This is a genomic window from Rhizobium sp. FG96, assembly GCF_057808655.1.
In genome coordinates, this window is the sequence record NZ_JBMDIL010000011.1 from 1 (window position 1) to 56,417 (window position 56,417).

A 56,417-nucleotide genomic window follows, 5' to 3' on the forward strand; every position below is an offset into this window, starting at 1 on the left:
TCATCAGGGCTAAATCAATCTAGCCGACCTGTCCGGTGAAACGGGGAGCACTCCATAACAAACTCTACCCGCTTGTCTACATCATATCCAATGGGCTCGAGTACGGCGACGGCAGTGGTGTCATCACACCTAAAGACATTGCCGAAAATCAGCTATCCAGTTTCAACCGTGCCCGCCATACAACCCAGCTACGCTTAGTGTTATTCCCGATCGGGAAAATTTTGGCCGATATGAGATGCAGTTTTCTTGAAATTCCCGATCGGGAAATTTTACTCGACAAGTCCGCTGATATGATGCTATTTTCCCGATCGGGAGATAAAAATGGCAAAACACGTCAGAAGTCCAACCGACATCGGCGCTCTGGTCCGCAGCACACGCAAGGAGCAAAACTTGCGGCAGGATGAGCTTGCCGGCGTTTCGGGCGTAGGCCTCCGGTTTATCGTCGATCTCGAAGCAGGCAAGCCGACAGCACAGATCGGAAAAGTCTTGCAGGTTCTGCAAACGCTCGGTTGTTCGATCGATATTTTGGCTCCTGGGGAGCGTAGAAAATGACGGTAAGAGTTCTCAATGTCTGGTGGGATGGTCGCATTGTCGGGCAATTCACCCAAGACAGACATGGCGATATCGGCTTTGCCTACACCGAAGCTTGGCTTGATGACGAAAAGGCCCTTCCGCTTTCTGCCTCCCTCCCAAAGCGCCCGGAGCGTTTTTCTCGCCGTGAATGCCGACCATTTTTCGGCGGCTTGTTGCCCGAGGAAAGCCAACGCCTTGTTGCGGCGCAAGCATTGGGGGTTTCACCTGCGAACGACTTCGCGCTTCTCGATCGCCTGGGCGGCGACGTCGCCGGCGCCCTTCAGCTTTTGCCAGAAGATCAGGAGCCGGTAACGACAGGACCGATCACGGGCCAGCGACCGGCATATCTGGACGATGCCGAGATTGTTCGGATACTCGATGCACTTCCAACACGGCCGCTATTGGCCGGCCAAGAAGGCCTGAGGCTATCGCTCGCCGGTGCGCAATCTAAAGTGCCGCTTGTTTTGATTGACGGCCAGCTTGCCCTTCCAGTTCCCGGCCAAGCAACAACGCACATTCTGAAACCGCCAATCGCGCGCTTCCCAGGAACAACTGAAAACGAAGCCTTCGTAATGAAACTCGCTGCAGCGATCGGCCTCGATGTCGCACCGGTTGAAGCAAGGTCCGCGAATGGGCGCCCATTTCTCCTGGTTGAGCGCTATGATCGTTTTCGCGACGCCGATGGTGTGGTTCGCCGCATTCACCAGGAGGACTTCTGCCAAGCACTTAGTGTGCCACCCGAAACGAAGTATGCCAGCGAGGGCGGGCCGACCTTTAAGGATTGCTTCGAGCTGTTGCGTCGGGTCGCAGAGCGGCCGAGCACTGACATCGCCAAGCTCTTGGATGCTGTGATTTTCAACCTCATTGTCGGAAACGCAGACGCCCACGGAAAAAACTTCTCAATTCTATATGACGACCAGGGGCCGAGAATGGCTCCGTTGTACGACCTACTTTCCACGGTCACCTATCCAGATCTTTCACCGAAAATGGCTATGCGGATCGGGAAGCGCGCAACGCTTGCCGATATGGACGCTGATGGTTGGCAGGCTTTCTCCAAGGAGACAGGTGTCGGCTTGCTCTTAGTACGCCGTCGGGTGAGAGAACTAACCGATGTCACAGGGGACGCGATTCCCCGATTATCAGAAGATATGTCCCCACTTGCCGCCGATTCTGTGACGTTAAATCACGTAGCGGCTTTGATCGCAGAGCGTGCCAAACTCGTGGCCCTGAGCATTTAACTCAACACCGCCGACATAACCCAAATATTGAGTTGTAGCCTCGGTCGCAGCGCGCGCGACCGGCTCGCGGTGAATCATCTCAAAACCAGACATCGCTGCACAGCAGCGAGGCAAATAGCGGTCTTGATTTATTCTCTTAAAACTACTATTTTCGCTTAAAGCAAAAAAAGGAGATAATAATGGCCACTATCGACGTGGATTTTGAAGTCTACAAGGCCCTCACCATTCGCCGCGAAACAGAGGAAATGACCTGCAATGACGTCCTCAGGCAGTTATTGAGTCTCGGCGAACAGAAGAGTCCTGAAAACGTCACCGAGAACCTTGGAGCCCTGGTTTACAAGGGTGCCGAGTTCCCCGAAGGGACCCAATTCCGTGCCACATATAAAGGGCAGACATATACAGGGGCGATCAAGGGCGGTGTTTGGGTTGATGAGAATGGGAGGGTGCAGAATAGCCCCTCTGAAGCCGCCTACAGCATCACAGGCAACCACGTAAATGGCTGGCGATTTTGGGAATGCCGCCGTCCGTCAGACACGGCCTGGCGGTCCATTGATTTGCTACGCCCAAAAAGATAGGCGGTTTGCATGTGCCGCAAAGACGAGTTTCAGTATGTCCGGGGCTACTTCGGCAGATCGGGGTTTCGAGGGACAAAGCCAACTTCGAAACCGAATAGCCTGCCAATCTTCTGCAAGGTGGCAAGCGTCGGATTTGCCTTTCCAGCTTCAATCTCAGCGATTTGCCGCTTTTGCAGGAAAAGCATTCCGGCAAATTCGGCTTGCGTCATGCCCAAGCCTTTCCGGATCTGAATCAAGGCATCAGGTAAGCGTAAATCGCCAATGCGCGCGCGCTCGGCAATTTCACGCCGGTTAGCTAATACCTCGTCCTTTGTAGGCTTCTTCCAGCGAGGTATGACTTGATCTCCGATGGCAATCAACGATCAGGGGCCGACGGCGAAAGCTGATGGCCCATAAAAGGGAATTATTGGGGCTACTATATCCGCGTTTCAACCCACCGGAATGGGTTGAAAGCGAATCCGTTGCGGGGAGGTTGGTCCTGGTTCTATCCCGCCCGAGTTCAGAAGCCTAGTGAAGACCAGAAGCTTCTGGAATAGCAGGAGCCATCTCGCTCCCTTTCTTTGCATTCTGGTTTGAGTTTGAACTTTTCTCTTGCCATACACGCGTCGATGAGCGGCGCCTCCGTCTTCGCGGCAAGCTTCCCTTCCGCGACAGCCTCCTGGCGGCATAGCTCGACAGCGTCATTCACCGGACCTGCAACAGTGCTCCGCTGTTCCGCATTGGCGATTGTTGCCAATGATGCGGCGCAAAGCCCACCGCACTCAATATGGCGCGCTCGCCGCCCGGATGCGCGCCGGCCTGCCCAATGCCTGCATGCTCGCTTTCACCGGCACGCCCATCGACAAGAAGGACCGCAGTACCCGTGAGGTGTTCGGCGACTAACGCAGGCCTTCACTGAGGAGTATCATCGCGTTTTCGTCGGTGAGCGAGGTGAAAAGGTTGTTCCTATCTCGCGTCTTGAGCCCGGTTCGGTCCGTTGGCTGGTCGAGAACTATTACCGGTCCAAGGCATTCCAGAGCCAGGCGACGGCGACAAAGAAGGACAAGAAAAGCGTCCTAAATCGTTACTGCGACAAGGTCGGCCATCTGCCTTTCGCCAAGCTTCGCAAATCGGACATCGAAGCCAGCCAGATGGCGCGAGCCGAGACGCCAGGTGCGGCGGACAAGCTCATTAAATATCTCAGGGCGTTGTTCAACTGGGCGATTGGCGCGGATCTCGCGACGTTCAATCCGGTGGCGGGCGTCACGAAAATTCATAAATCTGCCGGCTTCCACACCTGGAGTGAAGCGGAACTGGCGCACTTTCGCGATGCCTATCCGGTCGGCTCGATGGCCCGACTGGCTATGGAGCTGATGCTGAACCTGGGCGTCAGGCGCTCCGATCTCGTCAAGCTTGGCTGGAAGAACCTGATTGGCGAACGCATCGAGTTTTCCCCGCTGAAGGGCGCTGCGCATCATGTCCAGCGGCTGAGCCTCCCTGTCACGGATGAGTTGCGGGAAGCCCTCGATGCAATGAGGCATGACGAGCCGACTTTTCTCGTCACGGAGTATAGCAAAGCGTTCTCGTCAAACGGCTTCGGCAACAAGATGCGCCAGTGGTGCAACAATGCCGGCCTGCCGGAATGCTCGTCGCATGGCCTCAGAAAGTCCTCCGCTACGATCCTGGCCGAGGCCGGGGCAACCGAACATCAATTGATGGCGATCTTCGGCTGGTCTGATTCCAAGATGGCGCAGCATTACACAAAAGCCGCCCAATCCAAGCTGCTGATCGATGCCGGATTTGACCGGCGCAAGAGCCATGTGGCCCGCAAAAATGTCCCACTTTCATCGAGCCGGAATTCCGGTGAGACAAATCGAGGAAAAAATGATGGAAAAACAACGTCCGAAGACGGAATTGGTGGGCCCGGAGGAACCGGGAAATCTGCCTTAGTGCTTTGTTATTGCTCAACTTTTCACTTTGGTCAAGTGGCTGATACCAGCACCGATACCAGCACTTTTTTGAGATCGCATGGGATTTCTGTGGACGATCAGCTCAAAATGAATGCCCGCCAAGAATTCCAGTCTACGTCGTTGTCGTTGACTGGCTGCGGTAGCCGCTCACGGTATGCCGTCTCGACACGGTCTTTAGCTATAGCGAAGTAGTCCTCGTCCAACTCCATCCCGATGAACCGCCTGCCGGTGTTCGCGCATGCCACGCCGGTCGTACCGCTGCCCATGCAGTTGTCGAGGACCAGGTCGCCGTCGTTGGTGTAAGTGCGGATCAGGTACTCCATCAGCGCCACTGGCTTTTGGGTGGGGTGAAGTTTGCTGCGCTGCTTGTCGCTCGCAAACACTTGGACGCTTCTCGGATAACGTTCAGTCGAATCGTAGGGGAGCTTTACAAACTCCTGTCTGCCGTAGTTGGGCGTGTCGTCTTTTCGTTTCGTCGCCGTCTTGCGGATATGGCCTGTGGTTTTGATCGGGTTGTACGTCGGCTTCCGGTCGTAAAAAACCAGTACATTTTCATGCGCCTTCATCGGAGCTTTTTTGGCGTTCATGTGACCTGTCGGGTGCGTCTTTTCCCATATCCACTCGTAACGGAGCATACGAAGATTTGACGCCCCTAACACTTTGTCGAAAGGCGTCTGTGCAGTAAGCACGATCGCGCCTTTGCAGATCCTACGGTACTCAGGCCACAATGCGTTGAGATCGAGCACGCTATCCCACTTATTTCGCGTTGTTCCGTAAGGGAGATCGCAAAGAACCAGATCGACGCTGTTGGATGGCATCTGTTTCAGCAGGTCGAGACAATCCCCGAGGTACATTTGGGTGTCGAGGAATCCTGGGCGCATGATCTTTCCTGTGATTTGTCGTTGCGCCGATTCTATTACACCAGAGGATGCCTATTCAACTAATTGTTGAATTTCAGGATTCAACCGTCGCCTGGCGCGAGTGGCCGTACCAGCAAATTTCGGCGGTGTCTTAGGGTGGAGAGGACTCGAACCCGCAACGGGTGGGACTCACGAGTATTAGCTTCACAACAGATTCTTTAATAATTTGAATCGCTTAGCGGAATCGTGAGTCGTGCTGGTACGGGTCCCGGGATGCTGATTTCGTACCAGCAAATCTACCAGCTGCGTCCTGTAGTGGGACCCATATTTGCCATCTAAGTCATTGATTTTATTGCAGAAAAAAGTCGATGGTGGGCCCGGAGGGACTCGAACCCCCAACCAAGCGGTTATGAGCCGCCGGCTCTAACCATTGAGCTACAGGCCCTGGCGCAGGCGCCTGCGCTGGCTTCGGGGCAATGGTTCCCCGCAGCGGTTTCGCTCTAGCGTAATTCGGATGCAGCGACAAGATGTTGCCGCAATAGCTTCACAATCAATGGCCAAAGAAGAGAAAGGGGTAGCGACAACCAAGGAGTGAATCATGGCGCTGCAGAATACCAGGAAACTCGCGCTCGGTCTTTTGATCACGGCGGCGGCCGTGCTGCCGGTGACGGCGGCGGCGATTGCCGATGATTCCAAGCCGCGTGAGGCTGTCATCATGGTTTCGGGGGACGGGCAGTCTTCGGTGGCGCCGGACATGGCGATCGTCAATCTCTCCGTCGTCAAGCAGGCGAAGACGGCGCGCGAGGCACTCGACGAGAACAACAAGGCGATGACCGAGGTGCTGGCGGCGCTGAAGAAGGGCGGGATTGCCGAGAAGGACCTGCAGACGGCCGGTTTCTCCGTGCAGCCGCAATATAACTATCCGCAGAGCACCGACGGCCAGCCGAAGCAGCCGGAGCTGATCGGCTACCAGGTTTCGAATGGAATCACCGTGCGGGTGCGCGATCTTTCCAAGCTCGGCGGCATCATCGACCAGTCGGTGACATTGGGGATCAACCAGGGCGGCGACATCACCTTCACGAACGACAAGCCGGAAGCCGTCATCGACGAGGCGCGCAAGGATGCGGTCGCCTCGGCTCTGAAGAAGGCGAAGACGCTGACGGAAGCGGCGGGCGTCAAGCTCGGCCGGATCCTCGAAATCAGCGAAAACAGCGCCCGCCCGATGCCGCAGCCGGTCTATCGCGCCGCGATGATGAAGGAGGCCGCCGATGCCTCGGTGCCGGTTCAGGGCGGCGAGAACACCTATAATGTTACGGTCAATGTCACCTTCGCGCTCGAGCAGTAAGCGCTGACATCGGCTTCCGGCGGTAAAATAGCCGTTGGTATCGTTAAGCGATATCAACGGCTTAACTGTTTCTGGCGGCGGCTTTTTCCAAGGCGTGGGCATAAAAGGCTTTATCACGCGAGTGTTACACTATAAAATCGATCGTGTTATTCGGCCGCGCGAGGGAACCCGAGTTCTGTTTTCCGCATTAATTCCCGGCCGATGAGGAGGAAATGGCTTCATCCCTGCCAAGAGGAGACAGACATGACGAATGCCTTGCCGCCACTTCACAACGGACACGCCCCGTTCACCCTTCAGGAACTCTTCCGTGAGGCTCTCTATGCCTTCGAAGAATGGGATACGGAACTCACTGAACCGATCGTGACCTTCGAAGGGAAGGTCCTGCCGATCAGCATGGTGTTCGAAGCTATGCGCGAATGCGATGACATCGTGCCGATGAATATCGTCGGTGCCGTCACCGAACGGCTGACCAAGCCCTGGGAAGGCGAGGGTCCTCTCGACCAGATGACCTTCTCGACGGCGGCGCGCGTCATGCGCGTTCTGGTTCGCAAGCGGCTTCTCGCCAATGGCGGGACCGATGTCGTTGCCATCCAGGGACGCGCCGATCCGCGCGAATCCCGCGAATAGCCTTTCAGGCTGCCGGGATCGCTGCCTTGCGGCGGTCCCACCCCGTACGGGAACCGCTCACGCTTCCAGCCGTTGATGGTGATAGGAAGGACGAGCCTCATGCTGAAATCATTCGTACGCGAGATATTGGGAACGGTTCCGCACAAGATCGCGGCGCCGAGATGCCTCAGGCAGTTTGCCGGCAAGAAGCGGGTGCTGCTGGTATTTGCCGATGCCGAGGACGACCGCGCCAGCAAGCAGGACGATCTGCTGCGCAAGGCGCATCTGCGCTTCATCGAAGAGGATATCGAAGTGTTCAACGTTGCCGGCGGCGGCGTCTTTCCGCTGTTCGACGATCCGCATGATCTGGATGCCGACGAGCTGCGCGAGGATCTGCAGGGACCGCAGCCCGGGGAGTTCGGGTTGATCCTGCTCGATCGCGACGGGAAGGTGAAGCTGCGCGCCAGCGAGCCGATGCGGCCCGAGGAGATCATCGGGGCGCTGGCCACCATGCCGCACTAGGCGCTCTCGCCCGGGCACGGCTATCACTACGATTTCGCTTTACTTTTTTCTGCGCCCTGCGGATGTTCTCTCCTAGTCGTATGAGGAGAGGAGTGCCTGTGATGACCATCGAGGATGATCTGGTTCGCATCGCCGAACAGGAAAAGGTGCTCGCCTTCGACAGCTTCGACCTGACGAGCGCCTGGCAGCTCGGCAAGCTGCTACAGGAGCTTTCGACCGACCGGGGGCTGAAGGTGGCGATCGATGTGTCGCTGCATTCGATGCAGGTGTTCTACGCGGCGCTGCCGGGCGCGACGCCCGACAATGTCCAGTGGGTCCGGCGCAAGCGCAACATGGTGTTCCGCTATCTGAAGAGCAGCTATGCCTGCGGTTTGAAGCTGAAATCCGATGGCAAGACGATCGAGGATAACGGGCTTTCGAGCGCCGATTACGCCGCCCATGGCGGCAGCTTCCCGATCAATGTGAAGGGCACCGGCTGCATCGGCGCGGTCACCGTATCGGGTCTGCCGCAGCGCGACGACCACAATCTCGCGGTCGAGGCGCTGGCGCTGATGCTGGCGAAGGATCTGGATTCGCTGCGGCTCGGATAATGCATGCGGCCATTCCCGCCGGAGCGGAAATGGTTCTGATGCTTAGAGCTTGCCGCCGGCTTCGATGATGCCCTTGGTGATGCTGCCGGTCGCCGGGAAGAGCGGGATCAGGCAGGCCTGCAGGGCGTGATAGATGTCGCCCTTGCCGGGGAAGAGGCTGTGCGAGGGCACGAGGTCTTCCGTCAGTTCTTCGTGCCAGCCGCCGTTTTCGTGGTCGATGAAGCAGCGTTCGATGACGTTCCAGACCTTGCGGTAGCTTTCCTCGTGGAAATCGCTCGGCAGGTGCTCGTTGAGGAAGTGGGCGGCGGCTGCCGCTTCGCAGGCCGGCCACCAGAGCTTGTTGCGCTTGGCGGGCTTGTCGTCCCAATCGAGCGTATAGAAGAAACCGCCCTTGTCATTGTCCCAGCCGAGCGCCATCGACTGCGAGAACAGGCCCTTGGCGGCATCCGGCAGCCAGTCCAGCTTCTTGCCGCCGAGAACCCAGAGCTGCAGGATGAGGCGGGCCCATTCCAGCGAGTGGCCGGGCGTGGTGCCGGCCGGGCGGAACATCTCGTTCGGGTGGTAGTAGCTCTTGTCGAGGCTCCAGTCGGCGCCGAAATGCTCGGCAACGCGCCAGCCGACCGAACCCGCCGCGCGGCGGATGACGAGATCGGCGATGCTTTCGGCCTTGGTCAGATATTCGCGGTCGCCGGTTGCCTCGAAGGCGGCCATCAGCGCTTCCGTCAGGTGCATGTTGGAGTTCTGGCCGCGGTAATTGCCGCCATCGAGCGGCTGCCAGTCGGCGGTGAATTCCTCGGCGATGGCGCCGTGCCTGGCCTCCCAGAAGCGGGTGTTCAGGACTTCGGTGATATCGGCAAGCATGCCGTCGGCCAGCGGATGGTCGATGGTCTTGGCCGAGGATGCGGCGAGCAGCACGAAGGCGTGGCCATAGCCCTGCTTGTTGGAATCGACGGGGCCGTTATTGTCGAGGGACCAGAAATAGCCGCCGTTCTTGCGGTCGCGGTGATCGTTCCAGAGATAGTCCATGCCGTGGTCGACGACATCAGATGCGCCCGGACGGCCGAGCAGGGTACCGGCGGCAAAGCAGTGGACGGCGCGGGCGGCGATATGGATGCTGCGCACCTGACCCTCGGCGTCGAGCGGCTTGCCCTGATCATCGAGATCGTAGAAGCCGCCCTTCGGGTTGATCGACTGGTGCTGGAAGAAATCGAAAAGGCCGTTTGCCTGGGCCAGGAGCCAGTTGCGGTGATAGGCGCGGGTCGTCCAGTTTCCGAGACCGCTGCTGCCGTTTGCCGATGCCATGTCGCTCCTCCGATTTCATGCACAAAGCCTTGCGGAACGCCTATATAGAGGTCCGCCGAGTCTGTCACGCCGCCCCGCCTTGTAATCCATTCTTGTGACAGGCATATATTGACATAAAGATATCTTTATGTGATTTCATCACCCTGGTCTTGAACGACGCAAGGAGTCCGCCCGTGTTCGACAATCTTTTCGGTCCCGATGGGGCAAAACGCGACGGCAGTGAAGTGTTCGCAGCGCTTAAGAAAGCCGCTAGCGAGCGCATCCTCGTTCTCGACGGCGCCATGGGCACGCAGATCCAGGGCCTGGGCTTCGATGAGGACCAGTTCCGTGGCGACCGGTTCATCGGCTGCGCATGCCATCAGAAGGGTAATAACGACCTTCTGATCCTCAGCCAGCCCGCCGCGCTGGAAGAGATCCATTATAAATATGCCAAGGCCGGCGCCGATATTCTCGAAACCAACACGTTCTCCTCGACCCGCATCGCGCAGGCCGATTACGAAATGGAAGGCGAGGTTTACGCGCTGAACAAGGAAGGCGCCGAGATCGTGCGCCGCGCGGCGCTACGCGCCGAGCGCGAGGATGGCCGCCGCCGTTTTGTGGCCGGCGCCATCGGCCCGACCAACCGTACGGCTTCGATCTCGCCCGACGTCAACAATCCCGGCTACCGCGCCGTTTCCTTCGACGACCTGCGTATCGCCTATGGCGAGCAGATCGACGGCCTGATCGATGGCGGCGCCGATATCATCCTGATCGAGACGATCTTCGATACGCTGAACGCCAAGGCGGCGATCTTTGCCTGCGAGGAGCGCTTCGAAGCCAAGGGCATTCGCCTGCCGGTGATGATCTCCGGCACGATTACAGACCTCTCGGGCCGCACGCTGTCCGGCCAGACACCGTCTGCCTTCTGGAACTCGGTGCGCCATGCCAATCCGTTCACGATCGGCCTGAATTGTGCGCTCGGTGCCAACGCCATGCGCCCGCATCTGCAGGAGCTTTCGGGCGTCGCCGATACCTTCATCTGCGCCTATCCGAATGCCGGCCTGCCGAACGAATTCGGCCAGTATGACGAAACGCCTGAACTGATGGCGGCGCAGATCGAGGGCTTCGCTCGCGAAGGTCTCGTCAACATCGTCGGCGGCTGCTGCGGCTCGACGCCGGAGCATATCCGCGTCATCGCCGAGACGGTTGCCAAGTACAAGCCGCGTCCGATCCCGGAACATCGTCCGTTCATGTCGCTGTCGGGCCTCGAGCCCTTCGAGCTGACGAAGGATATCCCGTTCGTCAATGTCGGCGAGCGCACCAACGTCACCGGTTCGGCCAAGTTCCGCAAGCTGATCACCAATGCCGACTACACGACGGCGCTGGATGTCGCCCGCGATCAGGTCGAGAACGGCGCGCAGGTCATCGACATCAACATGGACGAGGGCCTGATCGATTCCGAAAAGGCGATGGTCGAGTTCCTGAACCTGATCGCCGCGGAGCCGGATATCGCCCGCGTGCCCGTCATGATCGACTCGTCGAAGTTCCAGATCATCGAATCCGGCCTGAAATGCGTTCAGGGCAAGCCGATCGTCAATTCCATCTCGCTGAAGGAAGGCGAGGAGAATTTCTTGGCGCAGGCGAAGCTCCTGCATCGCTATGGTGCCGCCGTTGTCGTCATGGCGTTCGACGAAACCGGACAAGCGGACAGCTATGACCGCAAGGTCGAAATCTGCCGCCGCGCCTACAAGCTGCTGACCGAAGAAGCCGGCCTTTCGCCTGAGGACATCATCTTCGATCCGAACATCTTCGCTGTCGCGACCGGTATCGAAGAGCACAACAATTACGGCGTCGACTTCATCGAGGCGACCCGGACGATCCGCAAGGAAATGCCGCTGGTGCATATTTCCGGCGGTGTCTCCAACCTGTCCTTCTCGTTCCGCGGCAACGAGCCGGTGCGCGAGGCGATGCATGCCGTGTTCCTCTACCATGCCATCCAGGCGGGTATGGACATGGGTATCGTCAATGCCGGACAGCTGGCCGTCTACGACAACATCGATCCGGAGCTGCGCGAAGCCTGCGAAGACGTCGTGCTGAACCGCCGCGCCGACAGCACCGAGCGGCTGCTGGAGGTCGCGGAACGGTTCCGCGGCGCCGGCGGCAAGGAAGCCAAGGTTCAGGATCTCTCCTGGCGCGAATGGCCGGTCGAGAAGCGCCTCGAGCATGCGCTGGTCAACGGCAATACCGAATATATCGAAGCCGATACCGAAGAGGCACGCCAGAAGGCTGCGCGTCCGCTGCATGTCATCGAGGGTCCGCTGATGGCCGGCATGAATGTCGTCGGCGATCTCTTCGGTTCCGGCAAGATGTTCCTGCCGCAGGTGGTGAAGTCCGCCCGCGTCATGAAGCAGGCCGTTGCCGTTCTGCTTCCCTATATGGAGGAAGAGAAGCGGCTGAACGGCGGCAGCGAGCAGAAATCTGCCGGCAAGATCCTGATGGCGACCGTCAAGGGCGACGTGCACGATATCGGCAAGAACATCGTCGGCGTCGTTCTCGCCTGCAACAATTACGAGATCATCGATCTCGGCGTCATGGTGCCGGCGACCAAGATCCTCGAGACGGCTGTTGCCGAGAAGGTCGATCTCATCGGTCTTTCCGGCCTGATCACGCCGTCGCTCGACGAGATGGTGCATGTGGCGGCCGAGATGGAGCGTCAGGGCTTCGATATCCCGCTGCTGATCGGTGGGGCGACGACCAGCCGCGTGCATACGGCGGTGAAGATCCATCCGGGTTACAGCAAGGGCCAGGCGATCTACGTGACCGACGCCAGCCGCGCCGTCGGCGTGGTCTCGTCGCTGCTGTCGCCCGAGAACAAGGATGGGTATGTCGCCGATATCCGCACCGAATATGCCAAGGTCGCTGCCGCGCATGCGCGCAGCGAAGCGGAGAAGGTGCGCCTGCCGCTCTCGCGTGCCCGCGAAAATGCCCATCAGGTCGATTGGTCTGCCTACAAACCGACCAGGCCGAGCTTCCTGGGAACCAAGGTTTTCGAGGACTACGATCTCGCCGATATCGCCCGCTATATCGACTGGACGCCGTTCTTCCAGACCTGGGAACTGCGCGGCCGGTATCCGGCCATTCTCGAAGACGAGAAGCAGGGCGAGGCGGCGCGTGCGCTCTGGAACGATGCGCAGGCGATGCTGAAGAAGATCATCGACGAGAAGTGGTTCCGCCCGCGCGGCGTGATCGGCTTCTGGCCGGCGAACGCCGTCGGCGACGATATCCGCCTCTTCAAGGATAATGCCCGCAAGGAAGAACTCGCGACCTTCTTCACGCTGCGCCAGCAGCTGTCGAAGCGCGATGGGCGCCCGAATGTGGCTCTCTCGGATTTCGTCGCGCCCGAAGCGACGGGACTCGAGGACTATGTCGGCGGCTTCGTCGTTACCGCCGGTATCGAGGAAGTGGCGATTGCCGAGCGCTTCGAGCGGGCGAACGACGATTACTCGTCGATCCTCGTCAAGGCGCTGGCCGACCGCTTCGCTGAAGCCTTTGCCGAGCGCATGCACGAGCAGGTGCGCCGCGAATATTGGGGCTATGCCAAGGACGAGACGCTCTCGAACGACGAGCTGATCACCGAGCAATATGCCGGTATCCGCCCGGCGCCCGGCTACCCGGCGCAGCCCGACCATACCGAGAAGAAGACGCTGTTCGAACTTCTCGACGCGGAAAACACCGCCGGCGTGAAGCTCACCGAGAGCTATGCGATGTGGCCCGGCTCCTCCGTCTCCGGCCTCTATATCGGCCATCCCGACTCCTACTATTTCGGCGTCGCCAAGGTGGAGCGGGACCAGGTGGAAGACTATGCTGCGCGCAAGGGCATGGAGATCACCGAGGTCGAGCGCTGGCTCGGACCGGTGCTCAACTATGTGCCGGCCAAAGTGAGCGACGAGATCGAGGACGCGGCCTGATTTCGGGCTGTGGTCTTCAGAGATTGAATCAAGAAGGGCGGAAAGTGATTCACTTTCCGCCCTTATCTTTTTGAAATTATGGTAATTTCTCTCTACGTCGTGAGCTCCACCAAGATCGCCGTCGTGTCGTCGCTCTGCTTGAAGCGGGGATAGCGGAGGCCGTCGGGATCGACTTCGCGTTCCAGGCGGCGAAGTTCGTCGATCATCGGGCGCAGTCCTCTGTCGAGCGCCGTTCGGACCAGGCTTACCGCATCGTAAAGCGCATAAAGCACGACGAGATCGGCCAGGCCGTCGCTGCAGATGATGGCGTGGGCGCGGGTTCTGACCGGTAGCGGCTCATGGAAGAGGTGGTCGGCTGCCTCGGGAACGAGGCCGAGCGTCCAGATGCCGCCGGGTGTGTTCTGGCTCTCGCGGTGGCGGCGAAGTGCGGCCAGCGTCTCGGGGTCGGCGAGGGCGCCGCCGCCATTGTTGATGCCGCCGGTGCGGGCGATGTGGCTGCGCGCGTGCTCCTGCTCCCGCGCATAGGCGCCGGGTATCGCCGTGTGGAGGCTTGCCGAACCGTCTTCCTGAAGCAGAAAGACGCAGGAGTCGCCAAGGCCGTAGAAGGCGAAGGCGTCGTGCGTCGCGTGCACCATTGAAAAGGCTGAGAGCGGCCAGGCGTAGCGGGGGACGTCGGGATGACTGCCGGTGAAGCTCTTGAGGGCGTCTTCCGATGCCACGCGGGCGATATCCGGGATTGTGGTATCGCGGGTGATGCCGTGCTGAAAAGCGTCCGCGAAACGCGCCGCAATCCAGGCGGCATCGCTGCCGTCAGGATCGACATATTGGCGATCGCCGAGACCGGTCGCGCCGTCGATGACGAAGGCGCATGCCTCGTTGTGGCCGAGGCGGTCTTCGTTTGCCTTTGCCGGATTGCCCGGATCGGAAACGGCGTCGAGGACGGAAATTCTGGGTGCTGTCGTCATGACCTCAAGGAATAGCGTCGGGCGAGCGGCTCTTCAATGCGATCGGCGCTAACTAGGTGCCGATCGTCAGTTCGGCGACGAAATCATAGGCGTCGCCGCGGTAGAGGGAGCGGGTGAATTCGACGGCGCGGCCGGAGGCGAGGTAGGAGATGCGTTCGATCGACAGGCCGGCGGCGCCGACGGGGACGCCGAGGAGGTGGGCGTCGGCTTCCTTCATGTTGGTGGCGGAGATGCGCTGGACGGCGCGGGTCGGGCGGACCTGGCGGCGTTCGAGCTCGGCATAGAGCGAGGTGGTGACGACGGACGGGTCGGGCAGGAATTCGCCGGAGACGCTGGCGTTTTCGATGGCGAGCGGCTGGTCGTCGGCGATGCGAAGTCGCGAGAGGCGCGAAACCTTGATGTCGGTGCCGAGGCCGAGGATCATCATTTCGTCGGGTGAGGGCGTGTGGATGCCCTTGTGCAGCCACTCGGAGCGCGAGGTCATGCCGCGCCGGGCCATGTCTTCGGTGAAGGATGTCAGCTGCGACAGGCGCTGCTCGACCTTGGAGACCGGCTTGGCGACGAAGGTGCCGGAGCCATGGCGGCGCACCAGCAAGCCATCGGCGACGAGATCGTCGATCGCCTTGCGGACGGTGACGCGGCTGACGGCGGCGAATTCGGCGATATCGCGCTCCGGGGGTAGGGCGTCGCCATGGCCGAGCGTGCCCTTGCGCACGGCTTCTTCCAGCGTGCGGCGGAGCTTGACGTAGAGCGGGCCGGTGCCGCCGGCCTGGACGCGTTCTGGCGAGAGGATGGTGGAGAGATCTTCGGTCATGCCGCACCCCGCGTCTCGACGTTCAGGCGCTTGACGGCCAGTTCGATGGCGCCCTGTAAGACATCGCCCTTCGGTTCGGCGAGCAATGCCAGATGGCGCTCGGCGAGCCAGGGGCGGTAGGCATTGGCGAGGCCGCCGAGCAGGCAGATCGCCGGGCATCCGGGCCAGATCAGTGCGTCGAGATTTTCGCCGATCGCGGCCGCCGCATCACGGACAATGCCGGCGGCCACGTCGTCGCCGTTACCGGCATGTTCGAAGACCGCAGGCGCATAGCGCGCAAAATCCTTGGGTTTCGCGACATGGGCGAATTCGACGAGCTTTTCGGGATCGTTTGCGAACTCGGCCATGACCTTGGCCGTAAGGGCGGAGCCTTTGTGCACCTTGTCATAAGCCAGCAGCGAGCGTTCCAGCAGGTCGCGGCCGAGGCGGGCGCCGCTTGCCTGGTCGCCGACGATGAAGCCCCAGCCGCCGATGCCGCTGACCTTGCCGTTGCGGCGCGCGTTATAGACGGAGCCGGTGCCAAAGGCGCCGATCACGCCATCGGAATCGCCGAGCGCGCCCTGCAGCGCGATCAGCGCGTCAGTGACGACCTTGCCGTCGGCGAAGGGAAGGGCTTTCTCGATGCGGCTGCCGTAGTCACCGACATTGGCGCCTGCGACGCCGACGACGGCGGAGACGCTGGAAACGGTTTCAGGCGCCAGTGCGGCGTCGCGCAGCGCCTCTTTCGCGGAGAGAATGATGTTCTCGAGCGATCCCTCGAGATTGGACAGGATATTGGCGGGGCCAGCGGTGCCGCGGCCCAGAATCTTGCCGGTCCGGTCTGCGACCGCGGCGCGGCAGCTCGATCCGCCACCATCAATGCCGATTGCCAGTTCCGTCATCGGACCCCCGGATAACGCTGTTCCCGTCGTTTTTATTACCATACCAAAAAAATACCATTTACCAAGCAAAATTGGCTCGAAAATTTCATATTTCTATCATGTTGATTTTAAATAATAAAAATTTTTTATGAAAATTCGGACCGCCAAAAGTTAAATTCGGCTGGACAATTGGTATTTTTTTGGACTTAATTCTGAAAAAGGGAACAGCAAACAGGGGCAAATTTACACCGGCACGAAAATCAGCGGCCGCGACGCTCCTGAAGACGATTGTATCAGGCTTGGGATCGCCTATCGGGCAATCCGCCGCCCCGCAGTCATCAGCTCTTCCCCATGAGAATACCGCGCCCCGCTTTGCGTATTGGGAGGGTGCAGTCCGGCCGGAGGCCTTGCGCCTTTTTCGCCGGTTCGAGCTTAAGGGACCGCCAACCCTGGCGATCCTCGAAAGGGGGCGTTGGGTGTTTCCTCAGACACGCCGATTGCTTGTTTCAGAACCAAAGAGGCGCCGGATGGCGCTTAAAACAGGAGAGGGAAATGAAAAACACTGCTCTGAAAAGCCTGCTGCTGGCTTCGAGCCTGCTGACGTCCGCCGGTTTCGCCTATGGCGCCGATGTGACGCTGACGGTCGAAAGCTGGCGTAACGACGACCTGCAGATCTGGCAGGAAAAGATCATCCCGGCATTCGAAGCCAAGAACCCGGGCATCAAGATCGTCTTCGCTCCGACCGCTCCGACTGAGTACAATGCTTCGCTGAACGCCAAGCTCGACGCCGGTTCCGCAGGCGACATCATCACCTGCCGTCCGTTCGACGCTTCGCTCGAGCTATTCAACAAGAAGCAGCTGGCCGACCTGACGAGCCTCCCGGGCATGGAAAACTTCACGCCGGTTGCCAAGGCTGCCTGGTCGACCGACGACGGCAAGTCCACCTTCTGCGTACCGATGGCCTCCGTTATCCACGGCTTCATCTACAACAAGGATGCCTTCGACAAGCTCGGCATCGCTGTTCCGAAGACGGAAGACGAGTTCTTCGCCGCTCTCGACAAGATCAAGGCTGACGGCACGTATATCCCGCTCGCCATGGGCACGAAGGACCTCTGGGAAGCCGCAACCATGGGCTACCAGAACATCGGTCCGAACTACTGGAAGGGTGAAGACGGCCGCGCCGCTCTGATCTCCGGCAAGCAGAAGCTGACGGATGCCGACTGGGTCAAGCCCTACGAAGAGCTTGCCAAGTGGAAGCCTTACCTCGGCGACGGTTTCGAAGCCCAGACCTACTCGGACAGCCAGAACCTCTTCACGCTCGGCCGTGCAGCAATCTACCCAGCCGGTTCGTGGGAAATCGCGCTGTTCAACAGCCAGGCTCAGTTCAAGATGGGCGCATTCCCGCCGCCGGTTCCGAAGGCTGGCGACCAGGGCTACATCTCCGACCATCCGGATATCGGTGTCGGCCTGAATGCCAAGAGCGCGCATGCCGAAGAAGCCAAGAAGTTCCTGTCGTGGGTCGCTTCCAGCGAATTCGCCGACATCTACGCGAACTCGCTGCCGGGCTTCTTCAGCCTGAACTCCAACCCGGTCAAGATGAGCGATCCGCTGGCTCAGGAATTCGTTTCCTGGCGTGGCCCGTACAAGTCGACCGTCCGCTCGACCTACCAGATCCTGTCGCGCGGCACCCCGAACCTCGAAAACGAGACCTGGGTTGAATCGGCCAACGTCATCAACGGCACCGACACGCCTGCCGTTGCCGGCGAGAAGCTCCAGAAGGGCCTCGACAGCTGGTACAAGCCGGGCAAGTAACGCGAAAACCCCTCCCCAACCCCTCCCCACAAGGGGGAGGGGCTTTTGCCGCAGCGTGCCTGCGGCAAACGGCAGGGAGGGAAGCATGCCGCGAGTTGTCTTCCCCCTTGTGGGGAAGATGGCCGGCAGGCCAGAAGGGGTCTTTCGTCATGCCCACGGCATGACGCATCAGAGGGCACCTGACCGTCCCCGAGATTCATCTGCGCTGCGCTTCGACGTCAGCCAATAGCAATAAGGCGAGGGCCAATGAGCGAAGCCGCAAACCCCGACATCACTCCGATCAAGCGCCCCGTGCGCTGGCATATCGGCGTCTTTCTCTTTCCGGCATTCGTCGTCTATTCGGCGATCATGATCCTGCCGCTGATCGAAACGCTCAGGCTTTCGTTCTACAATCTGGTCGATGGGCAATCGACCTTTGTCGGGCTGGCGAATTACAAGGTGCTGTTCGGAGACGCGCGCTGGGCGCACGACTTCTGGAACGCCCTGGTCAACAACCTGATTTTCTTCGTTATTCACATGTGCGTGCAGAACCCGATCGGCATTGCGCTGGCGGCTCTCCTGTCGACGCCGCGGCTGCGTTTCGTCGCCTTCTACCGCACCGCCATGTTCCTGCCGACGCTGCTCTCCTTCGTCATCGTCGGCTTCATCTGGAAGCTGATCCTGTCGCCGATCTGGGGCGTTGCGCCCTGGCTGATGGGCCTTGTCGGCATGAAGGGGCTGTTTGCGCCCTGGCTCGGCCAGTCCGGCCCGGCGCTGATCGCCGTCTCGCTGATTTCCAACTGGCAGTATATCGGCATCCCGATGATGCTGATCTATGCGGCGCTGCTTTCGATCCCGGAAGAAGTGATCGAGGCTGCCGAATGCGACGGCATTACCGGCTGGGCGCAGTTCTGGAAGATCAAGCTGCCGCTGATCCTGCCGGCGATCGGCATCATCTCGATCCTCACCTTCGTCGGCAATTTCAACGCCTTCGACCTTGTCTACACCGTGCAGGGCGCGCTGGCCGGCCCCGATATGTCGACCGACATTCTGGGCACGCTGCTCTATCGCACCTTCTTCGGTTTCCAGCTGCAGCTCGGCGACCGGTCGATGGGCGCGACGATCGCCACCGTGATGTTCGTCATCATCCTTGCCGGCGTTTCCTTCTATCTCTTCGCCATCCAGCGCCGTATGCGCCGGTACCAGTTCTGAGGAGCGCGACATGTCCAACAAAGCCCGCACTTCTCCCATCCGCACCGGTCTCGTGCATCTGGCGCTCATCGGCTACACGCTGATCGCGATCTTCCCGGTGTTCCTGACGATCATCAACTCGTTCAAGGACCGCAACGCGATCTTCCGCTCGCCGCTGCAGGTGCCGACGCCGTCGACCTTCAGCCTTGTCGGCTACCAGACGGTTCTGGGGCAGGGGGACTTCGCGCTCTATTTCCAGAACAGCTTCATCGTCACCATCGTGTCGATCTTCCTGGTGCTGCTGTTCGGCGCCATGGCGGCCTTCGCGCTCTCCGAATACCGCTTCAAGGGCAATACGCTCGTCGGTCTCTACATGGCGATCGGCATCATGATCCCGATCCGTCTCGGCACGGTCGCGATCCTGCAGGGCATGGTGGCTGCCGGTCTCGTCAACACGCTGACGGCGCTGATCCTCGTCTATACGGCGCAGGGCATACCGCTGGCGATCTTCATTCTCTCGGAATTCATGCGCACGGTCTCCGACGACCTGAAGAATGCCGGGCGTATCGATGGCCTCTCCGAATATGCGATCTTCTTCCGCCTCGTGCTGCCGCTGGTGCGTCCGGCCATGGCGACGGTCGCCGTCTTTACGATGATCCCGATCTGGAACGATCTCTGGTTCCCGCTGATCCTGGCGCCGGCCGAAGCGACGAAGACCGTGACGCTCGGAAGCCAGATCTTCATCGGTCAGTTCGTGACCAACTGGAACGCGGTTCTGGCGGCACTGTCGCTGGCGATCCTGCCGATCCTCGTTCTCTACGTCATCTTCTCGCGGCAGCTGATCCGCGGCATCACCTCTGGAGCAGTGAAATGAGCAGTTCTCAGAAGCCCGTCCGCGTCCTCGTCGCCGGTCTCGGCAATATGGGCCGCAGCCACGCGCTCGCCTATCACAACAATCCGGGCTACGAGATCGTCGGTCTCGTCAATCGCTCGACGCCGAAGCTCGATCCGGCGCTCGCAGGCTACAAGATCCATCCGGATTTCTATGCCGCTCTTGCCGAGCTGAAGCCGGACCTCTGCGCCGTCTGCACCTATTCGGACAGCCATGCCGACTACGCCGTTGCCGCCTTCGAGGCTGGCTGCGACGTCTTCGTCGAGAAACCGCTGGCAACGACGGTCGCCGATGCCGAGCGGGTCGTTGCGGCTGCGAAGAAGGCCGGGCGCAAGCTCGTCATCGGCTATATCCTTCGCCACCACCCGTCCTGGATCAAGCTGATCGAGGAAGCCCGCAAGCTCGGCGGCCCCTATGTGTTCCGCATGAACCTCAATCAGCAGTCCAGCGGCCCGACCTGGGAAACGCACAAGTCGCTGATGCAGACGACGCCGCCGATCGTCGATTGCGGCGTTCACTATGTCGACGTCATGTGCCAGATCACCGATGCGAAGCCGGTGGAAGTGCGCGGCATGGGCCTGCGTCTCTCCAACGAGATCGCGCCTGACATGTACAATTACGGCCACCTGCAGGTGATCTTCGAAGACGGTTCTTGCGGCTGGTACGAGGCCGGCTGGGGACCGATGATTTCGGAGACCGCCTTCTTCGTGAAGGATGTGATGTCGCCGAACGGGGCGGTGTCGATCGTCATGGATCCGAACGCCAAGTCCGACGATATCGACACGCATACCAAGACCTCGGTCATCCGCCTGCATAGCGCCGAGACCGGTCCCGATGGCAAGTTCATCAAGCCGGATCAGGATATGACGATGGCGGGCGAGCCCGGCCATCAGGAGCTCTGCGACCGCGAGCAGGCCTTCATGCTGAAGGCTATCCGCGAGGATATGGACCTCACCCGCCACATGGGCGACGCCGTGGCGTCGCTGCGCATCTGCCTGGCCGCCGACGAGAGCGCGCGCACCGGCAAGCCCGTCAAGCTGTAAGGAATTCGACTTTGGGATCGCTTCAACTCAAATCCATCCGCAAGACCTACGGCACTCATGAGGTGCTGAAGGGCATCGACCTTGAGGTCAATGACGGCGAATTCGTCATTTTCGTCGGCCCGTCGGGCTGCGGCAAGTCCACCCTTCTGCGCAGCATTGCCGGTCTCGAGGATGTGACCTCGGGCACCGTGATGATCAACGGCCGCGACGAGACGCTGACGCCGCCCGCCAAGCGCGGCATCGCCATGGTGTTCCAATCCTACGCGCTCTATCCGCACCTGACCGTGAAGGACAATATGGGCCTCGGCCTGAAGCAGGCCGGTACGCCGAAGGACGAGATCGAGAAGCGCGTCACCGGCGCTTCGAACATGCTGTCGCTCGCGCCCTATCTCGCCCGCCGTCCGGCCGAGCTTTCGGGCGGCCAGCGTCAGCGCGTCGCGATCGGCCGCGCGATCGTTCGCGAGCCGGAACTCTTCCTGTTCGACGAGCCGCTGTCGAACCTCGATGCTGCCTTGCGCGTCCAGACCCGTCTGGAGATCGCCAAGCTGCACCGCCAGCTGAAGGCGACGATGATCTACGTCACCCACGACCAGGTCGAGGCGATGACGCTTGCCGACAAGATCGTCGTGCTGAACGCCGGGGCGATCGAGCAGGTCGGTTCGCCGATGGAGCTCTATAACCGCCCAGCCAATACCTTCGTCGCCGGCTTCATCGGCTCGCCGATGATGAACTTCATCGCCGCCGACAAGCTCGGCGACGGCCAGGCGAAGACCGTCGGCATCCGCCCGGAACACCTGACCCTGTCGCGCGACAGCGGCACCTGGAAGGCGAAGATCGTCCATGTCGAGCATCTCGGCGCCGACACCATCGTCTATCTGGAATCCGACCAGTGCGGCCTGCTGACGGCGCGCCTCTTCGGCGAGCACAAGTATGAGCCGGATGAGGCGGTGTTCGCGACGCCTGACAAGGCGCATATGCACCGGTTCGATGGGAATGATCAGGCTATCAGGTAGGATTGATGGGGCGGGGGCGTTGGCGCTAGTGGCCCCCTCATCCGGCCCTTCGGGCCACCTTCTCCCCAGGGGAGAAGGGATGACTGCAGCACCCGCTGGCGCTGACTTCTCCTCTCCCCCACGGGGAGAGGGTAGGGTGAGGGGGCTCCGGACCGCAGCACTCACAAATAAAGGGCGGCGTTGCCAAGGCAACGCCGCCCTTTCTCGTATCAGGCCTTCTGCGCCAGCCTGTCCGTCAGTTCCTCGATCCCGACTTCCGCCTCGACGCTGTCGCCCTTCGCCATCAGGTAGAGACCAAGCACGAAGGCCAGTGCTGCGATGAACAGCAGGTAGTAGGCATGCGCCATCGGGTTGACCGGCAGAAGCGAGGCGACGGCGAGCGGGGTGAGGCCGCCGAAGATGGCGTAGGAGACGTTGTAGGAGAAGGACAGGCCCGTGAAGCGGACACGGGCCGGGAAGGCGCGGACCATCACATAGGGCACGCCGCCGACCATGCCGACGGCAAGGCCCATGATCGCGTAGAGCACGAAGAGCACCGTCAGCGAGACGGCCGCATAGGTGTAGAAGGCGAAGGTCGCGGCGGCGAAGAAGATGCTGGAGAAGACGAAGAATTTGCCCGAGCCGGTGCGGTCGATGATGGCGCCTGCCGCCGCCGTGCCGAAGATCAGGAACAGCGTGCCGAAGCTGGTGGCGGCGAGCGACTGCTGGGCGGTGTAGCCGTAGAGCTTCTGCAGGAAGGTTGCGGTCATCAGTGTGGTGACGACGATCCCGGCCGACAGGATCCAGGTGAGCAGCATCGAGATGATGACGCCGCGCGGGTAATCGCGCAGCACCGCCTTCAGCGGCAGTTCATGGGTCAGCGACCGGCTCTCCTTCATCTCGGCGAAGATCGGCGTTTCCTGCAGCCAGCGGCGCAGATAGACGGCGATGAGGCCGAAGATGCCGCCGAGGAAGAAGGGGATGCGCCAGGCATAGGCGGCGACATCCTCGGGCGTAAAGACCGAATTGATGATCGTCGCGATGAACGAGCCGAGCAGAATGCCGAGCGTCAGGCCGGAGCAGAGGAAGCCGCAGGCGAAACCGACGCGGCGGAAGGGAACGTGTTCGGCCACGAAGGTCCAGGCGCCCGGTACTTCGCCGCCGATCGCCGCACCCTGCAGGATGCGCATCAGGATCAGCAGAACCGGCGCGGCAATGCCGATCGAGGCATAGGTCGGCATCGCGGCCATGCCGAGCGTCGAAAGCGCCATCAGCAGGATCGAGAAAGCGAAGACTCGCTTGCGGCCGAACTTGTCGCCGAAATGGGCCAGCACGATGCCACCGATCGGGCGCACCAGATAGCCGGCGGCGAAGATGCCGAAGGTCTGGATCAGCTTCAGCCAGTCGGGCATGTCAGGCGGAAAGAACAGGCCGCCGATAACGGTCGCGAAGAAGACGAAGATGATGAAATCGTAGAATTCCAGCGCGCCGCCCAGGGCCGAAAGACCGAGGGTGCGGAAATCCTGGGAGGTGAGGCGGCGCGGGGCCGCCGGCGATGCCGTGGTGGGGGACATGATGCTGCGCTTCTTTATGGACCGGTAATATGTCGGTCCTTGCGCCATCGGGGCGGGTATTTCAAGGGCAGTGGGGGTGTTTATCGGCCTTGGCCGCGATTGCTGCGGCGCGTGGCCCCCTCATCTCCGGTGCAACGAGTTGCACCTGAAACCTTCGGGCACCTTCTCCCCGGAGGGGAGAAGGGGAGCGTGCCGCAGCGCCGATTTTTCCTCTCCCCAGCGGGGAGAGGGTTAGGGTGAGGGGGCTCCGGGCCGCAGCTTCTGCCTTGGTCCGTTCGCCAAGTCTCTTCTCAATCCCGGATCACCAGCAGATCGGCCGCCATGAAGCGCAGCGTTACCGTTTCGCCAGCCTGCGGCGGGGCGACGCCCGGGTTGTTGAACATGTCGAAGGAAATGACGTTGCCGCCGACATTCATGCGGGTGCGGATGACCGAACCGAGGAAGTGGGCGGAGACGACCTGGCCGGTCAGTGCCGTATCGCTCTTGACGCCTTCGGCGAGCGAACCGGCTTCCGGGCGCAGCGCCAGCTGCACGGTGTCGCCGGCCTTGTAGGTCTGGACCGACTGCTTCAGCGTGACGCCCTGATCGCCGATCTGGATGCGGTTGGCGGCGGGGTCGACGACCTTGGCTTCGATCAGGTTCAGCGTGCCGACGAAGGAGGCGACGAAGCGGGTGGCGGGCGTGTTGTAGATCTCGAAGGGCGTGCCGATCTGGTCGGCCTTGCCCGAGTTCATGACGACGATGCGGTCTGAGATCGACAGCGCTTCTTCCTGGTCATGGGTGACGAAGATCGTGGTGATGCCGAGCTGGCGCTGGATCGCCCGGATTTCTTCGCGCAGCGACACGCGGATCTTGGCGTCGAGCGCCGAGAGCGGCTCGTCGAGCAGCAGGACCTGCGGCTTGACGGCGAGAGCACGGGCGAGCGCCACGCGCTGCTGCTGGCCGCCGGACATCTGGTAGGGGAAACGGTCGGCGAGGTGGCCGAGATGGATCAGCGCCAGCATTTCCTTCACGCGGGCGTCGATCTCGGCCCTCGGCTTGCCGGCGACCTTCATGCCGAAGGCGACGTTGTCGTGCACCGTCATGTTCGGGAACAGCGCGTAGGCCTGGAAGACCATGCCGATATTGCGCTGGTTCGGCTTCAGCGAGGTCTGGTCCTTGCCGTTGATCGTCAGCGCGCCGCCGGTCGGCGTTTCGAAGCCGGCGATCATGCGCAGGATCGTGGTCTTGCCACAGCCCGATGGACCGAGGAAGGAGACGAATTCTCCCTTCTCGATATTCATGTTGAAGTTCTTGACGACCTGGACCTGGCCGAAGGACTTCTGAATGTTGGTCAGCGTGAGAAATGACATGAGACGGATACCTTAAGCCTTGGCCGGACGGGCCTTGCCGAAGCGGGAGACGAGATTGAGCAAGCCCATGCTGAGCCAGGTGATGGAGAAGGCGATCACGGCGAGTGCCGAGGGTTCATAGGCCTTGTTGGCGCCGACGAGCTGCAGATACGGGCCGAAGGCCGGCCGGTTGAGCAGGGCTGCGAAGGTGAACTCGCCCATGACGATCGCGAGCGTGATGAAGGCGCCGGAGAGGACGCCGCTCATGACGTTCGGGAAGATGCACTTGAACATGATCGTCGGCCACTTGGCGCCGAGGCTTTCGGCGGCTTCCGTCAGGGTCCGCACGTCGATGGCGCGCATCGCGGTATCGACCGAGCGGTACATGTAGGGCAGCGACAGGGTAATGTAGGAGAAGACCAAGAGCACGTTGGTGCCCATGGTCGAGCCCGTCATCGGCAGGATCGACGACGAGTTATACATGCGCAGATAGCCGAAGACGATGACGATTGCCGGGATGACCAGCGGCAGCAGCGTGATGAACTCGACGACCTGGCGCATCTGCGGCAGGCGCAGGCGCACCCAATAGGCGGTCGGCACGACGAGCAGCATGCCGAAGATGATGGTCATCAGGGCCATCAGCATCGAATAGCCGAAGGTCTGCTGGAACTGCGCGTCGGAGAAGACCGACTTGTAGGCATCGAAGCTGTAGCCGTCGCGGCGCATGCGCAGCGAGAATTCGAGCGTGCCGAGAAGCGGGACGATGAAATAGGTCGCGCCGATGATGATCGCGATCCAGGCGCCGATACGTTGTCCCTTCATTTCTGCCACCGTTCAGCGCGCATGCGCAGCATGAGGTAAAGGACGTTCGATACGCCGGTGATGACGATCATGCCGAGCGCGATCGCATAGCCGAGGTTGGCATTGTGCAGAACGTCGCCACGGATCTGCGCATAGAGCAGGATCGGTACGATGTTCAGCGACGAACCGGTCAGCGCGTAGGCGGTTGCGATGGCGCCGAAGGCGTTCGCAAAGAGCAGCAGCGTCGTGCCGAGCAGGCTCGGCCAGAGGATCGGCAGGGCGACCATCGTCCAGTACTGGCGGTTGCTGGCGCCGAGGATTTCGGCAGCCTCGCGCCATTCCTTCTTCATGCCGTCGAGGGCAGGCGTCAGGATCAGCACCATCAGCGGGATCTGGAAATACATGTAGGTGATGGTCAGGCCGAAGAAGGACAGCAGGTTGAAGCCGGTGCCGTAGAGATTGAAGCCGAACCAGTCACGCAGGAAAATGGTGACGAGGCCGGTGCGGCCGAGCGTCGCCAGGAACGAGAAGGCGAGCGGGATACCGGCGAAATTGGATGCGACGCCCGAGAAGGTCAGCAGCGTGCCGCGCACCGAGGCGGGCAGGCCGCCGAGCACCACGGCCCAGGCGAGGAAGAAGCCGATGAGCGCACCGCCGAGAGCCGAGGCAACCGAGACGCGGATACTGATCCAGTATGCGCTCAGGATGGATGGCGTGAAGAGATCGGCGATGTTCTTCAGCGTGAATTGACCGTCCGGCGTGAAGAACGCGCCGATGACCAGATAGAGCGTCGGGATGATCAGAAACAGCAGGGCGAAGATGATGAATGGGGCGATGCCGAGCCAATCCACCACGCGATCGCGGTTGATGAATGGGGCACTGCTTGCCGCAGGCGCAGTCACGGTGCTCATGGATGCTCATCCGGGGACGTCGAGGGGAAAAAGAACCTCCCCGCCGTGGGCGGGGAGGCATGGCAGCAGATATTACTGAACGTTGGCGCCGACGACGCTATCCCACTTGCCGGTGATAGCAGCCTTGCCCTTGTCCTGCTCGTCGAGCGTCGGGAAGACGGCCTTTGCATAGCCTTCAGCCGGCGGCAGCTTGTCGAGCAGTTCCTTCGGAACCTTGCCCTTCTGGGCGAGGTCGTTGAAGCGGATCGGGTGGCAATAGCCCTTCAGCCAGCCGAGCTGACCTTCGTCCGAATAGAGGTATTCCATCCAGAGCTTCGCAGCGTTCGGGTGCGGAGCGAAAGCGGAGATCGCCTGGACGTAAACGCCAGCGACAACGCCCGAGGTCGGAACGACGACTTCAACCGGCGGGTTGCCGTTCAGGCTGTCGCGCCAGGAGAGACCGTTGTAGTCCCAGGCGACGACGATCGGGGTCGAGCCCTGAGCGAGCGAAGCGGACTTGCCGATAACCGGAACGAGGTTGCCGGCCTTGTTGAGCTCTGCGAAGTAGGAAAGACCTGCTTCACCAGCCTTCGTTGCGTCCTTTTCGCCGGCAGCAAGGCCAGCAGCGTAAACAGCCTGGACAGCCTGGTTCGAAGCGCGCGGGTCACCAGCGAGCGAGATCGAGTTGGCGTATTCCGGCTTCTTCAGGTCGGCCCAATCCTTCGGGACGTTCTTGACGATGTCGGTGTTTACGACGAACGAGAGAACGCCGTAGTAATCGCCGTACCAGTAGCCGTCAGCGTCCTTTGCAGAGTCCGGAATGGAATCCCAGGTGGAGACCTTGTACGGCTGGATCAGGCCTTCAGCCTTGGCCGACGGGCCGAAGGAGAGACCGACGTCGATGACGTCAGGAGCCTGCGGGCCGGTGTTGCCCTTGTTGGCCTTGATTGCTTCGATTTCGTCGCCCGAACCTGCATCCGGGTTCAGTTCGTTGACTTCGATGCCGTACTTGGCCTTGAAGCCTGCGATGACGTCGCCGTAACCGCACCAGTTGTGCGGCAGAGCGATGGTCGTCAGCGTGCCTTCCTTCTTGGCGGCAGCGATCAGGTCGGCGCTCGGCTCAGCTGCAGCAATTGCAGTCGAAGCAACGACGATCGCAGTAGAAAGCGAAAGCAGTCGAGAAATGTTAGAGATCACTGTTGTTCTCCTTCGGTTTTCAGTGGTCTGGCGAAGCTGTTACTGACCTTGCATGAAGCTTGTATGACAGTCGCGTGACGTTAATTTTTCTTTTGATTGCAGGCGGTTGCCGGTGCTGTTCCGTTTGCGACACGCCGCTCTATTTTGTCTGCGCCTTCATTGATTTTATTTAATCTTGCCCCTTTCCCTCTTACCCAAGTTTGCGGAAGAGCCTGGTCTGTTCGAACAGACCCTCCAGCGTTTTCATGCGCTCCTTCGTTTCGTCCCATGTCGAGCTCTGGACCGCTTCGATCAGCGCCTCGACAATGAAGAGAGTGACGACGGATGAATCCCAGGCCGACGGCGCCTCGATCTGGACGCGAAAGGCGTGCCTGGCGAGCTTGGCGGCGGGCGATCCCCACTGGTCGGTGAAGACGATGATCTCGGCGCCGCGCTTGCGCGCTGCCTGTGCCAGGCTCACCATCTCCTGCTCGTAGCGGCGGATGTCGAAGATGATCAGCAGGTCGCCGGCGTTCATATTGAGAACGTATTGCGGCCAGCTCGACGAATTGGAGGAGAGCAGGGCGGTGTTCGGCCGGATGACCTGCATATGGGTGAAGAAATACTCGGCGAGCGCGCCGGTGATGCGGCCGCCGACGAAATAGAGGCCGCGCTTGCGGTCCGACAGCAGCGAGGCGACGCTATCGAAGGTCGCGGTGTCGAGATCGCCGAGCGTCTGGCGCAGATTGCCGATGATGGCATCGGCGAAACGATTGAGAATGTGGGTGCCCGGCGCATTCGAGGCCCAGCGGTCATGCTTGGCGATCGGATTGGAGATCGTCGCCTCGACTTCCTGATGCAGGTGCGCCTGGAAATCCGGGTATCCCTTGAAGCCGAGCTTCTGGACCATGCGCACGACCGTGGGCGTGGAAACGCCGGCATTTTCGGCAATGGTCGTGATGCTGCCCAGTCCTGAGACCGGGTAGTTGTCCAGCAGACTTTCGGCCAATTGCTTCTCGGCGCGCGTCAGCACGTCGAAATGCGAATGGATTACGTCCGAGACCGTCTTCGACGCGGCGTTCACTCGATCTTGCTCCCCGGGAATGGCTTGTTTTGATCCCGACGCTTTCCCTTTGCGTCAGGTGCCACTTTCCCACTCAAAGTTAACAACGCTGTCACAATCCATGTCAACCATTGTCATGAAAAGAAATTTTCAGAGCGCGCTTGACAGTGTGGAAAAGCTGAAGAATTCTTTTCTTATTAATTTTTTATAAAGCCATCTGGCGAGGCGCAGCCCACGTGCTCAACGAGTTCAAGGTCCTAAGCGAAGCAGAAGGAAGTTGCGCCGGCATCGAGCGGCGCGGCGGCAAGAGCCTGGTGCTTGTCATCTGCGAACACGCGTCGCGGACCCTGCCGGAAGCCTTCGGCGATCTCGGCCTTTCGAAGGATGCACTGGAAAGCCACATCGCCTGGGATCCAGGCGCTCTGGCGGTGGCGCGCGGGATTTCGACAGCGCTGGATGCGACGCTCGTCTACCAGCGTTTTTCTCGTCTGATCTACGATTGCAACCGGCCACCGGAAGCGCCGGGCGCAATGCCGGAGAAGAGCGAGATCTACGCCATTCCCGGCAACCAGGGACTCACTTCCGAAGCGCGGCAGGCGCGCACCGAAGCGCTGTACATTCCCTTTCACAATGCCGTGCGCGAGCTGATTGCGGAGCGCAAGGCGAGGGGACAGGAGAGTGTGGTTGTCACAATCCACAGCTTTACGCCTGTCTTCAACGGCAAGCCGCGTGCAGTCGAGCTCGGTATCCTGCACGATGCCGACAGCCGCCTCGCGGACAAGATGCTGACGGCCGCGGCCGATGCGCCGCTCTACAAGACAGAACGCAATGAACCCTACGGCCCTGCAGACGGCGTGACGCATACGCTCATCCTGCACGGGGTTTCCAACGGGTTCCGCAATGTAATGATCGAGGTCCGCAACGACCTTATCAATGACGATGCCGGTCAAGGGGTCATGGCCGACTATCTCACAGGGCTTCTCCAGCAGTGTCTGGAAGGCTGACTATAAAAAGAAAACGGCCCCAGGGAGCAGCTTAGCTGCGGACGTCCGATGGCAAATGCCACGGACAATTTGGCACAGGATCGACCGCAATCCCGCGGCCGATCGCTAACAGGGGGAAGTCATGTCTGACTATACCGATCTGGATAAAAAGCAGGATATGAGCGTCCTGCATTCCATGGGCTATGCCCAGGAACTTGAACGGCGGATGAGCTCGTTCTCGAACTTCGCAGTGTCATTCTCGATTATTTGCATTCTCTCCGGCGGCATCAACTCGCTGGCTCAGGCCACCGCAGGCGCAGGTGGCGCGGCAATCGGCATCGGCTGGCCGATCGGCTGCTTCGTATCGCTCGTCTTCGCCGTGGCGATGGCGCAGATCAGCTCTGCCTATCCGACGGCCGGCGGCCTCTATCACTGGGGTTCGATCCTCGGCAACCGTTTCACCGGATGGCTGACTGCATGGTTCAACCTGCTTGGTCTGGTCACCGTTCTCGGCGCCATCAACGTCGGCACCTACTACTTCTTCATGGGTTCCTTCGGCACCAGCTATTTCGGCCTGACGGATACGACTGCGGTCCGCATCGTCTTCCTCATCGTCATCACCGGCGCACAGGCGCTCGTGAACCACATGGGCATCGGCCTGACGGCAAAGCTCACGGACTTCTCGGGCTACCTGATCTTCGCAACGGCCATCGTGCTTTCGGCCGTTTGCCTGTTTGCCGCGCCGTCCTACGAGATCGGCCGCCTCTTCACCTTCGCCAACTATTCCGGCGAAGCGGGTGGCAACGTCTGGCCGGCGACATCGGGCGCCTGGGTGTTCCTGCTTGGTCTGCTGCTGCCGATCTACACGATCACCGGCTATGACGCTTCGGCCCATACGTCGGAAGAAACCGTCAAGGCGGCCCACTCGGTTCCGCGCGGCATGGTTTCGTCGGTCCTGTGGTCGGCGCTGTTCGGCTACATCATGCTGTGCTCCTTCGTCCTCATGCTGCCGAACATGGACGATGCTGCAAAGCAGGGCTGGAACGTGTTCTTCTGGGCGATGGACGCGCAGGTCAATCCTGTCGTCAAGGACATCCTCTATTTCGCAATCCTCGTCAGCCAGTGGCTGTGCGGCCTTGCGACGGTGACATCCGTTTCGCGCATGATCTTCGCCTTCTCGCGTGACGGCGGCCTTCCGGCTTCCAAGGCGCTCGCCAAGGTCAGCCCGAAATACCGCACGCCGGTTGCCGCGATCTGGACGGGCTCGATCCTATCGGTGCTGTTCGTCTGGGGCTCGTCGCTGGTTTCGATCGGTGACACGCCGGTTTATACCATCGTCGTCTCGTGCACGGTCATCTTCCTGTTCTTCTCCTTCGCGATCCCGATCACGCTCGGTCTCTTCGCCTGGGGTACGTCGAAGTGGGACAAGATGGGTCCGTGGAACCTCGGCGAAGGCGTCTTCAAGCTCTTTGCGGTCCTCACCGTTCTCGCCATGATCCTGATCTTCATCCTCGGCGTTCAGCCGCCGAATGGTCCGGCTCTCTATGTGACGGTCGGCTTCCTCGTTCTGACCGGCATCGTCTGGTTCGGCTTCGAGAAGCGCCGCTTCAAGGGCCCGCCGATCGGCGACGAAGTGGCGCGCCGTCAGGCGGAGATCGCCGCTGCCGAAAGGGCTGTGGGCCAGCACTAAGGCTAGAGGCTTCCCTCTCGAATGGCGGGGCCGCGGCGCACGCGGCCCCATCCCCGGTTCAATGAAAAAGCATCGGGCAGGCATCGCCTGCCGCTGCATGCCCTTTCGTTGTTCCGAATTCTCAATTCAAAAGAAGCAGGCGGGTAAAAGATGACGACCAGCTATACTCTCGACGATCTCAAGAAGGACGTGGCCGAGGGCCGCATCGATACGGTTCTGGCGTGCCAGATCGACATGCAGGGCCGCCTGATGGGCAAGCGCTTCCAGGCCGAATATTTCCTCGACAGCGCCTGGAAGGAAACGCATAGCTGCAACTATCTCGTTGCGACCGACATGGAGATGGAGACGGTCTCTGGCTACAAGGCGACGAGCTGGGAAAAGGGCTACGGCGACTATACGATGAAGCCGGATCTTTCGACGCTGCGCCGCATTCCCTGGCTCGAGGGCACGGCGCTCGTTCTCTGCGACCTGCTCGATCACCATACGCATGAGGAAGTGCCGCATTCGCCGCGCGCCATCCTGAAGAAGCAGGTGAAGCGCCTGGAGGCGATGGGCATGAAGCCGTTCATGGCTTCGGAGCTCGAATTCTTCCTGTTCGACCAGACCTATGAATCTGCCCATGCTTCCGGATATCGCAACCTGAAGCTCGCCAGCGCCTATAACGAGGACTACCACATCTTCCAGACGACCAAGGAAGAGGAAGTGATGCGGGCGATCCGCACCGGCCTGCAGGGCGCCGAGATCCCGGTCGAGAACTCGAAGGGCGAGGCTTCTGCCGGGCAGGAGGAGATCAACGTCCGCTATGCCGAGGCCCTGACGATGGCCGACCGCCATACGATCATCAAGAACGGCTGCAAGGAAATTGCCTGGTCGAAGGGCAAGGCCATCACCTTCCTCGCCAAGTGGCATTACAACGCAGCCGGCAGCTCGTCGCATATTCACCAGTCGCTCTGGAGCCTCGACGGCAAGCCGCTGTTCTTCGACGAGAAGGGCAAGTATGGCATGTCGAAGCTGATGGAGCAGTATGTGGCCGGTCTGCTCGCGCACGCGAGCGAGATCACCTATTTCCTGGCGCCCTACATCAACTCCTACAAGCGCTTCATGGCCGGTACGTTCGCGCCGACCAAGGCGATCTGGAGCAAGGATAACCGTACCGCCGGCTATCGCCTCTGCGGCGACGGCACCAAGGCGATCCGCATCGAATGCCGCGTCGGCGGCTCCGATCTCAATCCCTATCTCGCTTTCGCCGCGCTGATTGCCGCAGGCATCGACGGCATCGAGAACAAGCTTGAACTCGAAGCGCCCTTCGTGGGAGATGCCTATGGCGCCCGCAAGGTGCGCGAGATCCCGCGGACGCTGCGCTCGGCAACCACGGCAATGACCAAGTCGAAGATGCTGCGCAGCGCCTTCGGCGACGACGTCATCGACCACTACACCCGCGCTGCCGAATGGGAGCAGGAGGAATACGACCGCCGCATCACGGACTGGGAGGTGGCGAGAGGGTTCGAGAGAGCTTGAGATAATCGCAACACTCGCTCTGATTGTTGCGTTGGTCGCATTATGCTAATGTGATCTGCGTTTTCAGAGGAGATCGACATGGGTGTGATCGACAGCGCATGGTTCTATGAAAAGCTTTCGGAGCGAGGCTCCTCGCTTCGCGATATGGCCCGTTTCATGGGGCTTGATCCGAGTGCGGTGTCGCGCATGCTGAACGGCGAACGGAAGATGAGCGCTGAGGAGCAGGATCAGATCGCCGATTATATCGGCGTTCCGTTGGATGAGGTTGCGGCGCATCGGCGCGGTGACCTCGCCGGGTTCGCCGAGAAGAAGCAGGCAGGCTATGAAAGTGCAGGCGGCAATCCGGCGCAACTGGATGAGCCGCCGGTGAAGATGTTTACGGAGGACGATGTCATCTACAAGGATGGCAAGCGCTGGATGGAACTGGACGATGGGACGCTGCTGGAAGTGCACCCCGCGTGGGGATGCATGAAGGGGACGCTGACCATCATGCCGGGAGTCGATCTGACCGCGCCAATGGACTGGGACGAGGAGTGGGGCGAGAAGCTATACAATGAGTAGTGCTTTTCTGCTCGATACCTGCGCCGCAATCTGGATGACGAGGAGCGAGCCCTTGGCCGAAAAGGCCTTGGCCGCGCTTGCGGATGCGAAAGCTGCTCAGCTGCCGGTTTTCGTTTCCGCTGTGACGGCATGGGAGATGGCGATGCTTTTGGCACGAGGGCGCATTCGCGAAACCAAGAGCGCGGAGAGGTGGTACAACGACTTCAGGCTCGAAGCAGACATTGACGAACAACCAGTGACCGCAAACATCTTCATGGCGTCCTGCTCATTGCCGCAACTGATTCATAAAGACCCCATCGATCGCATACTGATTGCGACCGCGCGGGAAAACGACCTGACGATCATCACGCGCGATCGCGCAATTCTTTCCTATGGCGCTGCGGGGCATGTCCGCACGCTGGCCTGTTAAGTCTGGAGCATAACTGATGACTATTATCCAATGCATATCGCCGGTCGATGGATCGGTTTACGCGGAGCGTCCGGCGCTCTCGCTGGAGGCGGCGAAGGAAGCCGTGGCCCGCGCGCGCAAGGCGCAGAAAAGCTGGGCCAAGCGTCCGCTCGAAGACCGCGTTCAACTGGTGCTGAAGGGTGTCGCGCGTCTTAACGAGATGTCCGACGTGGTCGTTCCCGAGATCGCCTGGCAGATGGGCCGTCCGATCCGTTATGGCGGTGAGTACAAGGGCTTCAACGAGCGCTCCAACTATGTTGCGTCGATCGCGGCGGAAGCACTGGCGCCACTCGTCGTCGAGGAGAGCGACAAGTTCGAGCGCCGCATCGAGCGCGAAGCGCATGGCGTCGTCTTCGTCGTGGCGCCGTGGAACTATCCCTACATGACGGCGATCAACACGATCGCTCCGGCGCTGATGGCCGGCAATACCGTGGTGCTGAAGCATGCGTCGCAGACGCTACTGGTCGGAGAGCGGTTGGTGCAGGCCTTTGTCGAAGCCGGCGTTCCCGAGGATGTTTTCCAGAATGTCGTCCTCGATCACCAGACGACTTCGGCGCTGATCGCTGCCGGCAGCTTCAATTTCGTCAACTTCACCGGTTCGGTCGAAGGTGGACGTTCGATGGAGCGGGCGGCAGCCGGCACCTTCACCGGTCTCGGCCTCGAGCTCGGCGGCAAGGATCCGGGCTATGTCATGGAAGATGCCGATCTCGACGCTGCCGTCGATACGCTGATGGATGGCGCGACCTACAATTCCGGTCAGTGCTGCTGCGGTATCGAGCGCATCTATGTGCACGAGTCGCTCTATGACTCTTTCGTGGAGAAGTCGGTCGCCTGGGTGTCGAACTACAAGCTCGGCAATCCGCTCGATCCCGAGACCTCTCTCGGCCCGATGGCGAACAAGCGCTTTGCCAAGGTGGTGCGCGAGCAGATCGCCGATGCGGTTTCCAAGGGTGCCAAGGCGCTGGTCGATCCGAAGCTCTTCCCGCAGGACGATGGCGGCGCCTATCTCGCTCCGCAGATCCTTGTGAACGTCGATCATTCGATGGAGTTCATGCGCGAAGAAACCTTCGGTCCGGCCGTCGGCATCATGAAGGTCAAGTCCGATGAGGAGGCGCTGGCGCTGATGAATGACAGCCAGTACGGCCTGACCGCCTCGCTCTGGACCAAGGATGCCGAACGGGCAGGGCGCCTCGGCCGCGAAATCGAAACCGGAACGGTCTTCATGAACCGCGCCGACTATCTGGATCCGGCGCTTTGCTGGACCGGCGTCAAGGAAACCGGTCGCGGCGGCTCGCTGTCGATCATCGGCTTCCAGAACCTGACGCGTCCGAAATCCTATCACCTGAAGAAAGTTACAGCATGAGCAGCAACATCACAGCCAACTGGAGCTACCCGACAGCGGTCAAGCTCGGCCGCGGCCGCATCAAGGAGCTCGCCGACGCCTGCAAGAGCCTCGGCATGAAGAAGCCGCTGCTGGTCACCGATCGGGGCCTCGCCTCGATGGCGATCACCAAGAACGCGCTCGACATTCTCGAAGACGCCGGTCTCGGCCGCGCCATTTTCGCCGATGTCGATCCGAACCCGAACGAGAAGAACCTCGAAGCCGGTGTCAAGGCCTTCAAGGATGGCGGTCATGACGGCGTCGTCGCCTTCGGCGGCGGCTCCGGTCTCGATCTCGGCAAGTGCGTGGCCTTCATGGCCGGCCAGACGCGCCCGGTCTGGGATTTCGAGGATATCGGTGACTGGTGGACGCGCGCCAGCGTTGAAGGTATTGCGCCGATCGTCGCCGTGCCGACGACGGCGGGCACGGGCTCGGAAGTCGGCCGCGCCAGCGTCATCACCAATTCGGCGACGCATGTGAAGAAGATCATCTTCCATCCGAAGTTCCTGCCCGGCGTCGTCATCTCCGATCCGGAACTGACGGTCGGCATGCCGAAGATCATCACCGCCGGTACCGGCATGGATGCCTTCGCGCATTGCCTGGAAGCCTATTCCTCGCCCTTCTATCATCCGATGTCCGCGGGCATCGCGCTTGAAGGCATGCGCCTCGTCAAGGAATTCCTGCCGCGCGCCTATAAGGAAGGCACGGATCTGGAAGCCCGCGCCAACATGATGTCGGCCGCCGCCATGGGCGCTGTCGCGTTCCAGAAGGGTCTCGGCGCCATTCACGCGCTGTCGCACCCGATCGGTGCCGTCTACAACACCCATCACGGCATGACCAATGCCGTCGTCATGCCGGCCGTGCTGCGCTTCAACCGCGCTGCGATCGAAGACAAGATCGCCCGTGCGGCGGCTTACCTCGGCATTTCCGGCGGTTTCGATGGCTTCTACGACTACGTGCTGAAGCTGCGCTCTGAGCTCGGCGTGCCGGAAAGCCTTTCGGCGATGGGAATCGCGCCCGACAGGATCGACGAACTCTCGGCCATGGCAATCGAAGATCCGAGCGCCGGTGGCAACCCGGTTGCGATGACGCTCGAAAATACCAAGGCGCTGTTCAGGGATTGCTTCTAAGGAGATCAGATGAGCCGTTCGTTTCGATATGCAGTTCTGGGCGTTGTGCTGGCGGTCCTCGGGGCGCCGGCCGCTCATGCCGAATCCTTTTCCGCACTGGGCAAGCAGGGTTATGCCGTCGGCCCGATGGGGCAGGGGAAATCCGGTGCTCTCGGCTGGGTCGTTTCCAAGGGTGGCAGCAAGTTCTTCTGCCGCCTGAGGGCGAGCTCCGCCTATTCCGGCGGCAACGGCATGGTGGGCTTCACCACGAGCGGGCGGATGATCAAGATGAACCGCGCGGTCTATGAAGCGACGATCGGCGGGCACGACCCGTCGATTCCTCAGCTTGCCGACCTGAAGGCGGGCCGCGTGCGGCCTGCCGATGTCGGAGCGTGCAGCAAGATCTGAACGGAAGGCTTATAAGGCGGACCAACCAGCTGGCCCGGAAAGCGTAGGCTTTCCGGGCTTTTTTTGTCCGCGGACATCCTGAATTCTAGGGATGTGAGAAATGCAGGCTGCAATTTCGGGCTGTCTGTTTAGGTTTTGTTAACCACGATTGGAAAGGATGCATTAACCGCACGATGAATCGAAAAGTGCGTAAGAGAGCGATACCGGCTCGCGGCTTTTCCATTCGAGGACCTGATATGCCAGTCATTACTTTTGCAAATACCAAGGGCGGCGCCGGCAAGACCACGGCCGTGCTGCTGCTGGCAACCGAGCTTGCGCGCAAGGGATATCGCGTCACCATTCTCGACGCCGATCCGCAGCACTGGATTTCGCGCTGGCATGAGATTTCCGGCAACGTCTACAACGTTTCCGTCATCGACTTCGTCACCTCCGCATCGCTGCCGCAGCATATCAGCGAGAACAAGGCGAATACCGATTACTTCATCATCGACCTGCCGGGCGCGCGCAATCCGCTGCTCGCCACCGCTGTCGGTCTTTCCGACCACGTGCTGATCCCGATCCAGGGCTGTGCCATGGATGCCCGCGGCGGTGCGCAGGTTCTGGAACTGCTGCAGTATCTGGACGAGAAGGCAGGCATCAAGATCGGCCATTCGGTCGTTCTCACCCGCGTCAACTCGATGGTCACCACCCGCGCGCTGCAGCTCGTCAAGGCGCTGCTCAACGAGCGCCATGTCCCGGTTCTCGATACGGCGATCATCGAACGCTCTGCCTTCCGCGATATCTTCGATGTCGGCGGCACGCTTGCGACCATGGACCCGACCCGCGTTTCCAATCTCGACAAGGCGCGCGAGAACGCTCTCTGTTTCGCCGAGGAAATGATGCGCAAGCTGCCGGTGAAGCTGCCGATCGCGGCTCGCCTCTCGGGCCTGCTGATGCGCGACGCTGCCTGATCGGCAAAACGTCACAACAAAAAAGCCGCCGGGAGACCGGCGGCTTTTTTGTTTGTTCAATTGTGAATGGTCAGTCGACGAATTCGACGGTGACGCCGGGCTTGACCATCTTGGCGAGCTCGGTGGCATCCCAGTTGGTCAGGCGGATACAGCCGTGGCTCTGGGTACGGCCGATCTTCGAGGGCTCCGGTGTGCCGTGAATGCCGTAGGTCGGCTTGGAGAGCGCGATCCAGACCGTACCGACCGGGCCGTTCGGGCCTGGCGGGATGTTGAGGACCTTGTCGTTGGCGCCCTGCTGGAAGTTGATCTTCGGGTTGTAGGTATAGCCGGGGTTCAGCGCGACGCGATCGACCGTCACTGTGCCCGAAGGCGAGGGCGTGTCGGCAGAACCGATCGAGGCCGGGTAGGCGGCGATGAGATTGCCGGCATCGTCATAGGCAAAGACCTGCTTCTTGGCCTTGTCGGCGAGGATCTTGGCGACCGTGCCGGTCTTGGGGTCGCCGGGATTGACGACCTTGATGATCGTGCCGGGAACGGTGAAATCGACGCCTGGGTTCATTTCCTTCAGGAAGCCTTCGTCCATGTGGAAGCGTTCGGCCAGCGCCTCGGTGGTGGAGGTGTAGGCGAGGGACGGAAGCAGCGCCTTGTGGGCGTAGTCCTCGGGAATTTCCGCGACATAGGGGCCGGCAGCATCCGAGGGGGTGATCGTGTAGCTGACGACGGGCAGGCCGCCGGAAAGGCGCAGTTGCTCGAGGATCGCGTCCGTATTGTTCGGATCGAGATTTTCGCCGGTCATCTGGTTATAGGCGTAGATCGCCTTGGTGACGTTCGAGCCCATGTGGCCGTCGATGACGCCAGGAGATATGCCGGCGCGGTCGAGGAAGACCTGCAGTGCGACGATCTCCGGCTTCGACTTGCCCTTCAGGGTAATCGCAGGCTCTTCGGGAGTGCGCGGCTGCTCAACCTGCGGCGCCTGCTGATCGGGGTCGATCGAAGCGTAGTCGCCGTTCTGCTGGTCGGGATAGGGCTGGTCGAGCGGCTGGCGGTCGATGCTCGCATCGCGCGGGATCGAGCCGGTCACGGCGCCGCGCTCGATGTAGCGGGTGCTGCCGTAACGGCTGTGCTCGCCGTTCTCGGCATTATAGGGGTCGTTGTTATAGGGATCGCGCGAGGGCGCTGCCGGGTAATAGCCGCGCGAGCGCATTTCGGTGGCGACGATCCGGCCGTAGCTGTCGACAAGAACGCGGTTGCCGCTGCGGTCACGGGAATAATAGACGTCGGCGCCCGGCGGGATGTAATCGACGATCTGGCCGTCCGGCGTTACCATGACGACATCGCGCTGGCCGCGGCCACCCCATTGCTGCGCTTGCGCTTCCGGCATCACAGCAGTGACGGCCAGAACGACGGCGGCGAGCGACAGGCCATATTTCAAAATGCGATTCACGTCTAACACCTCAACCAGTGACTGGGCCGACACACACCCGCGAATTTTGACGCTAGTGTGGAATTTATGAATTCGTACTGAACAAATTATGAAAATATCCGTGATCACTTGCGTGAGGCTAAACGTTTGGTTTGCCTCGACGGTTCCGAGTTGATTGCCGGTTGTGGGCAATTGCGCGCAGCGTGATTGACGAAAGCTTGCGCCACCCCTAACCCTACGGCTGTTTTGATACAGGGGAGGATTGCCATGATCGAATTTGCTGCCGCCAAAGGGCCGCGCCTGATGCTGGATGAAACGTCGGTCATGGATATCGGCGCCTGCGTCGTCGATGGCGTCGATATTTCGCCGAAGCGGGCGATCCCCGATGATGGCGATCCGCGCATCGACCATTCGCTCGAAGGCTTCCTGTTTACCTGCGGTCCTGATCACATCCGCCACCGCGAGCCGATCCCGGGCCGAACCGATGGAGCGGTCTATCCGCTGCACGGCTCGGTTTCCGGCCACAAGGCGACGGTGTTGTGGACCAAGTTCGAGAACGGCAATGCCGAGTGCCGCGCCGATATCGATCTTGTCACCGTCGAGGGACTTCCGCAGCGCATCGAGCGCCTCTGGAAGATCGATGGCGCGACGGGCGAGGTTTCGCTGGAGGACAAGGTCGTCAATACCAGTGACCAGACGGTGCCGACCTTCCTGATGTATCATATGAATGTCGGCGGCAAATGGTTCGACGAGGGGACGCGGCTGGAAGGCAGGATGCTCGAGGGCGGCGGTTTTCCCTGGACCTTCGGCGAGGAACTCGGCGGCATCTTCTGCGTCGAGGCGCCGGCGACGGACAGCGGCTATGCCGAGGTGCGGCTCGGGCCGATGAAGGCGGTCCATGGCCGCACGCTCAGGGTTCGCATGCGCGCCGATACGCTGCCTTACCTGCAGGTCTGGCGGAACCAGAAGGAGCCTGCCCATATTCTCGGTATCGAGCCGGTGACGCATCGCTGGGTCTCGCGCGGCGAGCTGGAAGCGGCAGGCGAGTTCAACATGCTGAAGCCGGGCGAGGGCCGCAGCTACGGGCTGACCTTCGCCTTTCTATGAGCGAGTTGTTGACGCTCGCGGTTACGCATCGTAGAGCTTCTGCCGTTCATTTTCAGGAGGCATTCGCGATGGACATCCGCCCGATCGACGACGAATATTCGGTTTCCGGCCAGATCTCGGTCGAGGATCTTGACCAGATCAAGGCGCTCGGCTTCAAGTCGATCGTCTGCCACCGTCCCGATGGCGAAAGCCCGGACCAGACGCCGTTCTCGGTGATCGAAGCGCGCGCCAAGGAGCTTGGCCTCGACATCGCTCACGTGCCTGTCGGCCCGATGGGCGTGACCGAGGAAGCGGTTGCCGGCATGGTCGATGCGCTCGACGAATTCCCGCGTCCGATGCTCGGCTACTGCCGTTCCGGCGCCCGCTCGACGGCGACCTATCAGAAGAGCCATCACCTTCGCGGCTGATATCCCGGCGCGGCCAGCTTCCGCGCCCTTCATTCCATAAGAAACTCAGGAGAAAACCATGAGCATCAAGCGCATCGGCCCCGGTCCCCGCATGAGCGGCGCCGTCGTCCACGGCAACACCGTCTATCTCGCCGGCCAGGTTGCCGAAGGTGAGACCGTCACCGATCAATGCAAGGCTGCTCTTGCCGAAGTCGACCGCCTGCTGGCAGCTTCCGGCTCGAACAAGTCGAAGATCCTGCAGACGCTGATCTACCTCTCCGACATTTCCGATTTCGCCGAAATGAACGCTGCCTGGGAAGCCTGGGTCGACCCGGCCAACACGCCGGCCCGCGCCACAAGCGAAGCCAAGCTCGCTGCTCCGAAGTACAAGGTCGAGTTCATCGTCACCGCGGCGATCGACTGATATTTCGGTTGTTTCCGAAATCCGAAGCCGGTGGGTTCGCCCACCGGCTTTTTTGTTTGGCGGCCTTTCAGCTCTTCGTCCGGATCTGCGTCAGCGTCCGCGCCGGTGTGATGGCTTCCGGATCGAGCTTGATCTCGATGATGGCGGGCTTGCCGCTGGCACGCGCCCGCTCGAAGGCGGGGACGAAATCGGCTGTGGTCTCCACCGTCTCGCCATGGCCGCCATAGGCGCGGGCCAGCGCTGCGAAATCGGGATTGGTGAGATCGGTGCCGCTGACGCGGCCGGGATATTCGCGCTCCTGATGCATGCGGATCGTGCCGTAGATGCCGTTATTGATGACCAGCACGATGATCGGCAGATTATAACGGACAGCGGTGGCGAACTCCTGGCCGTGCATCATGAAGCAGCCGTCACCGGCAAAGCAGATGACTTCGCGCTCGGGAAACAGCTTCTTGGCGGCGACCGCGGCCGGCAGGCCATAGCCCATCGAGCCGGATGTCGGGGCAGCCTGGGTGTTGAACTGGCGGAAGCGGTGGAAGCGGTGCAGCCAGGTGGCGTAGTTTCCGGCGCCGTTGGTGAAGATCGTATCGGCGCGCGTATTGCCTTCGATCCAGTCCATGATCGGGCCCATATGGACATTGCCGGGTCCGGTCTGCGGCGGCTTCGACCACGCGAGATAGCTCTGGTGCATGCGCTCGGTGCGCTCTGCCCAGCGCGGTTCGGCGGGGGCTTCGAGATCGGCAAGCGCATCGACGAAATCCTGCGGCGAGGCGGCGATTGCCAGATCTGGCCGGTAGATGCGGCCGAGCTCGGAGGGATCGGGATAGATGTGGACGAGCTGCTGCGCCGGGTAGGGGATGTCGATCAGCGTATAGCCCGATGACGGCATTTCCGACATGCGGCTGCCGAGTAGGATCAGCAGGTCGCTTTCCTTGATCTCCTTGGCGAGCGCCGGGTTGATGCCGATGCCGACATCGCCGGTATAGGAAGGATGCAGGTGGTCGAACAGCATCTGGCGGCGAAAGGAGCAGCCGACCGGCAGCTTGAATCGCTCGGCGAAGGCGCGGAAAACGGCGACGGCATCGGCATCCCAGCGGGTGCCACCGAGGATCACCAGGGGACGCTCGGCTTTCAGGAGCCGCATGTAGAAGTCGTCTACCTGGCGGCGGCCGGGATAGGCTGCGACGCGGGAGTAGGCGCGCGCACGGGGCGCCTCGACCTCATCGCGCAGCATGTCTTCGGGCAGTGACAGGACGACCGGGCCGGGGCGGCCGGAGGTGGCGATCGCAAAGGCGCGGGTGACGAATTCCGGGATGCGGGCGGCATCGTCGATCTCGCCGACCCATTTGGCATATTCGGTCAGCGCCCGGCGGAATTCGACCTCCTGGAAGGCTTCGCGCTCACGGGCATCGCGCTGCACCTGGCCGATGAACAGGATCATCGGGATCGAATCCTGGCGGGCAATATGCAGGCCCGCCGAGGCATTGGTGGCGCCGGGGCCGCGGGTGACCATGCAGATGCCGGGCTCGCCGGTGAGGCGCCCCCAGCAATCGGCCATCATCGCTGCGCCACCTTCCTGGCGGCAGACGACGACCTCGATATCGCTGTCGTGAAGGGCATCGAGAACGGCGAGGAAGCTCTCGCCGGGAACGCAGGAGAGGCGGGTCACCCCATTGGCCTTCAACGCTTCGACGATCAGTTCTCCACCCGATTTCTTCATGATGCCGTTGTCCTCCCTTTTATCGATTGCTCCAGCGCTTCGAGTTCGGCCAGCACCTCCTCCTGGTGCTCGCCGAGGCGCGGGCTCGGTCTTTCGTAACGTAGCGGTGTTTCCGACAGAACCACAGGGGTTCTGACGCCAGGGATCATCGTCCCGGCGGTGTCGGCAAGATCGATGCGCAGCCCGCGGGCGATCACCTGCGGATCGGCAAACATTTCCTCGATCGTATTGATGGCGCCGGCGGGAACCGCGTTTTCCTCGCAGGCCCGTAAGAGATCGGCCTTCGGCCAGTTCAGGGTCTTGCCGGAGACGAGGCAGCGGACCTCGTCGCGGTTGGCGACGCGGGCCTTGTTGGTGGCGAAGCGCTCGTCCTCGCCGATCCCCTCGAGGCCGAGAATGGTGCAGAGGCGGCGGAACTGGCCGTCATTGCCGACGGCGAGAATGAGGTAGCCGTCGGCAGCCGGGATCACCTCATAGGGCGAGATGTTCGGATGGGCATTGCCGAGCCGCACCGGCGCCTGGCCGCCGGCGAGATAGTTCATGTTCTGGTTGGCGAGCACGGCGGACTGGACATCGAGCAGCGCCATGTCGACGAGCTGGCCTTCGCCTGTCTTCAGTGTGTGGATCAGCGCCGCCTCGATCGCCGAGACGGCATAGATACCGGTGAAGATATCGGCGATCGCCACGCCGGCCTTCATCGGCTGGCCCTCGGGTTCGCCGGTGATCGACATGAAGCCGGACATGCCCTGGACGATGTAATCGTAGCCGGCGAGATTGGCATAGGGGCCGGTCTGGCCGAAGCCGGTGATCGAGCAATAGACCAGCTTCGGATTGATCTTGCGCAGGCTCTCGTAATCCAGCCCGTATTTGACGAGGCCGCCGAGCTTGAAATTCTCGATCAACACGTCGGCGGTTGCCGCGAGACGGCGCACCAGCGCCTGTCCCTCTTCGGTCTTCAGGTCGGCGGTGATCGAGCGCTTGTTGCGGTTTGTCGAGTGGTAATAGGCGGCCGAGAGGTTTTCGCCGTCGGCGCCCTCGACGAAGGGCGGGCCCCAGTGGCGGGTATCGTCACCGCCTTCCGGGTTTTCGACCTTGATGACGTCGGCGCCGAGATCGGCCAGCATCTGCCCGGCCCAGGGACCGGCGAGCACGCGGGCGAGCTCGATCACCCTGATGCCATCAAGCGGCGGCTTTTTGCTGGTGGCCGTCATGTTCCTCCCGCGGGCGGTTTTACGGCGCCCGTGTTGCCTCAGATGTATCGGATACGGGCTTGGATGCAAAGCGCCGCTCGCGCCAGATGATGTAGAGGCCCGACGCTATGATGATCAGGATGCCGAGCCATTTCAGCGCATCCGGGAAATCGCCGAAGACCAGCCAGGCGAAGATCGTCGCCGAGACGATCTCGAAATATTGCAGCGGCGCCAGCGTCGAGGCGGGGGCGGCGCGATAGGCATAAACGCCGAGAATGCCGGCGATCGCCGCCATGACGCCGACGCCGGCGAGATAGAAGAAGGCAAGCGCCGAGGGCATGACCGGATCGAACACATCCGAGCCGCTGCTTTCGCCGATATAGAGAATGATGCAGCAGAAGAAGAGGCCCCAGAGGCCCATCTGGAACTGCATGACCCAGGGATCCTCGCGCTGCGCCAGCGCCCGATTCATCATCGCCGAGATGGCGATGCAGACGGCGCTGACGACGGGGAGAAGCGCGACGAAGCCGACTTCCTGGAAGCTCGGCTGGATGATCAAGATCGCCCCGAAGAAGCCGACGCCGCAGGCCGTGTAGCGCCGCCAGCCGATGGCTTCGCCGAGAAAGATGCTGCTGAGGATCGTCAGGATGATCGGCTCGACGAAGAAGATGGCGATCGCATCGGCGACCGACATGTATTTCAGCGTGGCGACGAAAGAGATCATCGAGATGGTCATGATGATCCCGCGGATCGCGTGATAGAAGGTCTGCCGCCACGAGAGATCGGCTAGGTTTTTGCGCCAGATGACGACCGGCAGCATGCAGATCGCCTGCACCGCGAAGCGGGCGGCCGTGATCTCGGCCGATGGCACGGTGGCGATCGCCAGCTTGGCGAAGATATCGATCAGCGGCGAGAACAGCACCGAGAGAAGCATGAGCATCAGGCCCATGGTGACTTCGGAGGATGCTGTCGTCTTCATTGCCGTACCATTCTTGTCTGCGGGGCTCTCAGGAGCGTGCCGTCACGCCATCGCACCAATCGGCGAAGGCCGAGATGGCCGCCGCGGCGCCGGTGTCGTTCAGGGTCTCGTGCCGGGCGTCCTGATATATTTCAGTGGTGATACGGGAGAAGCCATGCCGTTTCAAATGGTTTGACAGCCATCCTGTGGCTTTCCCGTGCTCGGTCGCCGGATCCTGTCCGCCGCCAACAAGATTGATCGGCAGGGATTTCGGCAGCCGGTTCAGATGCTCGGTCTTCGGCGCCCGGAAGGTCAGCTCGAAAATGTCGAGCCACAGCGATACCGAGGCATCGAAGCCGCAGAGCGGATCGGCGATATAGTTGTCGACTTCGTTGGGATCGTGCGACAGCCAGTCGAAGGCGGTGCGATGGCCGGGGATGGCCTTGCCCCAGGCGGCAAAGGTCAGCTTCGGCAAGAGGCCGCTCGGCACATCCGAGCCCTTCAAGGCTTTCTCGGCAAGCAGGATGGCCTGCGCCGCGCGACCCGCTGCGCCGACGGCGAAGTTCGAATTCCAGACTGCGACGGCATTGAATTTTTCGGGGTAGGAGACCGCCGTGTTGAGCGCGATCAGTCCGCCCATCGAATGGCCGAAGAGGATGACGGGCAGGCCGGGATAGAGGCCGGTGGCGTGATCGCGCATGGCGACGACGTCTTCCTGGACGCGGGTTACGCCGTTCCGTCTCGCGAACTGGCCGATCGGCGCATCGGGCGCCGTCGTTTCGCCGTGGCCGCGGTGGTCGTGGGCGAAGACGTGATAGCCGCGGGCGGCCATCGCCGCGGCGAAGCGCTCGTATCGTTTCGAATGTTCGGCAAGGCCGTGGCAGACGATCAGGATGGCGCGTGCCGCGCCCTCTGCCGCCGCCTCATGATGAAAGGCAAGCGTCGCGTCCGGTCTCTTAAGCCATTGTGTTTGCGAAAACATTCGGTCCTCCCGGCCGGTACCAGAGCAGATCGGGCGGCAAATGCAAGCGTCGCTGCGACGATATGCAGGGGAAATTCATGCGATTCAGGGTTGCGGGGAGGCGAGCTTCATGCTTATTTGTTCGTGTATTGTTCTATTTTCAGAGGGTGGAGATGAGCAGGTTCCTTGTTGTTGCCGTGATGCTTGCGTTGTCGGGTTTCTCCGCCGGTTCGGCGATGGCGCAGGAGGGGCGCACCCGCTTCATTCTCGCCGCCAGCTGGCAGCCGGCCTTCTGCCAGACCAACCAGAAGAAAGCCGAATGCGCCAGCCAGACGGCCGAGCGCTACGATGCGACGAACTTTTCGCTACACGGCCTCTGGCCGATGCGGCAGAATTACTGCGGAGTTCCCGGAGATCAGCAGGCGGCCGACAAGGATGGCGACTGGCGCTCGCTTCCCGAGGTCAAGCTGACGCCCGAGAATGCGGCGGCACTCGCCAAGGCGATGCCGGGAACGCAATCGGCGCTGGAGCGCCATGAATGGACCAAGCACGGCACCTGCACCAAGCTTTCGGCCGACGCCTATTTCGCCATCGCTGTGCGGCTGATGGGCGATCTCAACGGCTCGGCGGTGCGCGATCTCTTCGCCGCCAATACCGGCAAGATGGTGACCGCCGAGCAGATCAAGGCGGCGTTCGACAAGAGTTTCGGCGCCGGCGCCAGCGACCGCGTCAAGATGAGCTGCCGCAGGGCAGGCGGGGTGCGGGTCATCAGCGAGCTGACGATCGGCCTCTCGGAGGATGCGGTGACGGATATGAACGCCGGTCTCGGCAAGCTGATCCAGGGTGCAGGGCGGACGTCGTTCGGCTGCAACGAGGGGATCGTCGATGTGGCAGGCTTCTAGGCGCCGCTAAATCTGGCAGGGACGCAATCGTGAGGCCCGAAATCCGGTAGCAATACCGGTTTCGGCGTTGCCCGGCGCGCCCGTTTCGCCTACATAGCGGCACGGTTTTAAAGTTTGCGCCTGGAGCAGTTCACAGATGGCACGTCAGTTCATTTATCATATGTCGGGACTTAACAAGTCTTACGGCGCCAAGAAGATCCTCGAAAACGTCAACCTGTCGTTCTACCCGGACGCCAAGATCGGTATTCTCGGCCCGAACGGCGCCGGTAAGTCGACCGTTCTGCGCATCATCGCCGGTCAGGACAAGGAATATACCGGTGAAGCCTGGCTCGCCGAAGGTGCGACCGTCGGCTACCTCGAACAGGAGCCGAAGCTCGATCCAAGCAAGACCGCGTTCGAAAACGTCATGGAAGGCGTTGCCGACAAGCAGGCCGTGCTCGACCGCTACAACGAGCTGATGATGAACTATTCCGACGAGACGGCGGAAGAGGGCGCCAAGCTCCAGGACATCATCGACAGCCAGAACCTCTGGGATCTCGAACAGCAGGTCGAGATGGCGATGGAAGCGCTGCGCTGCCCGCCGAAGGATGCCGAGGTCACCAATCTCTCGGGTGGTGAACGCCGCCGTATCGCGCTCTGCCGCCTGCTTCTGTCGCAGCCGGATCTGCTGCTACTCGACGAACCGACCAACCATCTCGACGCTGAGACCATCGCCTGGCTGGAAAAGCACCTGCGCGATTATCCGGGCGCCGTGATGATGATCACCCACGACCGCTACTTCCTCGACAACGTCACCGGCTGGATCCTGGAGCTCGACCGTGGCCGCGGCATTCCGTACGAAGGCAACTATTCTGCCTACCTAACGGCCAAGGCCAAGCGCATGCAGCAGGAAGCCCGCGAAGAAGCCGGCCGCCAGAAGGCGCTGTCGCGCGAACAGGAATGGATCGCCTCCAGCCCGAAGGCTCGCCAGGCCAAGTCCAAGGCCCGTATCAAGGCCTACGAACAGCTGGTCGATGCCGCCGAGAACATCCGTCCCGGCGATGCGCAGATCATCATCCCGGTCTCCGAGCGTCTCGGCCAGGTGGTCATCGAACTCGAAGGCATCAAGAAGGGCTTTGACGGCCGCACTCTGATCAACGACCTGTCGATCAAGCTGCCGCCGGGCGGCATCGTCGGCATCATCGGCCCGAACGGCGCCGGCAAGTCGACGCTGTTCAAGATGATCACCGGCCAGGAAACCCCGGACGAGGGTTCTATCCGCATCGGTGAAACCGTGCATCTCGGTTATGTCGACCAGAGCCGCGATGCGCTGAACGCCGACAAGACAGTCTGGGAAGAAATCTCGGGCGGCGCCGAAGTCATCAAGCTCGGCAAGTTCGACATGAACTCGCGCGCCTATTGCGGCGCCTTCAACTTCAAGGGCGGCGACCAGCAGCAGAAGGTCGGCAACCTCTCGGGCGGTCAGCGTAACCGCGTGCATCTCGCCAAGATGCTGAAGGCCGGCGGCAACGTTCTTCTCCTCGACGAACCGACCAACGACCTCGATACGGAAACGCTCGGTGCGCTGGAAAGCGCGCTCGAAAACTTCGCCGGCTGCGCCATCATCATCAGCCACGATCGCATGTTCCTCGACCGCCTGGCGACGCATATCCTTGCCTTCGAAGGCGACGGCCATGTCGAGTGGTTCGAAGGCAACTTCGAGGACTACGAAGAAGACAAGGTCCGCCGCCTCGGCCCCGATGCGCTGAACCCAGGCAGCCAGGCCTACAAGCGCCTGACGCGCTGAGTTTTTCAGGTTCGACTGACAGGAGCCCCGGCCTTGTGCCGGGGCTTTTGCTTTTGGGGATAGGGTTGGGCGGTGACGCTTCTCCGCAGGGAAGGCGCCTGTTGGCGCAAGCCGGCGGGGTGTGCAGCGGGCACTGTGGCTGCGGCCCCTCATCCCCGGTGTAACGAGTTGCACCTGAAACCTTCGGGCCACCTTCTCCCTCGTGGGGGAGAAGGGAAGAGGAGATCGCGGCTGGCGCCGACCCCCTCTCTCCCTTCGGCGAGAGGGCAGGATGAGGGGCTCCGGGTGACAAGCCTGAATAGGGGGCGATATGATGACGCGCATTAGGTCCGTCATCGCCATGCCGCCGCCGCGCAATGACTGACGCACCACCATTGGTTCGCACCCCTCCCAAGTCGCTATCCGGCCAGCAAATTTCGTGAATAGCTGCGATTGGCGCTTGCCACGGTTTCTCAAATCACATAAAGATATCTTTATATGTTGATTGGGTCGAATATGGCTGAACCTGTCAGGCTTGGATTGGATGCGCTCGTTGACGTCTTGAAGGCGGCAGGTGAGCCGACGCGCCTACGTCTTCTGGCGCTGCTGGCGGCCGGTGACCTGACGGTGACCGATCTTACCGAAATTCTCGGCCAGTCGCAGCCCCGCATTTCCCGGCACCTGAAGCTGCTTGGCGAGGCCGAGCTGATCGATCGCTACCAGGAAGGCGCCTGGGCCTATTTCCGGCTGAAGCAGGAGGGCAAGGCGGCGTCGCTGGTGCGCATGCTGCTGCAGCACTCCTCCGAGAACGATCCCGTCATTCTGCGCGATGGCGAAAGGCTGTCGTCGGTCAAGCGCCAGCGCGCTGAGCGGGCGCAGGCCTATTTCAGCCGCAACGCCGCCGAATGGGACGAGCTGCGCCGCCTGCATGCCGCCGACGAAGAGGTCGATGCCGCCGTCATCAAGCTCATCGGCAATCAGCCGATCCATTCGCTGCTAGATCTCGGCACTGGCACCGGCCGCATTCTGCAGCTACTGTCGGGGCTTTACCGGCGGGCGATCGGCGTCGATGCCAGCCGCGACATGCTGAGCGTCGCCCGCGCCAATCTCGACAAGTCGGGGATCACCAAGGCGTCGGTGCGCCATGCCGATATCCTGAACCTGCCCTTCGAGGGCCAGGATTTCGATCTGGTGACCATCCACCAGGTCCTGCATTTCTTCGACCAGCCCGAAATCGCCATCAACGAGGCGGCGCGCATGCTGGCGCCCGGCGGGCGGCTGATGGTCATCGATCTGGCCCCGCACGGGCTTGAATATCTTCGCGACGAGCATGCCCATGTCCGTCTCGGTTTCTCGCATCAGTCGATGTCCGACTGGCTGCGCAAGGCGGGGCTCGATGTTGAGCAGGCCGTCGATCTTCATCCGGGTCAGCCGGGCGAGAAGGGCCTCACGGTCACGATCTGGCTCGCGCGCGATCCGCGGCGCCTTATGGCATCCGAAAGCGCCGGTACAGTATTGGCCGGGGAGGTTTGATTTATGACTTTGAACACTGGTAGCCGCCGCGATATCGGCATTTCCTTCGAGTTCTTTCCGCCGAAGTCTGAAGAGATGGAAGGACAGCTCTGGAAGGCCGTCAGCGAGCTGCAGGACTGGAACCCGGATTTCGTCTCGGTGACCTATGGCGCAGGCGGCACCACCAAGGCGCCGACGCTGACCGCCGTCACGCGCTTCCTCAACGAGACGCCGCTTGCCACGGCCTCGCATCTCACCTGCGTCGGTGCGACCAAGGAAGAGACGCATCAGGTCATCGACAATTTCCGCAAGGCGGGCGTCAAGCATTTCGTGGCGCTGCGCGGCGATGCGCCCGGCGGCGCCGGCGCGCCCTATCAGCCGCATCCGGGCGGCTATGCCAATGCATCGGAGCTGGTCGCCGGTCTTCGCGAGATCGGCGATTTCGAGATCTCGGTTTCGGCCTATCCGGAGAAGCATCCCGAGAGCAAGGATGTCGCTGCCGATATCGACATGCTGAAGCGCAAGGCCGACAACGGCGCCAACCGGGCGCTGACGCAGTTCTTCTTCGATAACGACAATTTCGAGCGTTACCTCGAGAAGGTGCGGGCGGCTGGCGTGAAGATGCCGATCGTGCCCGGTATCATGCCGATCCTCAACCTGACGCAGCTGAAGCGCTTTGCCGGCGCCTGCGGCACTGTCATCCCGGCTTTCCTCGATGAGCGTTTCTCCGGTCTCGACGATAAGCCGGAAGAGCGCGCCAAGGTGGCGGCGGATGTCGCTGCCGAGCAGATCGAGGATCTCGTGCGCCGCGGGCTGCACGAATTCCATCTCTACACGATGAACCGCTCGCCGCTGGTTTCGGCGGTTCTCACCAATCTCGGCTTCCGCCGAGGCGAGACCAAGGCCGAGGGCGCGGCTGCCTGATCACGGCAGCTGATTGACGGCAACAAAAAAGCGCATGTCAGGCGGGACATGCGCTTTTTTAGTTTGCTGAACTGTTCACTCAGGAGTCCGGTATTCCAGTCATAGGGTCCGGTTTGCCGCTCAGATGAAGAGCATAGACAAGACGAACGCGAACGCTGCACTGACCAACAGGACATTCAAGGATCGTGTGATACCCATGTCTGCCTCCTTTGCGTTAACGAGGGCATACTATGTCCGAAATGTGTCGGCTGAAAAGCGAATTCCATGTTGCGCCGCAGCAACAGCCAGTGGATAACTGCTGTGTGTATCAATCACGGCATTGAAATCGTTCGAAAAATTCAGCCGAAAGTTTCTTCACACATTTTAACGGTGCGTTAAAGTCGGCGATCCCTGCGTTAAGGCTTGCGTCCGGATGAAGGCTTCTGCCGAAGCTCCTGAAATCGCGGCATAAAAGAAAATCGCGCCCGGCCTGATGGACGGACGCGATGGCATTGCTGCGTAACGGTTTGTCTTGGCGACTCAGAGCGCGCCGAGGAGGCCCGGCGTCGCCCAGCCGTCGGCCGGCATGCCGAGACGCTGCTGTTCCTTCTGGATGGCGACGCGGGTGCCGGAACCGAGGATGCCGTCGATCTCGCCGACGTCATGGCCGAGCGACTGCAGCTTGGTCTGCAGCTGCTTCATCTGGTCGTTGGCAAGGCCCTGTTCCGGGGTGCCCTTCTGGTAGGGCTGGGCGCCGGAGAGGCGGGTCGCGAAATAGGCGGCCGAGGTCGTGTAGATGAACGACTTGTTCCACTCGAGATAGATCTTGAAGTTCGGATAGGCGATGAAGGCCGGTCCGAGGCGGCCCTGCGGCAGAACGAGGTCGCCTTCGAGCTCACCGAAATTGGTGTTGCCGTCACGCGGCTTGACGCCGAGCGCAAACCAGTCGCCAGCCTTCATCGTGCCGCCGAGGCCGGACTTTTCCCAGGGGAGGTTGTCGGGAACGGTGACTTCCTGCAGCCAGGGCTGGCCGCGCTCGAAGCCGAGATGCTGGATGAACTTGGCGGCCGTCAGGATCGCGTCCGGGCCGCTCTGCTTCAGACGCACGTGGCCGTCGCCATCGCCGTCCATGCCGTAGGCGATGATGTCGCGCGGCAGCATCTGCACCTGGCCGATTTCGCCGGCCCAGGCGCCGGTGTTGGTCGCCGGGTCGAGGTCGCCGTGCTGGACCATCTCGATGAGAGCGATCAGCTGCGGACGGAAGAGCTCGGGGCGGCGGCAATCATGCGAGAGCGTCACGAGGGCGTTGCGGGTGTTGAAATCGCCCTGAACGGCGCCGAAGTCGGTTTCCATCGCCCAGAAGGCGGTGATGACGCCGGCCGGTACGCCGTAATCCTGTTCGGCCTTGGCGAAGACATCGGCATACTGCTTCATCTTCTGGCGGCCGATATCGAGACGGGCCTGGCTGACGGTGCGCTGCGAGAATTCGAGGAAGGTCTGCTTGAAGACGCCCTGGGCGCGGTCGCGGCTCAGAACCTTGGGGTCGATCTCGGCGCCGGCGAGCGCCTGGTCGGCGGCTTCGGCAGTGGCACCGGCAGCGATCGCATCGGCCTTCACGCCTGCCAGGAACTGCGAGAGATCACCGTCGCAGGCAACAGCCGGGGTCTGCGGGGCGGCGGGTGCCGCCGGGGCAGGGGCGGCCTGCTGGGCGAAGACGGTGGTGGCAGACGTGACGGCAAACAGAAGAGCAAGTGCAGAGCGGCTTGCGAGCGAGCGGTGCATGGGTTCGTCCTTATATCCGAAATATGTCCGCCGCTTTCACAGATGAATGTGACGGAAGCAAGAAAGTTCGGTGGACGTTACTAAGAATTTCTATCCTTGGAAACCGCAGCGACCCAATTGTTCCAGTTCTTCTGGTTGCCGGCGAAGACATTGATATCCGTCGGTCCCTGAATGCCGGGAATGACGCCGGTCGAGGTATATTGCCAGAAGGCCCAGCGGCGGTCGGCATAGGTTACTTCGGGGTGTTTTGCCGTCGAGCGCACCCAGAAATGGTAATCCTGGAAATAGCCCTGGAGATTGTCGCGGTGGAAATCGACCGAGGTGTAGATGATCGGGCGCTTGCCGTAATAGGCTTCCAGCCGGTTCATGAAGCGCTGCATCTCGGAGCGCACGGTGGCCGGATCAGGACGGAGCTTGCAGGTCTTCGATTCCGCGTTCCACTCCACGTCGATGACGGGCGGCAGGCGCATCGATTCCTTCGGCACATTCTGGATGAACCAGTCGGCCTGCTCGTCGGCTGACGAGCAGAAATAGTAGAAGTGGTAGGGCGCGTGCGGAATGCCGACGGCGCGGGCGCGCTGCCAGTATTCATTGAACTTCGGGTCGACCCGGTCCTTGCCTTCGGTCGCCTTGATGAAGGCGAAGGCGACGCCCGAGGATTTCACCGTCTGCCAGTCGATATCGCCCTGCCATTTGGAGATGTCGATACCGTGAATATCATTCTGATGCGGGGTCTTCGGGCCGAAATCCTGCGGATCGGTGTCTTGGAAGCGGGGCTTCTTGATCGAGGCTGTTTCGAGATAGTCGTAGCCCGTGGAGCTGCAACCGGCGAGCATCAAAGCCAGCGGCAAAACGCAAAACAAAAGTCCGCGCATGAATATCCCGTCATGTAACGAATGATCTACTTGCCCCACAGCATGACCTTCGAAGACGAATGCAGCCGAGGAATAATCCTCTTTTCACCATATCAACGTAAAAAATCGGTTAGTTTCAAGCGAATTATGCGCGCCTGGCGGTAATGACGGCGCGCCAGGCATAGCCGCCATAGAGCGTCTCGAAGGCCAATTCCGCGCCATTTTCATGGGCTTGGGCCTCAAGAACCTCACGCAGATTGGCGCGGGGCGTGACGTGGAATTTCGTCAGCCAGCCCTTGAGCAGGGCGCGGAACCAGCCGGGAAGACGCTCCTGCTGGCCGAAATCGACGATGTGCAGCTCGCCGCCCGGATTGAGCGCGGCGATGGCTGCGTCGATGGCGCGCTCCCAATCGGGGATCATCGACAGCGCGTAGGAGATCAGGATGCGGTCAAATCCGGTGGCGCCGAATTCACGCGGCGTGAAGGCGGTGGCGTCGGCGACGCGGAAATCCGGAACCGCAGCCTTGGTGGCGAAGGTCTTGCGGGCGGACATCAGCATCTCCTGGGAGATGTCGAGGCCGTAGAGGCGGGCGTCGGGGAAGTGACGATGGGCGATCGCCAGATTGCGGCCGGTGCCGCAGCCGACTTCGAGCAGCGTGCCGCCCTTGGGGACGCCGAGGCTGCGGATCGCCTTGTCGCGGCCGAGCAGGTAATATTTGCGCGTCAGATCATAGATGTGACGCTGGTAGCGGTACATGCCGTCCATCAGGCCGGCATGTGCTTCGGATTGGGCATCCGGGAGCGTGCGGATCTCGGTCACGCCTTCTTCCCGTAGATGTGGAAGCCGCCATAGATCGCCGAGCGGTCGAGAGCCGTCATGTCGCGCGACTTCTCTTCGAAGTAATCCCACTGCTCGCGGATGGCGGGCGAGAGGCGGCCTTCGATGATGCTCTTTTCGGCCGCGGTGCGGAAGATGACGCGGGCGCCGGGGCGGGCGGTGCGGCTGATCTCGGCCCAGAGGCTGTTCAGCTGCTCGTCGGTCATCCAGTCCTGCGCGTCGAGCAGGATGTAGCGGTCGCGCGAGGCGGCCGGTTCCTTGGCGAGCAGTTCGGTGAAGTTGGCATGATGCACGGTGACGCGATCGACATTGGCGCGGATCACTTCGTAATGCTCCGGCTTCAGGTAAGTCGGCAGCGGGCCTTCGTCGCCATTGGCGTAACGGCGGCCGAAGGCCTGCCAGGCGAAGTAGTTGTCGCGCATCGGGAAGTGACAGGCGAGCTTTTCGAGGCGGTGCTTCAGCACCGGCGCGATCGAGTTGTCGGCGGCGAGGCTGGCCAGCTCGTCATATTGCTGCGGCGGGATGCCGAGGCCGAAGAGCGAGCTCTTGCGGCCGGTGATCCAGCGCACGACCGGCTTTTCGAACAGCGGGGCGACCTTGTCGTCGAAGAACTGACGCTGTTCGCGGATCGACTGGGTCTTGGTCATCTGCTTCAGGTCGACACCGTGCAGGCGGGCGAGCAGGTGGGCGGCGCCGATGAAGCGGCCGAGCAGGCCGGTTTCATAGATATTGCGGTCGAACACGGTGACGCGGCGGCGGCCGAACTTGCGGCCGTTCCAGTAACTGCGCGTCGCCTCGTCGAGAACCGGCGACAGATGCTGGTCGAAAGCGCGGCTGTTCGATGCTTCGTTCGGCATCGCCAGGAAGCGGACGAGATCGGCGTGACCCGGCAGGTTCTTGAAGGCGGTGAGCTTCAGGCGGTTCAGCGCGATGTGATGCGGATTCAGATCGACGACGTCGATCGAGGCCGGAGCCTTGGAGAGGTAGGCGAGCATATTGCAGCCGCCGGAGCCGATCGTGACGATGCGATGATGCGGCTGCAGCTCCATGGCCTGCATGTCGAGATCGGGGTCTTCCCAGATCTGCGGATACACGAGGCCGGAGAAGAGCAAGCCAAAAAGGCGCTCGGAAAGGCCCTCCTTGGAGAATGCCTTGTGGCGGAGAAGCGCGTCCTTGAGTTTCCGGTTCTTGCGGAAGCCGGCATCCGGTGCAAATTCGGTCATCTGATTCCATCACCGTTTTTAGCGTTCAGGGCGTTTAACGCGGCGCTGCTACAGTTTGATGACGCGGGCTGTGGGCATCGTTTTCCGGGCCGATAGCGTGGGATGAAATGACGCTTGTGCGTTTCGGCTCTTTTTTGTGATTGCGTTTCCTGCTTCTCTCCACCGGTGGAGGAAGAAACATGCGTGTTGTGTTGCGTATCCTGAATGCGCTGCTGGCGCTCGTCGTCGTCGTGGTGATCGGCGGCGCCATCTGGCTCTATGTCCGGCCGCCGGAGTTGTTGCGGGTCGGCGACGGCTATGCGGCGAAGATCGTCTGCTCGAACGTCTTCATGGCGGGGCGCGATCCCGATGCGGTGCTCTATGAGGACGTGCAGGCGCCCGGCAATCCGCTGCTGAGGCTCGTGCGTGTTTCGGTCAACCGGGAGGAGGGGAAGGTCTCGGCGCGCATTCTCGGCCTGTTTGCGCCCGGCCATGCGCTTTATCGCGGCGCCTTCGGCTGCACCAGCGTGCCCGATGGCGACTATCAGGCGG

Annotated in this window: 52 protein-coding genes, 1 tRNA gene and 1 pseudogene (1 of these 54 running past the window's edge); 32 read left to right on the plus strand and 22 right to left on the minus strand. The window is 61.3% G+C overall.

What is annotated here, in order from left to right; genetic code table 11:
• Positions 1–321: 321 nt before the first annotated feature.
• The 3 genes from ACODR6_RS21010 (at position 322) to ACODR6_RS21020 (ending at position 2,386) form a co-directional block, all read left to right on the plus strand.
• Positions 322–552, plus strand: a complete 231-nt coding sequence (locus ACODR6_RS21010; RefSeq protein WP_489024225.1) for a helix-turn-helix transcriptional regulator — start codon at positions 322–324, stop codon at positions 550–552.
• Positions 549–1,811 (plus strand): type II toxin-antitoxin system HipA family toxin, encoded by a 1,263-nt coding sequence (locus ACODR6_RS21015; RefSeq protein WP_489024227.1) that lies wholly within the window; start codon positions 549–551, stop codon positions 1,809–1,811. The genes ACODR6_RS21010 and ACODR6_RS21015 overlap by 4 nt, the downstream gene beginning before the upstream one ends.
• A gap of 179 nt (positions 1,812–1,990) precedes the next feature.
• Positions 1,991–2,386: a hypothetical protein gene (locus ACODR6_RS21020; protein ID WP_489024229.1), complete on the plus strand. Its 396-nt coding sequence runs from the start codon at positions 1,991–1,993 to the stop codon at positions 2,384–2,386.
• A 44-nt stretch (positions 2,387–2,430) separates the two neighbouring features.
• Here the strand turns inward: ACODR6_RS21020 and ACODR6_RS21025 are convergent, their stop codons facing one another.
• A complete protein-coding gene (locus ACODR6_RS21025; RefSeq protein ID WP_489024549.1) occupies positions 2,431–2,721 on the minus strand; it encodes a helix-turn-helix domain-containing protein in 291 nt (96 codons plus the stop codon).
• A gap of 409 nt (positions 2,722–3,130) precedes the next feature.
• Here ACODR6_RS21025 and ACODR6_RS21030 point away from each other — a divergent pair.
• A pseudogene (locus ACODR6_RS21030) lies at positions 3,131–3,265 on the plus strand (hypothetical protein); the annotation flags it as partial.
• 251 nt (positions 3,266–3,516) lie between these two features.
• Positions 3,517–4,527: a tyrosine-type recombinase/integrase gene (locus ACODR6_RS21035; RefSeq protein ID WP_489024231.1), complete on the plus strand. Its 1,011-nt coding sequence runs from the start codon at positions 3,517–3,519 to the stop codon at positions 4,525–4,527.
• Here ACODR6_RS21035 and ACODR6_RS21040 read toward each other — a convergent pair.
• Positions 4,413–5,216: a DNA-methyltransferase gene (locus ACODR6_RS21040; RefSeq protein WP_489024233.1), complete on the minus strand. Its 804-nt coding sequence runs from the start codon at positions 5,214–5,216 to the stop codon at positions 4,413–4,415. The genes ACODR6_RS21035 and ACODR6_RS21040 overlap by 115 nt on opposite strands.
• Positions 5,217–5,564: 348 nt before the next feature.
• Positions 5,565–5,640: transfer RNA gene (locus ACODR6_RS21045), tRNA-Ile, on the minus strand.
• A 153-nt stretch (positions 5,641–5,793) separates the two neighbouring features.
• On the opposite strand from ACODR6_RS21045, the gene ACODR6_RS21050 reads away from it, so the two are divergent.
• The 4 genes from ACODR6_RS21050 (at position 5,794) to ACODR6_RS21065 (ending at position 8,258) form a co-directional block, all read left to right on the plus strand.
• On the plus strand, positions 5,794–6,540 hold the full coding sequence (locus ACODR6_RS21050; protein WP_489024235.1) for an SIMPL domain-containing protein: 747 nt from the start codon (positions 5,794–5,796) through the stop codon (positions 6,538–6,540).
• A gap of 243 nt (positions 6,541–6,783) precedes the next feature.
• Entirely contained in the window at positions 6,784–7,167 is a 384-nt protein-coding gene (locus ACODR6_RS21055; protein WP_489024237.1) for a BRA0787 family protein, read from the plus strand.
• Positions 7,168–7,266: 99 nt separating this feature from the next.
• Positions 7,267–7,668: a DUF4174 domain-containing protein gene (locus tag ACODR6_RS21060; RefSeq protein ID WP_489024239.1), complete on the plus strand. Its 402-nt coding sequence runs from the start codon at positions 7,267–7,269 to the stop codon at positions 7,666–7,668.
• 101 nt (positions 7,669–7,769) lie between these two features.
• Positions 7,770–8,258: a heme-degrading domain-containing protein gene (locus tag ACODR6_RS21065; RefSeq protein WP_112715580.1), complete on the plus strand. Its 489-nt coding sequence runs from the start codon at positions 7,770–7,772 to the stop codon at positions 8,256–8,258.
• Between the two features lie 42 nt (positions 8,259–8,300).
• Here the strand turns inward: ACODR6_RS21065 and ACODR6_RS21070 are convergent, their stop codons facing one another.
• The gene (locus ACODR6_RS21070) at positions 8,301–9,560 is read right to left on the minus strand and encodes an AGE family epimerase/isomerase (RefSeq protein WP_489024242.1); all 1,260 of its coding nucleotides are present in this window, start codon (positions 9,558–9,560) and stop codon (positions 8,301–8,303) included.
• Positions 9,561–9,733: 173 nt separating this feature from the next.
• Here ACODR6_RS21070 and metH point away from each other — a divergent pair, with 173 nt between their 5' ends.
• The gene (metH, locus tag ACODR6_RS21075) at positions 9,734–13,507 is read left to right on the plus strand and encodes a methionine synthase (RefSeq protein ID WP_489024244.1); all 3,774 of its coding nucleotides are present in this window, start codon (positions 9,734–9,736) and stop codon (positions 13,505–13,507) included.
• A gap of 92 nt (positions 13,508–13,599) precedes the next feature.
• Here the strand turns inward: metH and ACODR6_RS21080 are convergent, their stop codons facing one another.
• The 3 genes from ACODR6_RS21080 to ACODR6_RS21090 are packed head-to-tail and all read right to left on the minus strand — an operon-like array spanning position 13,600 to position 16,167.
• On the minus strand, positions 13,600–14,472 hold the full coding sequence (locus ACODR6_RS21080; RefSeq protein ID WP_489024246.1) for a hypothetical protein: 873 nt from the start codon (positions 14,470–14,472) through the stop codon (positions 13,600–13,602).
• 52 nt (positions 14,473–14,524) lie between these two features.
• Positions 14,525–15,286 (minus strand): GntR family transcriptional regulator, encoded by a 762-nt coding sequence (locus ACODR6_RS21085; protein WP_130277957.1) that lies wholly within the window; start codon positions 15,284–15,286, stop codon positions 14,525–14,527.
• Positions 15,283–16,167 (minus strand): glucosamine kinase nucleotide-binding domain-containing protein, encoded by an 885-nt coding sequence (locus ACODR6_RS21090; RefSeq protein WP_489024248.1) that lies wholly within the window; start codon positions 16,165–16,167, stop codon positions 15,283–15,285. The genes ACODR6_RS21085 and ACODR6_RS21090 overlap by 4 nt, the downstream gene beginning before the upstream one ends.
• A gap of 531 nt (positions 16,168–16,698) precedes the next feature.
• Between ACODR6_RS21090 and ACODR6_RS21095 the strand changes: the two genes are divergently transcribed.
• The 5 genes from ACODR6_RS21095 (at position 16,699) to ACODR6_RS21115 (ending at position 22,076) form a co-directional block, all read left to right on the plus strand.
• Positions 16,699–17,958: an ABC transporter substrate-binding protein gene (locus ACODR6_RS21095; protein WP_489024250.1), complete on the plus strand. Its 1,260-nt coding sequence runs from the start codon at positions 16,699–16,701 to the stop codon at positions 17,956–17,958.
• A 246-nt stretch (positions 17,959–18,204) separates the two neighbouring features.
• On the plus strand, positions 18,205–19,149 hold the full coding sequence (locus ACODR6_RS21100; RefSeq protein WP_112715566.1) for a carbohydrate ABC transporter permease: 945 nt from the start codon (positions 18,205–18,207) through the stop codon (positions 19,147–19,149).
• A gap of 10 nt (positions 19,150–19,159) precedes the next feature.
• Positions 19,160–20,002, plus strand: a complete 843-nt coding sequence (locus tag ACODR6_RS21105; protein ID WP_112715564.1) for a carbohydrate ABC transporter permease — start codon at positions 19,160–19,162, stop codon at positions 20,000–20,002.
• The gene (locus tag ACODR6_RS21110) at positions 19,999–21,063 is read left to right on the plus strand and encodes a Gfo/Idh/MocA family protein (RefSeq protein WP_489024253.1); all 1,065 of its coding nucleotides are present in this window, start codon (positions 19,999–20,001) and stop codon (positions 21,061–21,063) included. Before ACODR6_RS21105 ends, ACODR6_RS21110 begins: the two co-directional genes overlap by 4 nt.
• An 11-nt stretch (positions 21,064–21,074) precedes the next feature.
• Positions 21,075–22,076, plus strand: a complete 1,002-nt coding sequence (locus tag ACODR6_RS21115; RefSeq protein WP_489024255.1) for an ABC transporter ATP-binding protein — start codon at positions 21,075–21,077, stop codon at positions 22,074–22,076.
• A 209-nt stretch (positions 22,077–22,285) separates the two neighbouring features.
• Here ACODR6_RS21115 and ACODR6_RS21120 read toward each other — a convergent pair whose 3' ends face one another.
• The 6 genes from ACODR6_RS21120 to ACODR6_RS21145 form a co-directional block, all read right to left on the minus strand.
• Positions 22,286–23,629 carry an MFS transporter gene (locus ACODR6_RS21120; protein WP_489024257.1) on the minus strand — a complete coding sequence of 448 codons (1,344 nt, stop codon included), beginning with the start codon at positions 23,627–23,629 and terminating at the stop codon, positions 22,286–22,288.
• A 290-nt stretch (positions 23,630–23,919) separates the two neighbouring features.
• A complete protein-coding gene (locus tag ACODR6_RS21125; RefSeq protein ID WP_489024259.1) occupies positions 23,920–24,981 on the minus strand; it encodes an ABC transporter ATP-binding protein in 1,062 nt (353 codons plus the stop codon).
• Between the two features lie 12 nt (positions 24,982–24,993).
• Positions 24,994–25,782: an ABC transporter permease gene (locus tag ACODR6_RS21130; RefSeq protein WP_112715556.1), complete on the minus strand. Its 789-nt coding sequence runs from the start codon at positions 25,780–25,782 to the stop codon at positions 24,994–24,996.
• Positions 25,779–26,672: an ABC transporter permease gene (locus ACODR6_RS21135; RefSeq protein ID WP_112715554.1), complete on the minus strand. Its 894-nt coding sequence runs from the start codon at positions 26,670–26,672 to the stop codon at positions 25,779–25,781. Before ACODR6_RS21135 ends, ACODR6_RS21130 begins: the two co-directional genes overlap by 4 nt.
• Before the next feature lie 72 nt (positions 26,673–26,744).
• Positions 26,745–27,848, minus strand: a complete 1,104-nt coding sequence (locus ACODR6_RS21140; RefSeq protein WP_025555490.1) for an ABC transporter substrate-binding protein — start codon at positions 27,846–27,848, stop codon at positions 26,745–26,747.
• A gap of 190 nt (positions 27,849–28,038) precedes the next feature.
• Positions 28,039–28,911, minus strand: a complete 873-nt coding sequence (locus tag ACODR6_RS21145; RefSeq protein ID WP_025555491.1) for a MurR/RpiR family transcriptional regulator — start codon at positions 28,909–28,911, stop codon at positions 28,039–28,041.
• A gap of 215 nt (positions 28,912–29,126) precedes the next feature.
• Between ACODR6_RS21145 and ACODR6_RS21150 the strand changes: the two genes are divergently transcribed.
• The 9 genes from ACODR6_RS21150 to ACODR6_RS21190 all read left to right on the plus strand — a co-directional run bounded on the left by ACODR6_RS21150 (position 29,127) and on the right by ACODR6_RS21190 (position 37,938).
• Entirely contained in the window at positions 29,127–29,894 is a 768-nt protein-coding gene (locus tag ACODR6_RS21150) for an N-formylglutamate amidohydrolase (protein WP_489024262.1), read from the plus strand.
• 121 nt (positions 29,895–30,015) lie between these two features.
• The gene (locus tag ACODR6_RS21155; protein WP_489024264.1) at positions 30,016–31,563 is read left to right on the plus strand and encodes an amino acid permease; all 1,548 of its coding nucleotides are present in this window, start codon (positions 30,016–30,018) and stop codon (positions 31,561–31,563) included.
• Positions 31,564–31,713: 150 nt separating this feature from the next.
• A complete protein-coding gene (locus ACODR6_RS21160; protein WP_130277965.1) occupies positions 31,714–33,081 on the plus strand; it encodes a glutamine synthetase family protein in 1,368 nt (455 codons plus the stop codon).
• A 78-nt stretch (positions 33,082–33,159) separates the two neighbouring features.
• A complete protein-coding gene (locus ACODR6_RS21165) occupies positions 33,160–33,642 on the plus strand; it encodes a helix-turn-helix domain-containing protein (protein ID WP_489024266.1) in 483 nt (160 codons plus the stop codon).
• Entirely contained in the window at positions 33,635–34,051 is a 417-nt protein-coding gene (locus ACODR6_RS21170; RefSeq protein ID WP_489024268.1) for a type II toxin-antitoxin system VapC family toxin, read from the plus strand. The genes ACODR6_RS21165 and ACODR6_RS21170 overlap by 8 nt, the downstream gene beginning before the upstream one ends.
• A 16-nt stretch (positions 34,052–34,067) precedes the next feature.
• Positions 34,068–35,453 (plus strand): aldehyde dehydrogenase family protein, encoded by a 1,386-nt coding sequence (locus ACODR6_RS21175; RefSeq protein ID WP_489024270.1) that lies wholly within the window; start codon positions 34,068–34,070, stop codon positions 35,451–35,453.
• Positions 35,450–36,601: an iron-containing alcohol dehydrogenase gene (locus tag ACODR6_RS21180; protein ID WP_489024272.1), complete on the plus strand. Its 1,152-nt coding sequence runs from the start codon at positions 35,450–35,452 to the stop codon at positions 36,599–36,601. Before ACODR6_RS21175 ends, ACODR6_RS21180 begins: the two co-directional genes overlap by 4 nt.
• 9 nt (positions 36,602–36,610) lie before the next feature.
• The gene (locus ACODR6_RS21185) at positions 36,611–36,988 is read left to right on the plus strand and encodes a hypothetical protein (protein WP_112715538.1); all 378 of its coding nucleotides are present in this window, start codon (positions 36,611–36,613) and stop codon (positions 36,986–36,988) included.
• A 236-nt stretch (positions 36,989–37,224) separates the two neighbouring features.
• Positions 37,225–37,938, plus strand: a complete 714-nt coding sequence (locus ACODR6_RS21190; RefSeq protein WP_112715536.1) for an AAA family ATPase — start codon at positions 37,225–37,227, stop codon at positions 37,936–37,938.
• Positions 37,939–38,008: 70 nt separating this feature from the next.
• Here the strand turns inward: ACODR6_RS21190 and ACODR6_RS21195 are convergent, their stop codons facing one another.
• Positions 38,009–39,382, minus strand: a complete 1,374-nt coding sequence (locus ACODR6_RS21195; protein ID WP_489024275.1) for a L,D-transpeptidase — start codon at positions 39,380–39,382, stop codon at positions 38,009–38,011.
• 246 nt (positions 39,383–39,628) lie between these two features.
• On the opposite strand from ACODR6_RS21195, the gene ACODR6_RS21200 reads away from it, so the two are divergent.
• The 3 genes from ACODR6_RS21200 (at position 39,629) to ACODR6_RS21210 (ending at position 41,278) form a co-directional block, all read left to right on the plus strand.
• Positions 39,629–40,468, plus strand: a complete 840-nt coding sequence (locus tag ACODR6_RS21200; RefSeq protein WP_489024277.1) for a DUF4432 family protein — start codon at positions 39,629–39,631, stop codon at positions 40,466–40,468.
• A gap of 68 nt (positions 40,469–40,536) precedes the next feature.
• The gene (locus ACODR6_RS21205; protein WP_112715530.1) at positions 40,537–40,875 is read left to right on the plus strand and encodes a protein tyrosine phosphatase family protein; all 339 of its coding nucleotides are present in this window, start codon (positions 40,537–40,539) and stop codon (positions 40,873–40,875) included.
• Between the two features lie 58 nt (positions 40,876–40,933).
• The gene (locus ACODR6_RS21210; RefSeq protein ID WP_489024280.1) at positions 40,934–41,278 is read left to right on the plus strand and encodes a RidA family protein; all 345 of its coding nucleotides are present in this window, start codon (positions 40,934–40,936) and stop codon (positions 41,276–41,278) included.
• A 67-nt stretch (positions 41,279–41,345) separates the two neighbouring features.
• Here the strand turns inward: ACODR6_RS21210 and ACODR6_RS21215 are convergent, their stop codons facing one another.
• Genes ACODR6_RS21215 through ACODR6_RS21230 form a run of 4 tightly spaced genes read right to left on the minus strand, consistent with a single transcriptional unit; the run spans position 41,346 to position 46,128 of the window.
• Positions 41,346–42,998 (minus strand): thiamine pyrophosphate-binding protein, encoded by a 1,653-nt coding sequence (locus tag ACODR6_RS21215; protein WP_489024282.1) that lies wholly within the window; start codon positions 42,996–42,998, stop codon positions 41,346–41,348.
• Complete coding sequence (gene caiB / locus ACODR6_RS21220) at positions 42,995–44,209, minus strand: succinate--glutarate CoA-transferase (protein WP_489024284.1); 1,215 nt, start codon at positions 44,207–44,209, stop codon at positions 42,995–42,997. Before caiB ends, ACODR6_RS21215 begins: the two co-directional genes overlap by 4 nt.
• Positions 44,210–44,228: 19 nt before the next feature.
• Positions 44,229–45,167, minus strand: a complete 939-nt coding sequence (locus tag ACODR6_RS21225) for a DMT family transporter (RefSeq protein ID WP_112715522.1) — start codon at positions 45,165–45,167, stop codon at positions 44,229–44,231.
• A 28-nt stretch (positions 45,168–45,195) separates the two neighbouring features.
• Positions 45,196–46,128, minus strand: a complete 933-nt coding sequence (locus ACODR6_RS21230) for an alpha/beta fold hydrolase (RefSeq protein WP_489024287.1) — start codon at positions 46,126–46,128, stop codon at positions 45,196–45,198.
• A 152-nt stretch (positions 46,129–46,280) separates the two neighbouring features.
• Between ACODR6_RS21230 and ACODR6_RS21235 the strand changes: the two genes are divergently transcribed.
• The 4 genes from ACODR6_RS21235 (at position 46,281) to metF (ending at position 51,210) form a co-directional block, all read left to right on the plus strand.
• Positions 46,281–47,009, plus strand: a complete 729-nt coding sequence (locus ACODR6_RS21235) for a ribonuclease T2 family protein (protein ID WP_489024289.1) — start codon at positions 46,281–46,283, stop codon at positions 47,007–47,009.
• A gap of 136 nt (positions 47,010–47,145) precedes the next feature.
• Positions 47,146–48,795 carry an energy-dependent translational throttle protein EttA gene (ettA, locus tag ACODR6_RS21240; RefSeq protein WP_112715518.1) on the plus strand — a complete coding sequence of 550 codons (1,650 nt, stop codon included), beginning with the start codon at positions 47,146–47,148 and terminating at the stop codon, positions 48,793–48,795.
• A gap of 495 nt (positions 48,796–49,290) precedes the next feature.
• Positions 49,291–50,307, plus strand: coding sequence for an ArsR/SmtB family transcription factor (locus tag ACODR6_RS21245; RefSeq protein WP_130277978.1), 1,017 nt, complete (start codon positions 49,291–49,293; stop codon positions 50,305–50,307).
• A gap of 3 nt (positions 50,308–50,310) precedes the next feature.
• Complete coding sequence (gene metF, locus ACODR6_RS21250) at positions 50,311–51,210, plus strand: methylenetetrahydrofolate reductase [NAD(P)H] (protein WP_489024292.1); 900 nt, start codon at positions 50,311–50,313, stop codon at positions 51,208–51,210.
• Between the two features lie 519 nt (positions 51,211–51,729).
• Here metF and ACODR6_RS21255 read toward each other — a convergent pair.
• From ACODR6_RS21255 to ACODR6_RS21270, 4 genes are all read right to left on the minus strand, one after another.
• Entirely contained in the window at positions 51,730–52,971 is a 1,242-nt protein-coding gene (locus ACODR6_RS21255) for a lytic murein transglycosylase (RefSeq protein WP_413709793.1), read from the minus strand.
• Between the two features lie 80 nt (positions 52,972–53,051).
• Positions 53,052–53,846: a glycoside hydrolase family 25 protein gene (locus tag ACODR6_RS21260; RefSeq protein ID WP_489024295.1), complete on the minus strand. Its 795-nt coding sequence runs from the start codon at positions 53,844–53,846 to the stop codon at positions 53,052–53,054.
• A 124-nt stretch (positions 53,847–53,970) separates the two neighbouring features.
• Complete coding sequence (locus tag ACODR6_RS21265; protein WP_489024551.1) at positions 53,971–54,591, minus strand: class I SAM-dependent methyltransferase; 621 nt, start codon at positions 54,589–54,591, stop codon at positions 53,971–53,973.
• A 50-nt stretch (positions 54,592–54,641) separates the two neighbouring features.
• A complete protein-coding gene (locus ACODR6_RS21270) occupies positions 54,642–55,886 on the minus strand; it encodes a BtaA family protein (protein WP_489024297.1) in 1,245 nt (414 codons plus the stop codon).
• A 179-nt stretch (positions 55,887–56,065) separates the two neighbouring features.
• Here ACODR6_RS21270 and ACODR6_RS21275 point away from each other — a divergent pair, with 179 nt between their 5' ends.
• Positions 56,066–56,417 carry the start of a serine hydrolase domain-containing protein gene (locus ACODR6_RS21275; RefSeq protein ID WP_489024299.1) on the plus strand. It continues 1,028 nt past the right edge of the window, so only the first 352 of its 1,380 coding nucleotides appear in the window; it begins with the start codon at positions 56,066–56,068; the stop codon falls past the right edge of the window.

Excerpts from the sequence above, each read along its gene's own strand:
- ACODR6_RS21175 (WP_489024270.1), top strand. The coding sequence starts at position 34,068 with ATGACTATTATCCAATGCATATCGCCGGTCGATGGATCGGTTTACGCG.
- ACODR6_RS21070 (WP_489024242.1), bottom strand. The coding sequence starts at position 9,560 with ATGGCATCGGCAAACGGCAGCAGCGGTCTCGGAAACTGGACGACCCGC.
- ACODR6_RS21125 (WP_489024259.1), bottom strand. The coding sequence starts at position 24,981 with ATGTCATTTCTCACGCTGACCAACATTCAGAAGTCCTTCGGCCAGGTC.
- ACODR6_RS21080 (WP_489024246.1), bottom strand. The coding sequence starts at position 14,472 with ATGACGACAGCACCCAGAATTTCCGTCCTCGACGCCGTTTCCGATCCG.
- ACODR6_RS21185 (WP_112715538.1), top strand. The coding sequence starts at position 36,611 with ATGAGCCGTTCGTTTCGATATGCAGTTCTGGGCGTTGTGCTGGCGGTC.
- caiB (WP_489024284.1), bottom strand. The coding sequence starts at position 44,209 with ATGACGGCCACCAGCAAAAAGCCGCCGCTTGATGGCATCAGGGTGATC.
- ACODR6_RS21135 (WP_112715554.1), bottom strand. The coding sequence starts at position 26,672 with ATGAGCACCGTGACTGCGCCTGCGGCAAGCAGTGCCCCATTCATCAAC.
- ACODR6_RS21050 (WP_489024235.1), top strand. The coding sequence starts at position 5,794 with ATGGCGCTGCAGAATACCAGGAAACTCGCGCTCGGTCTTTTGATCACG.
- ACODR6_RS21085 (WP_130277957.1), bottom strand. The coding sequence starts at position 15,286 with ATGACCGAAGATCTCTCCACCATCCTCTCGCCAGAACGCGTCCAGGCC.
- ACODR6_RS21180 (WP_489024272.1), top strand. The coding sequence starts at position 35,450 with ATGAGCAGCAACATCACAGCCAACTGGAGCTACCCGACAGCGGTCAAG.
- ACODR6_RS21190 (WP_112715536.1), top strand. The coding sequence starts at position 37,225 with ATGCCAGTCATTACTTTTGCAAATACCAAGGGCGGCGCCGGCAAGACC.
- ACODR6_RS21265 (WP_489024551.1), bottom strand. The coding sequence starts at position 54,591 with ATGGACGGCATGTACCGCTACCAGCGTCACATCTATGATCTGACGCGC.
- ACODR6_RS21040 (WP_489024233.1), bottom strand. The coding sequence starts at position 5,216 with ATGCGCCCAGGATTCCTCGACACCCAAATGTACCTCGGGGATTGTCTC.
- ACODR6_RS21155 (WP_489024264.1), top strand. The coding sequence starts at position 30,016 with ATGTCTGACTATACCGATCTGGATAAAAAGCAGGATATGAGCGTCCTG.
- ACODR6_RS21065 (WP_112715580.1), top strand. The coding sequence starts at position 7,770 with ATGACCATCGAGGATGATCTGGTTCGCATCGCCGAACAGGAAAAGGTG.
- ACODR6_RS21105 (WP_112715564.1), top strand. The coding sequence starts at position 19,160 with ATGTCCAACAAAGCCCGCACTTCTCCCATCCGCACCGGTCTCGTGCAT.
- ACODR6_RS21110 (WP_489024253.1), top strand. The coding sequence starts at position 19,999 with ATGAGCAGTTCTCAGAAGCCCGTCCGCGTCCTCGTCGCCGGTCTCGGC.
- ACODR6_RS21225 (WP_112715522.1), bottom strand. The coding sequence starts at position 45,167 with ATGAAGACGACAGCATCCTCCGAAGTCACCATGGGCCTGATGCTCATG.
- ACODR6_RS21020 (WP_489024229.1), top strand. The coding sequence starts at position 1,991 with ATGGCCACTATCGACGTGGATTTTGAAGTCTACAAGGCCCTCACCATT.
- ACODR6_RS21255 (WP_413709793.1), bottom strand. The coding sequence starts at position 52,971 with ATGCACCGCTCGCTCGCAAGCCGCTCTGCACTTGCTCTTCTGTTTGCC.
- ettA (WP_112715518.1), top strand. The coding sequence starts at position 47,146 with ATGGCACGTCAGTTCATTTATCATATGTCGGGACTTAACAAGTCTTAC.
- ACODR6_RS21010 (WP_489024225.1), top strand. The coding sequence starts at position 322 with ATGGCAAAACACGTCAGAAGTCCAACCGACATCGGCGCTCTGGTCCGC.
- ACODR6_RS21015 (WP_489024227.1), top strand. The coding sequence starts at position 549 with ATGACGGTAAGAGTTCTCAATGTCTGGTGGGATGGTCGCATTGTCGGG.
- ACODR6_RS21035 (WP_489024231.1), top strand. The coding sequence starts at position 3,517 with ATGGCGCGAGCCGAGACGCCAGGTGCGGCGGACAAGCTCATTAAATAT.
- ACODR6_RS21235 (WP_489024289.1), top strand. The coding sequence starts at position 46,281 with ATGAGCAGGTTCCTTGTTGTTGCCGTGATGCTTGCGTTGTCGGGTTTC.
- ACODR6_RS21055 (WP_489024237.1), top strand. The coding sequence starts at position 6,784 with ATGACGAATGCCTTGCCGCCACTTCACAACGGACACGCCCCGTTCACC.
- ACODR6_RS21060 (WP_489024239.1), top strand. The coding sequence starts at position 7,267 with ATGCTGAAATCATTCGTACGCGAGATATTGGGAACGGTTCCGCACAAG.
- ACODR6_RS21270 (WP_489024297.1), bottom strand. The coding sequence starts at position 55,886 with ATGACCGAATTTGCACCGGATGCCGGCTTCCGCAAGAACCGGAAACTC.
- ACODR6_RS21205 (WP_112715530.1), top strand. The coding sequence starts at position 40,537 with ATGGACATCCGCCCGATCGACGACGAATATTCGGTTTCCGGCCAGATC.
- ACODR6_RS21215 (WP_489024282.1), bottom strand. The coding sequence starts at position 42,998 with ATGAAGAAATCGGGTGGAGAACTGATCGTCGAAGCGTTGAAGGCCAAT.
- metF (WP_489024292.1), top strand. The coding sequence starts at position 50,311 with ATGACTTTGAACACTGGTAGCCGCCGCGATATCGGCATTTCCTTCGAG.
- ACODR6_RS21160 (WP_130277965.1), top strand. The coding sequence starts at position 31,714 with ATGACGACCAGCTATACTCTCGACGATCTCAAGAAGGACGTGGCCGAG.
- ACODR6_RS21200 (WP_489024277.1), top strand. The coding sequence starts at position 39,629 with ATGATCGAATTTGCTGCCGCCAAAGGGCCGCGCCTGATGCTGGATGAA.
- ACODR6_RS21120 (WP_489024257.1), bottom strand. The coding sequence starts at position 23,629 with ATGTCCCCCACCACGGCATCGCCGGCGGCCCCGCGCCGCCTCACCTCC.
- ACODR6_RS21165 (WP_489024266.1), top strand. The coding sequence starts at position 33,160 with ATGGGTGTGATCGACAGCGCATGGTTCTATGAAAAGCTTTCGGAGCGA.
- ACODR6_RS21090 (WP_489024248.1), bottom strand. The coding sequence starts at position 16,167 with ATGACGGAACTGGCAATCGGCATTGATGGTGGCGGATCGAGCTGCCGC.
- ACODR6_RS21230 (WP_489024287.1), bottom strand. The coding sequence starts at position 46,128 with ATGTTTTCGCAAACACAATGGCTTAAGAGACCGGACGCGACGCTTGCC.
- ACODR6_RS21130 (WP_112715556.1), bottom strand. The coding sequence starts at position 25,782 with ATGAAGGGACAACGTATCGGCGCCTGGATCGCGATCATCATCGGCGCG.
- ACODR6_RS21260 (WP_489024295.1), bottom strand. The coding sequence starts at position 53,846 with ATGCGCGGACTTTTGTTTTGCGTTTTGCCGCTGGCTTTGATGCTCGCC.
- ACODR6_RS21245 (WP_130277978.1), top strand. The coding sequence starts at position 49,291 with ATGGCTGAACCTGTCAGGCTTGGATTGGATGCGCTCGTTGACGTCTTG.
- ACODR6_RS21210 (WP_489024280.1), top strand. The coding sequence starts at position 40,934 with ATGAGCATCAAGCGCATCGGCCCCGGTCCCCGCATGAGCGGCGCCGTC.
- ACODR6_RS21095 (WP_489024250.1), top strand. The coding sequence starts at position 16,699 with ATGAAAAACACTGCTCTGAAAAGCCTGCTGCTGGCTTCGAGCCTGCTG.
- ACODR6_RS21100 (WP_112715566.1), top strand. The coding sequence starts at position 18,205 with ATGAGCGAAGCCGCAAACCCCGACATCACTCCGATCAAGCGCCCCGTG.
- ACODR6_RS21170 (WP_489024268.1), top strand. The coding sequence starts at position 33,635 with ATGAGTAGTGCTTTTCTGCTCGATACCTGCGCCGCAATCTGGATGACG.